The sequence below is a fragment of the Vibrio tubiashii genome (genome assembly GCF_028551255.1).
Lineage (GTDB): Bacteria > Pseudomonadota > Gammaproteobacteria > Enterobacterales > Vibrionaceae > Vibrio > Vibrio tubiashii_B.
Map to the genome: position 1 here is coordinate 1,211,103 of NZ_CP117029.1, position 57,671 is coordinate 1,268,773.

Sequence of the window (57,671 nt, forward strand, 5' to 3'; positions counted from 1 at the left end):
GCTCAGCTAGAACTTCCCAGTTTTGGTCTAGTTCCGCAAGCAGTGCTTCGCGGTTAACTTCTAGCTTGCTGATGCCTTTTAGTGTTGACGTGTACGCGATGATTGCGTAGCCCACACCAACACCTAGATTGCGTAATACTGTTGAGTCAGTTAGGTCACGCTGCCAGCGAGAGATTGGAAGTTTCTGTGCTAGGTGGCCGAACACTGCGTTCGCAAGACCTAGGTTACCTTCTGAGTTTTCAAAGTCGATTGGGTTAACTTTGTGTGGCATTGTTGAAGAGCCGATCTCACCAGCAATCGTCTTCTGCTTAAAGTGACCTAGCGCGATGTAGCCCCATACGTCACGGTCGAAGTCGATTAGGATAGTGTTGAAACGTGCAACCGCATCGAATAGCTCAGCGATGTAATCGTGTGGTTCGATTTGAGTTGTGTATGGGTTCCAAGTTACGCCTAGAGACTCAGTGATGAATTCTTCAGAGAATTGGTGCCAATCTACCTCTGGGTAAGCAGAAAGGTGAGCGTTGTAGTTACCTACAGCACCATTAATCTTACCCAGGATTTCAACGTTAGCGATCTGCTTGTATTGACGCTCCATACGGTACGCCACGTTCGCCATCTCTTTACCCATAGTAGAAGGAGAAGCAGGCTGGCCGTGTGTACGAGATAGAAGAGGGATGTCACGATATTCAACAGCAAGTGCTTTGATAGCATCAATGATGTTTTTGATTTCAGGAAGAATCACTTCGTCACGAGCTTCTTTCAGCATTAGCGCGTGAGAGGTGTTGTTGATGTCTTCTGAAGTACAAGCAAAGTGAATGAACTCGTTTACAGCGTGAAGCTCAGGAACACCTGCAACTTTCTCTTTTAGGAAGTACTCAACCGCTTTAACGTCGTGGTTAGTTGTACGCTCGATCTCTTTGATGCGTGCTGCGTCTTCTTCAGAGAAGTTTGCTGCTAGCTCATCTAGGAACTTGTTTGCTTCAGCGCTGAATGCTGGTACTTCTGTGATTGCATCTGTAGCTGCAAGCTTTTGTAACCAACGAATTTCAACGATAGAGCGGTACTTTAGTAGTCCAAACTCACTAAAGATGCTGCGAAGTGCGATTGTTTTGCTTCCGTAACGACCGTCTACTGGTGAAACAGCAGTCAATGCTGACAGTTCCATGATGTTCTCCTGAAAATTGAGTTTCTAAATTTTGTGTGCTTTATACCAATTACAAACGCGTTTGTCACGAATATTGCGCAAACGTTTGCTTTGCTCTTATTTTGTAAGAAAGGGCTTCGGTATAAAAGAAGAAGCTCGCGTCCTGCGCGAGCTATTAATTTTACGTTAGATTCGAGCTAAAAGTATTTGTGCCTGCTCAACCATCTTCTTGCGTCCAAAGATTAGGTGACGACGTTTACCGCCAACCTGGCGCCATAAAACGGCACTGCGAATACCGGATAGAAGAAGCGCTCGAACTTTGTGCTGATTCGACGTCTGTTGCAGCACTGATGGCGTACCAGTGACTTGAATACGTGGACCAACCGGGCTGATCACATCGAGATAGACACTGGCAAGGTTGCTGATAATCTGCTCATCAAGTAGCTCAAAATGTTCAAGTTGGCGTTCTAACATTTGAATGCGATCGCCTAGCTGAGACATGGCATCATTTCGAGTCTGAAGTTTACGCTCAAGCGCCATGAGGCTAATGATGTAACGGGTAATTTCGCTACCATTAGGAGTACTATCGATCCCTTTAACCAAACACTCTAAACCAAGCTTGAGGTCAGATTCACGACCGAAAACACCAACAGTATTATTTGGGTTGGTGTTTAAGATCGCTTTTAGGGATGTTTCAAACGCGTCAGAGTCACAGTGACCGTTTTTTGCGACTTGTTGTACCAAGGCGACAGCTTGGCAAATTCCTGCAAAGGCGATGGTACGGTCATATAGTGTGTTAGCCACGTAGTTCTACTCCTAAAATTAAATGCGTTCTTCGATGATTCCGCCACCTAAGCAAACATCATCTTTATAGAAAACAGCAGATTGCCCCGGTGTTACAGCGATTTGAGGCTCGTCAAAGATCACTTTAATGTTTTCATCATCGATAGGGATGATAGTACATGGGATATCTGTTTGACGGTAGCGAGTTTTTACAGTGCATTGTAACGGTTCTTTAATCGCTTCACGATCAACCCAGTGTAGTTGAGATGCAATCAAACCTTGAGATTTGAGCATTGGGTGATCTTTACCTTGAACAGCAATTAAGACATTGCGCTTAAGATCTTTGTCACCAACGAACCACGGGTCTTCATTACCGCCACCGCCTTTTTGGCCGCCGATATGCAGGCCTTTACGTTGACCTAAGGTGTGGTACATCAATCCGTTGTGCTTACCAATCACTTTACCTTCTGGCGTTTCAATGTCGCCTGGTTGCGCTGGTAGGTAGCGGCCTAGGAAATCTGTGAACTTACGTTCGCCGATGAAACAGATACCAGTAGAGTCTTTTTTCTTCGCCGTGATCAGATCTTGTTCTTCCGCAATGCGGCGAACTTCTGGCTTTTCTAAATCACCAACAGGGAATAGGCTGCGTGCAACCTGCTCGCTACTTAGCGTGTACAAGAAGTAGCTTTGGTCCTTGTTGTTGTCTAGACCACGAAGCATGCGTGGCTTAACGCCATTTTCAATCTCTTCTGGAGTCGGGAATGTACGGCGTACATAGTGACCCATAGCGATATAATCTGCGTCGAGCACTTCATCCGCAAATTCTAAGAATGCTTTAAACTTGATCTCTTTGTTGCACAGAATATCTGGGTTAGGTGTACGACCTGCTTTGTATTCAGCAAGGAAATACTCGAATACGTTATCCCAATATTCCGCAGCAAAGTTAATCGTGTGCAGGTGAATGCCTAGCTTGTCACAGACCGATTGCGCATCGGCAAGATCTTCAGCTGCTGTACAGTATTCTTCGTTGTCATCTTCTTCCCAGTTCTTCATAAACAGGCCTTCAACTTGATAGCCTTGCTGCTTAAGAAGATAGGCAGATACAGATGAATCAACGCCACCGGACATGCCAACGATGACTTTCTTTTGACTGTTGTCAGACATTACTAAACACCACTTAATTTAACTGGACGCAGATTTTATCAGAAAGCATAGCGAGGGGACAGATCCGAGATCGAACTCACACTTCGATTTCGGGTGTTTATTAGACGTTTGCTTAGTGAAAATCGCGGAAACTTGACTATTAAACTTGTATATGTGGCATAGTGGCGAAAATTCAAGAGAGCCAGAGTGAATCTAATGAGCGAAGAAAACCAAATCATCGAAGAAGCCCAGTTGATTGAAGTTGTCGAAAACCAACTAGAAGATGGAAATCCAGTTAAGGTGAAAGAAACCTTAATGCGTTTGATGATGACGGGCACGCCTCGTGAAGACGCTATCGCTATGATGGCGTGTGCAGTAGCGATTGAAATCTTTGATGTAATGAAAAACGAAGGTGAGTTCAACTTGAAGCGCTACGCTGAGAACCTAGATCGCTTACCGGATCTTAGCTTTATGGAAGGTGAATAAGTCACAACTCCATTCGTTAAAACAGCCAGCCTATAGCGATAAGAGCACTCATCAAAAGTGGGTGCTTCATCAATCGACCATCCCACTTATTTATTACATTCAGAGCCGCTCAGATTTTAATTGCTGATGCAAACGTTTGCTATAATGCCTTTTGTTGCCGTCCTAAAACCTGCAAGGTAGAATCCGGCATCCTTTCATCCCTTATTCAGATTCTTTACTGCAGAAGCATTGTTATGAAATTTCCTGGTCAACGTAAATCGAAGCATTACTTTCCTGTTCACGCTCGTGATCCATTAGTGAGTCAATCACAAGAAAGTAAGAAAATGTCGCGCACGCATATTATCGGCATTGATCAAACTCTTGTTGATATTGAGGCCAAAGTAAGCAGTGAGCTTATCGAAAAATACCAACTGAGTAAGGGACACTCGCTCGTTATTGATGATGAGACTGCAGAAGCACTGTATAACGAACTCAAAGAACGTGAATTGATCACCAATGAATATGCTGGTGGCACGATTGGTAATACCCTCCACAACTATTCAGTACTGGCTGATGATCGCTCTACGCTTTTAGGGGTAATGAGCCAAGATATTAAAATTGGCAGTTATGGTTACCGCTATTTATGTAATACATCAAGCCGTATGGACCTAAACCACCTTCAAGGTGTTGATGGTGCAATTGGTCGTTGTTTTGCATTAATTACTGAAGACGGTGAGCGTACTTTCGCTATTAGCGAAGGGCAAATGAACCAACTTCATCCAGATAGCATTCCTGAGAAAATATTTAAAAATGCTTCTGCTTTGGTATTAACCGCTTATTTGGTGCGTTGTAAGAAGGGCGACCCAATGCCTGAAGCGACGATGAGAGCTATTGAGTATGCAAAAAAACATGACGTACCTGTTGTACTGACTCTAGGCACCAAATTTGTTATTCAAGATGATCCAAAATTCTGGCAAGACTTTTTAAACGATCATGTTTCTGTAGTCGCAATGAATGAAGATGAAGCGGAAGCACTAACCGGAGAATCTGACCCTCTTGCTGCTTCTGATAAAACGCTAGAGTGGGTTGATTTAGTATTATGTACCGCAGGGCCAGTAGGTCTATTTATGGCGGGTTATACTGAAGAGTCGGCAAAGCGTGAAACGTCTTTACCATTATTGCCAGGCAGCATTGCAGAATTTAACCGTTACGAATTTAGCCGACCTGCTTCAAAAGGGCTTTGCGATAATCCGATTAAAGTTTACTCGCATATTTCACCTTATATGGGTGGTCCTGAGAAAATTAAGAATACCAATGGTGCTGGCGATGCGGCGCTTTCGGCCTTATTACATGATATGGCAGCGAACAAATACCATAAAGAGAATGTGCCGAACTCAAGCAAGCACGCACATTCATACTTAACTTATTCATCGTTCTCACAAGTATGTAAATACTCTAATCGCGCCAGTTACGAAGTACTAGTGCAGCATTCACCTCGCTTGTCGCGTGGTCTTCCTGAACGTGAAGATAGCTTGGAAGAAGCGTACTGGGAACGTTAATTCCGTTATTGAACAATCAAAGCCTCATTATTATGAGGCTTTTTTATTTTGTGGTAATAATAAAAAAGCGCCATAAAGGCGCTTTTTATAAATCACTAAAAATGATTAGATTAGGAAGTCTTCTAGGGACTTACCCGCATCTAGTTGTTCTTGAATTACTGAAGGTGTACGACCTTGGCCTGTCCAAGTTTTCTCTTCACCAGAAGCGTCAACATATTTATATTTTGCAGGGCGAGGTGCACGTTTCGCTTTAGGCTTGCTTCCTTTAGACTCACCTGCCAATGCTGAAATAAGCGCTTCAACGTCGATACCATCTTTTGCAATTTGCTCAGCGATAGCAGCGAGTTTAGCTTCTTGCTCAGCTGCAGCAGCGCGCTCTGCTTCTTCAGCTTCTTTACGCTCAGTAACAACAGTAGTTAGTTTATCGAGTGCTTCTTCTAATTGCTCAATAGATAAGTCACGAGAAAGCGCACGTAAACTACGAATGTTTAATAGTGTTTTTGTTAGTTCCGACATTTATTCATCTCTTCGTATATAAGTTGCCGATGTATGAATCATAAACCCCTAAATATAATAATACAATCGCGCTGACATAAATTTACGTAAAATAATTTATTTTATCGCAAATTTAGAATGGAATTATTCTTAAATAATCGTGCGTAATATTAGGCTGACAATGCATGAGGTTAATTTGTTTCAGTAGGGGGATGAGCTGAGAGTTTGGTTTCATATTGGATGTTATCGAATATATCAACGTACTTATAAACTATATGTGTTTCGATATATTTAAGGTGTAAAAGCGACGTCGAATGTATCAAAGGTGTACCCTTAATAGAAAAGGGCTTAGCAAACCTCTCTTATACTTAGCTGTTGGTATAGTTTGCACATAAAGGCCTCATAATAGTCTGAGAGTCATTATCAAACCGGATGACTATTCACCTATCCTGAAAGCTTAGTCGAAGTTCGCTAGCGATATTTTTAACAGTAGAAAATGGAATATTATGTTGAAAGAGGTGGTGATATGAGTACAATGGGCGCAACCTAATGCGTTTTGTTGGTTAAATTATTGTTAAAATGATTTTTCGGTAGTTTAAAGTTTCAGCAATCGCGGTAGAGGCGCGGAATAAATAAGTAGTGTTTGCTGGGGTGATGCCAATGAGCAAACATAAAAGGTTATTTCGCCGAAGTGAATTCTCTCATCAAGGAGGTTTGCTGGGGTTACACTCGAAAGGGGTAACACTGCCATAGTCTATAATTTGTAAAACTATGGAGCGCTACTGTAGGGCTGGGTTTCGCATTCGCTGACCTATCGCTAATTTCAACTTAATTGATTGGAAATGATTTCCTTCAATTAGTCTGCAGTAGATCTCTAACCATTTATTACTGGTTTTTGAAGATCATGAATTTAATTGATTTTGCATCATCTCCTTTATCTCTTTTGCCGCCAATTGTGGCACTGAGTCTTGCTATTATTACCCGCCGCGTACTTGTATCGCTTGGTGTCGGTATTGTTTTAGGCGCAATCCTACTTAACGACTACTCATTCGGTAGTGCGCTCGGATATGTTGGTTCTACCGTTTCAAGTGTCTTTATTGAAGATGGTGGTATCAATACTTGGAATATGAGTATTGTCGGCTTCCTACTATTACTAGGGATGATGACAGCGCTATTGACGCTATCTGGCGGTACACGTGCGTTTGCAGAGTGGGCGCAAACTCGTGTTAAGAGTAAGCGTGGTTCTAAGCTTCTTGCTGCATTCTTAGGTGTTTTCATCTTTGTTGATGATTACTTTAACAGCTTGGCTGTAGGTGCTATCTCTCGTCCTGTCACTGACCGTTTCTACGTATCACGAGCTAAGCTAGCTTATATCCTTGATTCAACTGCTGCGCCAATGTGTGTGATCATGCCTGCTTCTAGCTGGGGTGCTTACATCATGACAATCATTGGTGGCATCTTAGTTTCGCATGGTATTACTGAGTATTCAGCACTTGGCGCATACGTTCGCCTAATTCCGATGAACTTCTATGCGATATTCGCGCTACTTATGGTATTTGCTGTTGCTTGGTTCGGGCTAGACATCGGTAAGATGCGTGAGCATGAAATTGCGGCGTCACGTGGCCATGGGTTTGCAAAAGAGCAAGCGGAAGACTCGGAAGAAGCTCACGAGCTAAACGAAGAGTTGGATATCGAAGAGAGCGAAAAGGGTAAAGTCTCTGATCTCATCTTGCCGATCGTTTTACTTATTGTTGCGACGGTTGCTTCGATGCTTTACACCGGTGGTCAAGCTCTTGCTGCGGACGGCATTGCGTTTAACTTACTTGGTGCTTTTGAAAACACTGACGTAGGTACATCTCTTATTTACGGTGGCCTAGTTGGCTTGGCTGTTGCGCTGTTTACAGTTGTTAAACAGGGTATTGCGGTAAGTGAGATCTCTCGTACGCTTTGGATCGGCGCGAAATCAATGTTTGGCGCGATCCTGATCCTGGTGTTTGCTTGGACGATTGGTTCGGTTATCGGTGACATGAACACAGGTAAGTACTTGTCGACCTTAGCTCAAGGTAATATCAACCCACATTGGTTGCCAGTTATTTTGTTCCTATTGTCTGGGCTTATGGCGTTTTCTACAGGTACATCATGGGGCACATTCGGTATCATGCTGCCAATCGCGGGTGATATGGCAGGTGCAACGGATCTCGCGCTAATGCTACCAATGCTAAGTGCTGTATTAGCGGGTTCAGTATTTGGTGACCATTGTTCGCCAATCTCAGATACCACCATTCTTTCTTCAACAGGTGCTCGTTGTAATCACATCGACCACGTAGCGACTCAATTGCCATATGCACTGTCAGTTGCACTAGTGTCGTGTATTGGTTTCATTACTCTAGGTATGACCGCTTCTATCGGCATGTCATTTGCCGCAGCGACGGTAGCATTTATCGCTATTTGTGTCTTGCTATCTGTTCTGTCTAAGTCAAAGATGGCGAGTTGCCAAAACGCGTAACAGCTTGAAGTTATTGCTATTAGATAAGGGAGCTCAGGCTCCCTTTTTATTTGTCATATACAAATTGAAAAAAGTTTAAATAAATGGTTGAAAAATGTTTTCGCCTTGGTTAGTGTGGATATCAACAAAGCGAACAGAAGAGCTTATTAAGTATGCGTAAATTAGTCATGAACATTCATCACCACCATCACCCAGTCTAGTCTTTCGGGAGATGCACGCATACCCGGGAGACAGGAAACTCCCGGAGGCTAAAATCGCAAACTACAAGATTTAGAACCCTCGGGAGAACAACTCTTCCGAGGGTTTTTCAGTATTTGAATCTTAAAAAGTTTATAAATTTCAAAATCTTGCACAGGGATACAGCAATGCATACACAACGCCTAAGAATCGCAATCCAAAAGAAAGGTCGCCTGAGTAAAGAGTGTCAGACTCTGCTTAAAAAGTGCGGCGTTAAATTCAACATCATGGGTGAGCGCCTTGTTGTTCACTCACTAAATATGCCAATTGACCTATTGCTAGTGCGCGATGACGATATTCCAGGTCTTATCATGGATGGTGTGGTTGACCTCGGCTTTATCGGTGAAAACGAACTTGAAGAAGTACGTTTAGATCGTAAGGCATTGGGCGAACCATGTGAGTTTGTTCAATTGCGTCGTCTAGATTTTGGTGGTTGTCGTCTATCTATCGCGATTGATAAGGATGAAGAGTACAACGGCCCTCAGGACCTAGCAGGCAAACGCATTGCAACGACTTACCCTCAGCTACTTAAAGCGTACATGGATGAGCAAGGTGTTCCTTTCTCTACCTGTATGCTCACTGGCTCTGTAGAAGTGGCTCCGCGAGCGGGTCTTGCGGATGCAATTGCAGATTTGGTTTCTACTGGTGCAACTCTAGAAGCGAACGGTCTTAAAGAAGCTGAAATCATTTTCAAATCAAAGGCGACACTGATTCAACGCACTGGTGAGTTTGACTCCGACAAAGTGGCGTTAATCGAAAAGCTCCTGACTCGTATGCAAGGCGTACAGCAAGCCAAAGAATCGAAATACATCATGCTGCACGCACCAACGGATAAGTTAGACCAAATCAAATCTCTACTACCGGGTGCTGAGGATCCTACGGTTCTCCCACTTTCTGCAGATCAGCAAAAAGTCGCGGTTCACTTGGTGAGCACTGAAAACTTGTTCTGGGAAACCATGGAACAGCTAAAAGAGTTGGGTGCGAGCTCAATCCTAGTATTGCCAATTGAGAAAATGATGGAGTAATTGCAATGAGAACAGTCGTTTGGCAATCATTAAGTGAATCTCAGCAAGACTCTATTTTAGAGCGTCCGGCAATTACAGAAGGTGCGAATATCACCGCAGCGGTTTCGCAAGTGATCGCCAAGGTCCGCGAAGAAGGCGATGCTGCGCTACTTGAGCTGACAGAAAAGTTTGATCGCGTTAAGCCTGAGTCAATTCGTGTTTCTGAGCAAGAAGTAGAAGCGGCATGTGATCGCTTGTCTTCCAACATGAAACAGGCGCTTGAGCAGGCCTATGCCAATATCTCTAAGTTCCATAAGGCGCAAAAACCTCAGCCAATCAAGGTTGAGACACAGCCTGGCGTCTTGTGTGAGCAAGTCACTCGTCCAATTCAAAAAGTGGGCTTGTACATTCCAGGCGGCAGTGCACCACTGCCATCGACAGTTTTGATGCTTGGGGTGCCAGCGAAAATTGCAGGTTGTCGCAAAGTGGTTCTTTGTTCTCCTCCGCCTATCGCAGACGAGATCCTTTATGTCGCGAAGCTATGTGGCATTGATGAAGTCTACAATGTGGGTGGCGGTCAAGCGGTTGCGGCAATGGCGTATGGTACCGAAAGTGTTTCAAAAGTAGATAAGATTTTTGGGCCGGGTAATGCTTACGTGACAGAAGCAAAGCGTCAGGTAAGCAATGACTTCCGTGGTGCGGCGATTGATATGCCAGCAGGGCCTTCTGAAGTCTTGGTTTTGGCTGATGAAACCGCTGACCCAGATTTTATTGCTGCCGATTTGCTTAGCCAAGCGGAGCACGGACCAGATTCACAAGTCGTGCTTGTTACACCATCACCGATTGTTGCTGATCAGGTTACCGATGCAGTTCAGCGTCAGCTTAAAGAATTATCTCGTGCAGATATTGCTGAAAAAGCCTTAGCATCGAGTTTAATCATTATCTCTGAATCGCTGACTCAAGCAGTGTCGATTTCGAACTACTATGGTCCGGAACACCTGATTGTACAAACTAAGAATCCTCGTGAACTTCTGCCTCTACTCGATAATGCAGGTTCGATCTTCCTAGGTGATTGGTCTCCTGAGTCAGCAGGTGATTATGCGTCAGGGACAAACCACGTTCTTCCTACATACGGTTACACCCGTACTTACTCAAGTCTTGGACTCGCTGATTTCTCTAAACGAATGACAGTACAAGAGCTTACGGCAGATGGCTTGACAGAATTAGCGCCAACCGTTGTCACCATGGCAGAAGCGGAAGGTCTGGATGCGCACAAGCGTGCTGTGACGATTCGTGTCGAAAAACTGGCAGCTAAGTAAGAGGGCAATGAGATGGAAAAGCTAGCGCGTAAACAAGTCCAACAACTGACTCCTTATTTATCGGCTCGCCGAATTGGTGGTACGGGCGACGTTTGGCTGAACGCGAATGAATCGCCATTCAACAACGAATACAAAACAGATTTTGCGCGTTTGAATCGCTACAGCGAATGTCAGCCAAAAGAGCTAATTGAAGCGTATGCGGCTTATGCGGGTGTAAAACCAGAGCAAACACTGACTTCTCGCGGAGCTGACGAAGGTATCGAATTATTGATCCGTGCTTTCTGTGAGCCGGGTGAAGATGCGATTCTTTATTGCCCACCTACTTACGGAATGTATGCAATTAGCGCAGAAACCATTGGCGTAGAGCGTAAGACTGTGCCGCTAACGTCTGACTGGCAACTTGATCTGGAAGGCATCGAAGCCAACCTAGATGACGTCAAACTGGTATTTGTCTGTTCACCAAACAACCCAACGGGCAATCTAGTGAAGCGTGAAGATATTGTCTCTCTGCTTGAGATGACAAAAGATCGCGCCATTGTCGTGATGGACGAAGCGTATATCGATTTCTGCCCTGAAGCGTCGACGGTCGATTTATTAGCGCAATATCCGAACCTAGCGATTTTGCGTACTCTGTCTAAAGCTTTCGCGCTTGCGGGACTTCGTTGCGGTTTCACCCTTGCAAACGAAGAGCTGATTAATGTACTTCTTAAGGTTATCGCACCATATCCAGTGCCAGTACCAGTGGCAGAAATCGCGACTCAGGCGTTATCTGAAGCGGGACTAGCTAGAGCGAAGTTTCAAGTTCTCGACCTCAATGCAAACCGTGCGTATCTGCAAGTCGGTTTATCAATGATTGAAGGTTTAGAGATATTTGAAGGCTGGGGTAATTACCTATTGGTTAAATTCCCGCAAGGCGATGAACTATTTAAAGCAGCATGGGAGAGTGGCATTATTTTGCGTGATTCACCTATCGAAAACTGTGTACGTATTAGTATTGGTAGTCGAGACGAGTGCGAAAAGACACTCGGATTTATTAGAAACTATTACAGCTAAATATCATTGGCTCTGGCCTTTGCGAGAGCCACTAAATTTGAAATAAGGAAGTTCGAGTGAGCAAGCAACAAAAAATTCTATTTATCGACCGAGATGGCACCTTAATTGTTGAGCCGCCGGTGGACTTTCAAGTAGACCGATTAGACAAACTAAAGCTAGAGCCGTTTGTTATTCCAAGTCTACTCTCTCTTCAAGATGCGGGTTACCGCCTGGTGATGGTGACTAACCAAGACGGTTTGGGCACGGATAGCTACCCACAAGCAGACTTTGATGCGCCACATAATATGATGATGGAGATCTTTGAATCTCAGGGTGTGAAGTTTGATGATGTGCTGATTTGTCCTCACTTTGATGAAGATAACTGTTCTTGCCGTAAGCCTAAATTGGGTTTGGTTAAAGAATACCTTCAAGGTGGAAAAGTCGATTTCCAAAACTCGGTTGTGATTGGTGATCGTCAAACGGACCTTCAACTTGCAGAAAATATGTCAATTCGTGGCATTCAATACAACCCAGAAACCATGAACTGGAAGCAGATTCTTAAAGATCTGACCGTGAAAGCACGTGTTGCCGAAGTGATTCGAACCACTAAAGAAACGGACATTAAAGTTGCCGTTAATCTTGATGAGCAGGGCAGTAACCAAATCTCTACTGGTCTTGGTTTCTTCGATCACATGCTAGATCAAATCGCGACTCACGGCGGATTCCAGATGGTGTGCAAAGTGGAAGGTGACTTACACATTGATGATCACCACACGGTAGAAGATACCGCTCTTGCATTGGGTCAAGCGCTAAAAGAAGCACTGGGTGACAAGCGTGGCATCGGTCGCTTTGGCTTTAGCCTGCCAATGGATGAGTGCTTGGCACAATGTGCACTAGACCTGTCTGGTCGTCCATACCTTAAGTTCGATGCGGAGTTTAGCCGTGAACAGGTTGGTGACTTATCTACAGAGATGGTGGTGCACTTCTTCCGCTCATTGACTGATACCCTAGCGTGTACGCTGCACCTTTCTTCAGCTGGCGACAATGATCACCACATCATTGAGAGCTTATTTAAAGCGTTTGGTCGTACCCTACGCCAAGCAATCAAAGTAGAAGGTACTGAGCTACCAAGTAGTAAAGGCGTACTTTAAGGCTAACGTTAGCAAGGAGAAAAACAGTGACAGAACAGAAAGTCGTCATTATTGATACTGGTTGTGCCAACGTTTCTTCGGTGAAGTTTGCCATTGAACGTTTAGGTTATGATGTAACGATTTCTAAAGACCCTCAAGTCGTGCTTGCAGCAGATAAGCTGTTTCTACCAGGTGTAGGGACAGCAAGTGAAGCGATGAAGAACCTTGAAGAGCGCGATCTAATTAGCTTGGTAAAACAGGTAGAAAAGCCGCTACTAGGGATCTGTTTAGGTATGCAGCTGTTGGGCAAAGTATCTCAAGAAAAAGGGCAGAAAGCGGATGAGCTGGTTGAGTGCCTTGGGCTTTGTGATGGTGAAGTGAAGCTACTTGAAACTGGCGATTTACCACTGCCTCACATGGGGTGGAACACAGTATCAGCTAAAACAGGCAATCCACTATTCAAAGGGATTGAAGAAGGCGAGTACTTCTATTTCGTGCATAGCTTTGCCATGCCTGTTGGTGACTACACAATTGCAGAATGTGAGTACGAAAACCCATTCACGGCTGCTGTGCAAAGCGGTAACTACTACGGTGTGCAATTCCACCCTGAGCGTTCTTCAAAAGCGGGCGCGAAGCTTATTCAAAACTTCTTAGAATTATAAAAGGGATTTAGTGTGATTATTCCAGCTCTTGATTTAATTGAAGGACAGGTGGTTCGCCTTTATCAAGGTGATTACGGCCAAGTAACCGAGTACAAAGTCGACCCAGCAGAGCAGTTCAATTTGTACTACCAAGCCGGTGCTAACTGGTTGCATTTAGTGGATTTAACAGGTGCGAAAGACACGTCAGCGCGCCAACTTGATTTGATTGCTAAGCTACTTGCGAGCACTCCAGCGAATATCCAAATCGGTGGTGGTGTACGTACAGAGCAAGACGTTGTTGATCTACTAGAAGCGGGAGCTCAGCGTGTTGTAGTGGGCTCGACAGCGGTAAAACAGCCTGAACTGGTAAAAGGTTGGATGGAAAAATACGGCGCGGAAAAAATCGTTCTCGCGTTAGATATCAACATCGATCAAGACGGCACGCGTAAGGTAGCGATTTCTGGTTGGCAAGAAGACTCAGGCGTGACTATCGAAGCTCTGATTAATGACTACCTAACAGTTGGCTTACAGCATGTGCTTTGTACCGATATTTCTCGTGACGGTACGCTAGAAGGCTCTAACGTAGAGCTGTATGTAGACCTATGTAAACAATACCCACAAGTGCAATTCCAATCATCAGGTGGTATTGGTTCAATAGCCGATATTGAAGCACTGAAAGGCTCTGGTGTTGCTGGCGTAATCGTTGGTCGCGCACTACTTGATGGCAAGTTCACAGCACAGGAGGCATTTGCATGTTGGCAAAGCGAATAATTCCATGTCTTGATGTCCGTGATGGACAAGTGGTGAAGGGTGTTCAGTTCCGTAACCACGAAATCATTGGCGATATCGTTCCTCTAGCACAGCGTTACGCTGAAGAAGGCGCAGACGAACTCGTGTTCTACGACATTACCGCCTCTAGCGATGGCCGTGTGGTAGATAAAAGCTGGGTCGCTCGCGTTGCAGAAGTGATCGATATTCCTTTCTGTGTCGCTGGTGGTATTAAATCAGCCGAAGACGCAGCACGCATTCTTGAATTTGGCGCCGACAAGGTGTCTATCAACTCACCAGCATTGGCGAATCCTCAGTTAATCACTGACCTTGCGGACAAATTTGGCGTTCAGTGTATCGTCGTCGGTATCGATTCGTACTACGACAAAGAGACGGGCAAGTATCAGGTTTACCAGTTTACGGGTGATGAAGAGCGCACCAAAGCGACTCAATGGGAAACGCGCGATTGGGTGCAAGAAGTTCAAAAACGTGGCGCAGGTGAAATTGTGTTGAACATGATGAACCAAGACGGCGTGCGCAACGGTTACGATATCGAACAGCTCAATATGGTGCGAGAAGTGTGTAACGTGCCATTGATTGCATCTGGCGGCGCTGGTGCGATGGAGCACTTTGCAGAAGCTTACCAAAAGGCCAATGTGGATGGTGCGCTTGCTGCATCAGTATTCCACAAACAAGTCATCAATATTGGTGAATTAAAGCAGTATTTAAAACAACAAGGTATTGAGGTTCGACTATGAGTGTAAACACCGCCGAAGTAAGTTCTTTAGCTGAGCGTATCAACTGGGACAAGGTGGATGGTCTAGTGCCTGCTATTGTACAAGATTTCCAATCGAGCCAAGTGTTGATGATGGGTTACATGAACCAAGACGCACTGGTGAAAACGGGTGAAACCGGTCAAGTCACCTTTTTCTCTCGTACTAAACAGCGTTTGTGGACCAAAGGTGAAACCTCTGGCAACGTATTGCAATTGGTTAACATGCAGCTAGATTGCGATAACGATACGCTACTAGTGAAAGTGAATCCCATTGGTCCTACGTGCCACTTGGGCAACACCACTTGTTGGGATGTCGACCCACAAGAGGAGTCGCAAATGGTGTGGCTTCATCAACTTGAGCAGCTATTGGCTGCCCGCAAGAGTGCCGATCCTGATTCCTCTTATACTGCCAACCTTTATTCCCGTGGCACCAAGCGTATTTCGCAGAAAGTGGGCGAAGAAGGTGTTGAAGTCGCGCTTGCGGCGACGTCGGGTGATAAGGCGGAGCTAGTGTGCGAGTCAGCTGATTTGATTTATCACCTATTGGTTCTTCTACAAGATCAAGGTCTGTCGATGAACGATGTGGTCAACAAGTTAAAAGAGCGCCACAAATAATATCTGACCTCCAAATAACTAGCGCCCTCAAATGAGGGCGCTTTTTTTAGCCAACGTTGTTTATATTAAATTTCGAAAAGGAAGTAGTAACCGTAACCTACGATTAAGGCTGGTAATGCTGAATAGATGGTGGCAACCAAAGCGGCTTTTGGTGCTAAGGCAATTGCAGGGAATAGAGCATCACCATCGTTTGATATCGCATTCGCTATTTGCGCAGATAATGGCGCGGCTCCAGAAATGTACAAACTCGTCACGAGAATTTGCGGTCCACAGCCTGGCAGTAAACCAACAGTTAAGCCCATCAGTGGCATCCAAACGCCCCATCCAGAGAAGGTCGCGGCGAGATCGATATGACCAAAGAAAGTAATCAGTTCAAACGCCATAAATGCCAGAATGACCCATGCTGTAACGAAGTTGGTATCTTGCGCGGCTTTCTGTATCGGATGAGACGAAACTTGCTTTGTATCTTCAGCGACCGTTGACTCGTAATCTTTGATTTCTTTGGTTAACGACCAAAGTAACATACTAACGATGATAAGGATGGCACCGACCCATTCTATGGTCATTTCAGGTAGGTGGAGCAGTTGATTGACATCGACCTGAAAAGAGCCAAGAGCAGCGATGATGGTTGCAGGAACAAGAAGCCATTTCCAAAATGCTCCTTGTAGATTAATGGCCTTCTGCTCAAGACTGCTTGAGCTTTCACTTGCACAACTAAAACGGTTCGCAACCGACGTTGCTTCAGGTCGAAGAAAATCATCGCGATGGATGCCATTGACCACCCAGCCTGAAACGCAGCCAACCATGACCCCTAGGCCAATGACGGCAAAGCCGATATCAGGTTTGCTCGCGAGTAGCAGGAATGCGGCATCACCCATCGTCGAGGTTAAGACCGCGACAATGGCACCAAAACCAACGCGACCACTGACAAATTGGGTCGTGACGATGATAGCTCCACCACAGCCAGGCAAAGCACCTAGCAGGGCAGCGAAGAACACCTGATGATTACGTGAACTCTGGTAAAGGTTTACCAGGCGGTTTTCCTTGCTAAAGAAAACCGACAAGTAGTGATAGATAGCCAGAGTAAAGGCGACATAACTAGAGACTGCCCAAAACGCATCCGCAAGCGTATTTACAGACACATCTCTGGTTGTATCACTAAGTAATAAAACAATGAGAGCAATAGGAAGTAATAAACGCTTGTACGCAGGTCGAAACTGAGTAAGAGACAACCAAGTGGGTAAGTGGTGCGAAAATCGTAAAGTGTCCATAGGCGACCAAAAGTGTAAATGCGAACTATTATCAAATATATGCTAATGAGAATTATTTGCAATAAGTTTTTGTCAATTGTGGTTGCCATTTCAACCTGTGAAGTGAGTCCAATTATTAATGAGCATCATGTTATTAGTGCTAAACTTAAGAGAGGGTTAGGTTTGATAACGATGATTGGTCATGGCTTATGACCAAATAATCTCTATCCAACCGATGACAAATCATCAGAATTCGGTAAAATATCGGGTTTGTGAGTAATTGCCCCTTGTTGGGAAGAAATTTAGTCAGATAGGAAAAAAGATGATTCTAGTTGTAGGTCACAAGAACCCTGATAGCGATAGTATCTGTAGTGCACTAGTAGCAACTGAGCTACTAACCGCTCGCGGCGTTGAAGCAATGCCAATTCGCCAAGGTGAAATTAACCGTGAAACTCAACACATTCTAGAAGTGGCTGGCGCAGAGGTTCCTGAGCTACGCACTTCAGTAGCGGGCGAGAAAATCTGGTTAGTAGACTACTCGGATCTAGCTCAGGCTCCAGATGATGTGGCTGACGCAGAAATCCTAGGTATCGTTGATCACCACCGCCTAGGTGACGTGATGACGGTAAACCCAATGGAAGCTTGGATCTGGCCTGTTGGCTGTACTAACACAGTACTGTTTAACATGTTTAAAATCGAAGGCCACGAAATCACGTCTAAGATCGCTAAGCTAATGATGTCAGCAATCCTATCTGACACAGTCGGTTTTGCTTCTCCTACTTGTACTCAAAAAGATAAAGATGCAGTTGAAGAACTAGCGAAAATCGCTGACGTATGTGATGTAGATGCTTTCATTAAAGATCTACTTATCGCTAAAACAAACATCGAAGGCCTATCAGCGGCTGAACTTGTTGAAAAAGACCTGAAGGGTTACCCATTCAATGGTCGTGATGTTGTTGTTGGTCAAGTTGAACTTGCAACTCTTGAGCAAGTTGACGGTATGATTGAAGCGCTAGAAGCTGACCTAGAAAGCCGCTGTGCTGAACAGGGTTTGGCGTTTGCAGCAGTCATGCTAACAGACATCACTACGGCTCAAACTCGTCTACTTTACAAAGGTGAGTGGGCTGAGAAACTTGTTAAGCATGAGAAAGACGGCATGCTAATGATGGAAAATACGCTAAGTCGTAAGAAGCAAGGTTGGCCTTGGCTTCAAGCTGAACTAGCTTAATTCTATCTCTATAACGTATACCTTAACGCCCATGGTCACGCCATGGGCGTTTTCTTTGCGAGGAAGTGAATATGTCGCTATCAAATGAGCAGCTAGAGACAGTAAATAAAATGCGCCCTGATGAGCGCTTTAACTACTGCATTAAAGAAATCGCCAAAAACCGTAAGGTTTGGATCCTTACGGATGAGCATGGTTGCGTCATGCTCAACACTGAAGACGAAGATTGTGTACCAGTGTGGCCTCATCAAGAATTTGCTGAGCAGTGGGCAACCGGAGACTGGGAACATTGTAAAGCAGAACCAATCTCGACGGCGAAATGGTTTAGCCGTTGGACGCATGGTCTTGAAGATGACGAGCTATCTGTTGTTGTGTTCCCTAACGACAACGAAGAAGGTGTGGTGCTATACCCAGACGAGTTTGAAGTTGAGCTGAAAAAGCGCGGCTAAGGCAGACACTAATAGCCTATTAGCTGAAACAGCTCCCCTTGCTTTGCGGTAGAGACGGCACGATTTAATGTGCCGTCTTTTTTGTATTTAGATAATAGCTTTCTAATAATAGGTGTGACTTGCTTTTGACTCATCCCAGGTTTGAGTTCCGGCTCGTACAGTAGTTTCAACAGAACGACATCAAGAGGAGAGAGCAGATCTTCGGGAGTCTCATCATTAAAAATCGATGGAAAAGCACTCTCTGAGTCGTTCGGTAAGCCTAAGACTTGAGTGATCTCCTCAACGATGCAGGCAAGCAACTTGCCATGTTCTCTCGCTTGGTCGACAGGAATGATGATTGCAGCATGTGAGAGAGCACCATTGCGACCGACTTGATAGCCTGCTTTGCAGATCGCGCCATATACGTTCGCAAGCGCTGGTTTACCGAGCTCTCGTTCTATATCTTCACGCCATTTGGATTCTTTAGTAAACACCCAGACGATATTCGCCTGTTCACGTGAGTCCACTCTTTGAATTCGGTGTCCAGTTATCTGCTCCAAGTGACGTAAATGTGCATCAGTGAGCTCATCGTGAAGGGCTTTGTCCGGTACTTTGTGCTGAACCCATATCTTTATAGGCTCATTCCATTTGACTAATGGTTTGCTTCCTGACGAGTACTCATTGCGCAGCGCAACGTTGATAAAGGCCTTCTCGACAAATTGGGTATCGAGCCAAGTTTTTTGTGTAGTGTATGCTTGAGAGTGGAATGAAGTGGTAAGCACTATCATTCCAAGCATTGCTTTCCTTAGCATGAGTAGTCCTATTTAAAGCAGGTCGCCTTATTGAAATGACTTTCTACTAATCTTTGTGTCACAGGATGAGTTGGGCAACTAAGCACTTCATGGGTTTCACCGCTCTCAACAAGTTCCCCTTCATGCATCACCATCACTTTATCGGTAATGTGTTTTACAATACCGATATGCTGTGACACATAAATAAAGGAAACCCCCATCTCTTCTTGGAGCTCAAGAAACAAGTTAATGATTTGCGAACGCATTGCCATATCCAATCCATTCAAAGCTTCATCAGCAACGATTACTGATGGCTGAAGGATGAGTGCACGGGCTAAACAAACACGCTGTTTTTGGCCAGTGGCGAGCATCTGAGGGTAGAAATAAGCGTGCTCTGGCAGCAATCCTACTCTGAGAAGGGTCTCTTTGACACGCTTTATGCGCGCCTCAGGCGGCATATTGGTGTTACGTTTGAGTGGCCCTTCTAAGATACGTCCAATCTGAATTCGAGGATTCAAAGATGTATTTGGATCTTGGAAAATCATGCGAATCAGCTTACAGCGAGTGGAGTAGTCTTTATGCTCCAAAAGCTCACCATTAACGCGAATTTCGCCTGAAGTGGGTTCTACTACCCCCGCCAACATGCGTGCTAATGTCGATTTACCTGAGCCGTTTTGACCGATAAAGCCAATGGTTTGTCCGGCTTCAAGGCTAAAGCTAAGCGGTTTGACGGCTTCTTGAACCTTCTTGCGAAACAGGCTTGAGCGAGTCACAAAAGTCTTCGATAGCTGGTTAACTTCTAATAGAGCACTCATGCTTTTTTCTTATCCATGTTCAGTGGGAAGTGACATGCAAATTTGTGGTTTTTAATTCGACGTGTCATCGGTATTTCAACACACTGGCGCTGTGCATATGGGCAGCGCGGACCAAGTCGGCAACCAATCGGCAAATGCTGTAGCGGTGGAATGGAGCCCGGTAGGGATTGCAGCTTCTCTTTATGCGGAATCCAATCATTGAAGTCGGGCATAGCTTTAAGCAGTGCAGCCGTATATGGGTGCTTAGGCTTGTCTAAGATCTTAGAAGTATCAGCAGACTCAACCGACTGACCGCAATACATAACCGTAATGCGGGTTGCCCACTGAGTAATGGTTGTTAGGTCATGGCCAATTAGCATGATCGACGTATTGTGTAGCTGATTCATTCGACTCAACAAACGCAGGATCTGTGATTGGGTAATCGGGTCTAAATCGTTGGTTGGCTCATCTGCGATCAATAGCTTTGGTTTGGCAGCGATCGCCATCGCGATCATGATCTTCTGACACTCACCATCAGTCAGCTCGTATGGGAAGCTATCCATGATCTGTTGGTGGTCTTTAATACCGACTTTATGCAGCAGAGCGATGGCTTGTTTCTTACGCCACTTAAAACGTTCCCACCATTTACCTTCAAAAGAGCGAGAAGGAATCGCTTCAATAAGTTGTTTGCCTACTTCTTCAGAAGGATCTAAACAGGTTGATGGCTCTTGGAAGATCATCGCAATGTCGCGGGCGATAACGCGTCGACGCTCTTTAGGAGTCAGCTGCAGTAAGTCGACATTTCCGAGCCTCATTCGGTCTGCGGTCACTTTCCAGTTGTCTTTACATACGCCAACGATGGCTTTAGCCACCAGACTTTTCCCTGAGCCTGATTCACCCACCAAGCCGCGAATTTCACCTTCATTGATGGTCAGGCTCATTCGGTCAACGGCTTTCATCATCCCTTGAGGTGTTTCAATCTCGATTGTGAGATGTCGAATATCTAATAACGGCATTATTCGATCCCCGCATTAAGCGCTTGGCGGATACCTTCACCAACAAGGTTGATGACAATAACAGTAAACATGATAGCGAGTCCGGGAAGGGTAACAGTCCAAGGCGCAAGGTAGATGAGTTCTACTGAATCACCGAGTATTGCTCCCCACTCAGTGCTTGGTGCTTGTGCTCCTAAACCAAGAAAACCGAGCGCGGTGATATCCAAAATAGCGATAGACCATGCCAAGGTAATCTCGGTGGCAATGACGACAAGAATGTTGGGCAATATGGAATTCCAAAGTAGATAGAATTGGTTTGCCCCATCAAGACGTGCAGCCATGATGTAATCTTTTTCCACCTCGGTATGCACTGCGATATAAACCGAGCGGACGAATCTTGGAATTAAGGCTAAACAGATAGCCAGCAAAATATTGAATTCACCAAAGCCGAGGAAAGCGACAAAAATAATCGCGAGCAGCAATGATGGAATAGACATGACGGTATCAAGTAAGTGGTTTAGGACACTAGATAGTAAGCCTTTGGTCATTCCCGCCAATACGCCGATGATACATCCAATCACTGTAGCGATAACAGTTACCAGAAAAGCAGCACCAAAGGTAAGACGCGAGCCTTCAATTAAGCGTGAAAGAATATCTCTGCCGAGATCATCGGTTCCAAGGAAGTACTCAACCGTACCGGTTGGGTTCCATGATGGAGGTACGAGTAGCTCACCACTTTGCGCTTGTGGGTCATGAGGGGTAATCCAAGGTGAAACAAGCGTAATTAGGCATAGCAGTAGTAAACACCACAGGCCGAACATCGCAAGATTGTTGGCACGGAAACTACGCCAGAAACGTTCAAACTGGGTAGGGATACGCTCTTCTTGGTAAACATTATCGGTTAGCATACCACTCCTTCCTTACCAATGGATTGACCATGGCACCAATCAGATCAGACAAGATGTTAGCGGTTAGGACAAACGTCGCCACGACGATGACCCCAGCTTGAATGGCAACGTAATCTTGATTTGAGAGGGCATCAAGTAACCAGCGGCCAATGCCCGGCCAGTTAAAGATAGATTCGGTAATAATGGCAAGTGTTAGCATGCTAGAAAGCTGCACACCGATTTTTGGAATAATCGGTGGAATAGCGTTGCGTAGCACATGCTCAGTGACGATTTCGTGCGTAGATAAACCTTTAATACGCGCAGCGCGGATATAGTTTTGTCCCATCACTTCAGCAACGGAAGCTCGCATCAAACCAATGACCTGAGTGGTTGGCGCAAGCGCGAGCACAAGGCAAGGTAGTATCAGGTGTTCCAACACACTTTGCAGTGCATGGGCGCGATATTCACCACTTGCAAAGAAGGCATCAATAATCGCAAATCCTGTTACGTGGTCAATTTGATAGAGTAAATCGTAGCGACCTGCGACAGGGAATACCTGAAAGTGCAGAGAAAATACCATGATCATCAAAAGTGCGACCCAAAACAGCGGTGCAGAATAGCCAGACATGGAAGTAAAGGAAATCACAGTATCGATCCACTTTCCTTGCTTCATTCCTGCTAGCGTTCCCACTGGAATGCCAACAAGCAGCGAAATCACAAAGGCGATAAAACACAGCTCTAGCGTCGCGGGAAAGACAATGCTGAGTTCGTCAATTATTGGAGTTCCTGACTTGGTGACGCCGAGGTTAAGCTGCATTAGCTCGCCAACGTAGAGCATCCAACCACTCCAGAAATCATGGATAGCCCACGGAGAGTTAGGTTCTAGCCTTAAAATACTGAAACCCACCATAGTGAGTATCAACAAGGTGATAATAAACAGGTTAAAGCGTCGAACAGAATACAACAGCATTACTTGAACCTCTCGACAGTATCAAACGGCTGCGCATTGAATGGGCTAACCTTAAATCCTCTAAGTGAGGTGTGATGCGCTTGTAGCTGCATGCCATGATTTAGTGGGATCACAGGGAATTCTTCATTAAGTATGTTCTGTGCCTGTTTATAAAGGTTCTGCCTATAGCGAGGCTTATCGACTTCCAACGCAAGGTCGAGTAGAAAGTCGAAGTCAGGGTTACACCAACTTGAAACATTGAGGCCAGCGCGTTTTGACTCACAAGAGAGAAGCGGCCTTAAAAAGTTGTCAGGATCCCCGGTATTGGCGATCCAACCCGTCAAGTGGAGGTCAATGTTTGTATTGTCATTGGGATTGCTGCGATCGTATCTATCATCTGTCATCAAATTGAGCTTAATCCCCACATCAGCTAAGTTTGCTTGAATCAACTCTGCCGTTTTTCTTGGGCTCGGGTTGTAAGCACGTGGCTCCAATGGAACCGACATTGTCAGCTCTAATCCTTTGCTATAACCCGCTTCACGTAACAGTGCGATAGCGTAGTTGCGATCATAGCGAATTTGTACCGAATCTTTTTGATAGGCCCACGAAGAAGGCGGCAAAACCGAATACGCCTGACTACCTGTGCCGTAGTAGACCGAATCCAAAATATTCTGACGGTTGATGGCATAGTTAAGCGCTTTACGCACGCGAGCATCATTAAGAGCAGGGTGAGAAGTGTTCACGGCAACGAAAGAGATGTTCATGGCAGGCTTTGCGGTTAACTCAACATCTGATGTTTGCTCGATAATTGGTAATTGACTAGAGAGCGGTGCGTTGAGCACGTCACATTCACTGCGCAGTAGTTTTGCCAAAGTGCCTGTGCCGCGTTGAGATATGTCGAACACGACCTGTTCCATCTTTGGTCGGTCTTGCCAATATCGATTATTGCGTTTAAGACGGATGAGGTCATTGACTTGATATTCGGCTAGGTAGAATGGACCAGTGCCAACAGGGTGACTGTCGAGCATACTTTTCTCATCACTGAGCTCAAGTTGCCCTGCATACTCTTTTGAGTGGATAACCGCGTGACTGGTCGCAATGTTCGACAGAAAGCTATTGTCAGGTCGGTTAAGTGTAAACTTCACTCTGTGATTGGATAGCGCTGAAACGTCAACAACTAGGTTTTGAAAATCAATACCACTGAACCAAGGGTAAAGCCCGCTTCCAACATAGTGAAAAGGATTGGTAGTATCAATAATGCGTCTAAAACTAAACACCACATCTTCCGCGTTCATCGCTCTGGAAGGTGTAAACCAAGCGGTTGTTTGGAACTGGACACCTTTACGCAAATTAAAGATGTATTCCGTGCCTTCTTTATTGACAGACCATTTGGTCGCGAGGCTTGGCACTGGCTGATAAGTTTGGCTATCGAGGGTCAGCAAGGTATTAAACAGCTGAGGGCTGAGTGTTTCGGTTGTAATGCCACTATCGACTAATTGAGGGTTAAAAGTCGAAGGACCACCTTGACCACAATAGACAAAACCCTTCTGACGAATTTTGTCATGGTCAATCTCTTCACCACAACCGGCTAATAGGCTGAGGCTGAACAAACCTAATGTAAACTGAATGAATGCTTTCATAGAAAGAACAAGTGTCTGGGACAAAGCACAATGGAACTCACCATTATGCCTTAAGATCCTAATAATTTACCACTAAATACCCGCTGTAACCAAAGCAAAACCACAAAATTGGTGGGTTAACTGAGGTTCGTCAGGTCATACTTACGAACCATGCCTCGCAATTGGTGATAACTTAACCCAAGTAGTTCAGCCGCCTTCCTTTGATTAAACTGGCTTTGCTTTAATGCTTCAGTAAGTATGAGTTGGTCCTGTTGTTCTTGCCACTGTTTATAGTCGATTGGGAATTGAAACTCAGGCGCTTCAGGGGCAGCTGTTGTTTCTTGCTCTGGGTGTATGCTCTGCCACGACGATTGGAAAGGGTCAAAGACGAGTTGCTCAATAGGGGCTTCTTGCATGCCGTGTTGGTAAACCGCTCTTTCAATCACGTTTTTCAATTCGCGCACATTTCCTGGCCAATGATAGCTAAGCAAACTTTGTTCTGCTGGAGTCGAAAAGCCGACAAAGTACTCGAAGCCCAGCTCACGGCACATCTTAATTGCGTAGTATTCGGCCAGTAATAGGATATCTTCTTGTCGTTCGCGAAGAGGCGGTAAATGGATAACATCAAATGCCAGCCTGTCGAGTAAATCGGCACGAAAAGCGCCTTCACTCGCCATTTGAGGCAAATCTGCATTGGTGGCACAGACGAGACGCACATTGGCATTCAAGAGCTGATGACCACCAACACGCTCATATTGACCGTATTCGATCACTCGGAGAAGTTTTTCTTGCACTAGCAATGGTGCCGTGGCCAACTCATCTAAAAATAGGGTGCCATTTTCAGCGCGTTCAAATCGCCCCTTATGACGCCCCTTAGAGCCGGTGAATGAGCCTTGCTCATGACCAAAAAGCTCTGAATCAATCAAGCCTTCGCTGAGGGTAGAGCAGTTGAGTGAAATCAACGGCTGATCCCAACATTTTGATAAGTAGTGAAGTCGCTGAGCAATCAATTCTTTACCAGTTCCTCTTTCGCCAATGATCAATACTGGTCGCTCAATCGCGGCTAACTTAGATACCTTGTCTAGTACAGAAAGAAAGGCAGGGGATTCGCCAATAAGGTTTTGCTGCATGATTGCTCCGTGGTGAAATTTACCAACTGTAGGTTAAATTCAACACAGGTTTAAAAGGATTGCAATGAGTTATTCCCTAACTATTTGATTTTTATGGGTTGAAAAGTTGGCACGCAACTTGGAGTATTAAGAATCAGTTACCGAGGTAAAACAAACACAGATTCGATGGTGATGCTTAGCATGACCTGATTGCAACAAAATAAGGAGCCTAGCTATGGGTATTTTCTCTCGATTCGCAGACATCGTTAATTCAAACATCAGTGCTCTATTAGATAAAGCAGAAGATCCTGAAAAAATGATCCGCTTAATCATTCAGGAAATGGAAGATACGTTAGTTGAAGTAAGAACTAACTCGGCAAAAGCGATTGCTGATAAGAAAGAGTTGGCACGCAAAGTTGAGTCAATGGAAGCGGCCATTGATGAGTGGCAGCAAAAAGCGACCTTAGCGTTAACTAAGCAGCGCGAAGATCTTGCAAGATCGGCATTGATTGAAAAGCAAAAACTGCAAGATATGCTAAAAGGTCTGCACACCGAGCAAACCTTAGTTGAAGAGACGATCGATAAGTTAACGGGTGAAATCAGCAAGCTAGAAACAAAAATTACCGAGACTCGCGCTAAGCAACAGGCTTTAGCGATTCGCAGTCAAACAGCCTCTAACCGCCGAGATGTTCAAAAACATCTGCATACTGCGCGTACCAGCGAAGCCATGGCTAAGTTTGAGCAATACTCGCGCAAGATTGATGAGATGGAAGCTGAAGCCGATTTGTATGCAAAAACGGGCAACGCTAAATCTTTAGATCAAGAGTTTGCGGAGCTACAAGCTCAAGATGAAATTGAAAAAGAGTTAGAAAAGCTCAAGCAACAGATGGAAGATAAAAAGTAATTCCAGCTATATTTTGTTAAGTTTATTAGGTAGATAACATTTGCTTGGATTGTCGTTTATCTACCTTTGATTAAGGAGTTATTTATGTCGTCATTTTTCATTGCTGGTCCACTGATCGTATTTCTGATTTTCGTTGCTCCTCTATGGTTGTTTTTACACTACCGAAGTAAGAAGAATGCAAGCACAGGTTTATCTCAAGAAGATTTACAGCGACTAGAGTCTTTATCAGAAAAGGCTGCCAGTATGCAAAGTCGAGTCGATACGTTAGAGCGTATTTTAGATACAGAATCACCGAGCTGGAGGCGCCGCTATGAATAAGCGTGAGTTATACCGCGATACTGTTAATGGAAAGATCACTGGCGTATGTGCAGGCTTGGCTAACTACTTTGCGTTGGAAGTGTGGTTAGTGCGCATCTTGGTGATTTCAGCAGCTCTACTGGGCGGTAGTTTCTTGGTTATTCTTGCCTATATCGCGATGACGTTGATGATCGAAAAGCAGCCGCCTAACTATGTAGAAGCGATCAAAACCGAGCAAGAGCACAAGCTTAAAAACAAGCCTTGGAAGCAAGGTCAAACCCCTGAAATGTTACTCAACACGATTGAGAAAGACTTTCATAACTTAGAAAACCAAATTCGCGATCTTGAAGCTTACGTCACTTCAGATGCGTTTAAAGTCGATAAAGAGTTTAAAACGCTATAGCAACTAGTTGAGTTAACCAAATTGAGCCTTCTGGTGCATCCGACACAGTGAAGGCTTAAAAGTGCGACGATTCGCTCATATACTGGGCAAATTATTAATTTTCATAATATTTTTTGTCCTGTCTATGGAAGAGGCGGTATCATTCATCTATCTTTGTAACTAATCGCTACAAACGGATGATTGATTATGCGCAAATCCATTTTGTTTCTTGCGACGGCTGCTGTATTGAGTGGTTGTGGCAAGGAACTCCCTCCTGTTCCCGAGCCTGATTCAAGGCCAGCTAAACTATTTACTGTTTCCATCGGCAATGCTCAGTTTGAACGTACTTTTCCAGCTACTTCTGAAGCTGGTGATAAAGCCGTTCTTGCCTTTCGTGTTCCCGGTCAACTCCAGTCTATTGATGTGGTTGCGGGCCAACCCGTCAATAAAGGCGATGTGCTGGCCGCACTCAACCCCGATGAGTACACGCTTTTAGCCAAGCAAGCGGAAGCTCAATATCGCCTTACCGATGTGCAATATCAGCGCTATAAAAAACTCCGCAAAGACAAAGTGGTGTCAGAGCAAGACTTTGATGAAGCGAAAGCCAAACGAAATTCCGCCAGAGCTACTTTGGAACAAGCACAAGCCAACTTACGCTACACACGCTTAGTGGCGCCGTACAACGGCACTATATCTATTGTTCCTGCTGAAGCTCATGAGTACATTGCCGCCAAAGAAGGGGTGATGAACATTCAGACGACCCAATTGATGAAAGTGATTTTCCAACTTCCTGATCATCTTCTTAATCGCTTCGCTAGTGGTCTTAATCTGACAGCGCACATGACCTTTGACGCGTTTCCGGGAACCGAATATGAACTCATGTTCCAAGAGGTGGATACCGAAGCCGATCCGAAAACGGGCTCCTATAAAGTGACCATGGTGATGGAAAGGCCAGAAGATGTCGGCATTTTACCCGGCATGGCAGGTTCCATTCATGTCGCAGTTGAATCTACTGGCGCGACGCGTATTCCTCAGTCGGCGCTAATGGAAGAGAATGGTCAGACTTACGTCTGGCGAGTCGATTCACAAGGCATAGTTGCAAAAGCATTAGTTGAACTAAATGATAAACAGCAAGTGCAAAGTGGCTTAAACGAAGGCGATCAGATCGTTGTATCTGGTGTGAATGGCATCGAGTCTGGGATTAAGGTTCGAGAGTGGATCAAAGAGCGAGGGCTGTAAGATGAAGCAATGGTTAAATCTATGTGCGCTCTCTTCGGCCGCACTGTTAGCAGGGTGTGGTGGAGAACCACAGTATGTGGATTTTGGTACACCTAAAGTGAAAGTGTTGGCACTTTCCAACCAAGTCGTAAACGAAGACCGTCTCTATTTTCCTGCAGTAGCAAACGCGGCAGAACGCTCGCACTTAAGCTTCCGCGTGGCAGGGGAAATCAGCAAGATCTACGTTAAAGAAGGTGATCACCTTAAACAAGGTGACTTGATTGCTGAATTAGATCCTACCGACTACAAACTTGAAGTTGATAATGCTAGCGCGCGTTATAGCGTGGTAGATAGTCAGTACAAGCGCTCTAAGCCGCTTGTTGATAAAGGTTTGTTGGCGAAGTCTCAATTCGATGAGATTGCAGCCAATCGCCAGATAGCTTACGCAGAACTTCAATTAGCCAAACTTCGTTTATCTTTTACTAAATTGAAAGCACCTGTTGATGGGATTATCTCACGCGTTAACGTTGACCAGTTTGAGAATATTCAGGTTGGTCAGCAAGTCGTCAATATCCACAGTGTTGAAAATGTCGAGGTGTTGATTCAACTTCCTGATCAACTCCATGCCAGCCAACCGACTCAAGAGTCGTTAGAAAACATTGAAGCGGTTGTGCGAGTACCGAGTGGCAATGAATACAATGCGACTATCAAAGAATTTACCACTGAGCCTGATCCGGCGACCGGTACATTTACCGTGACTTTGACACTACCTATGCCTGAAGAAGAGTACATTCTGGATGGTATGGCAGTAGAGGTAACGTCTAAGGGTAAAGATGTTGGTCTAGAGCTTAAAGGTGGCGTTCAAGTGCCTATTGAAGCCATTTTCAATGGTGATGGCGACTCACTAGATAGACAAAGCAAATATGTTTGGGTGCTCAATGCAGATAACTCTGTCAATAAGCAAAAAGTCGTGACTGGCAAGGCGAGTAAAGACGCCATTCAAATTCTTGATGGGTTAAGTAGTGACCAATCGGTTGTGATAGCAGGTGTTTCTAGATTAAGGGAAGGAATGCAGGTGCAAGTAGTTAAGCAGGAGGCGGGTAATGAGTGAACATAAGAATAACTCGCCGCAAAGCGATGATGATGTAACGGGTATCGCGGCTTACTTTATCCGTAACCGTGTGATCAGTTGGATGATCTCGTTAATCTTCTTGATTGGTGGTGCTGCGGCTTTCTTTGGTTTAGGTCGATTGGAAGACCCTGCATTTACCATCAAAGATGCCATGGTTGTCACTTCCTACCCAGGTGCGACGCCTCAGCAAGTTGAAGAAGAGGTGACTTATCCGATAGAGAAGGCTATCCAGCAGCTAACCTATGTCGATGAAGTCAACTCCATTTCAAGTCGCGGTTTATCGCAAATAACCGTTTCGATGAAAAACAACTACGGTCCCGATGATTTACCCCAGATTTGGGATGAGTTACGCCGAAAAGTGAACGATCTAAAAGGTCAGCTACCGCCGGGGGTGAATGACCCATCGGTGATTGATGACTTTGGTGACGTTTACGGCATCTTGCTAGCGGTAACAGGTGATGGCTACAGCTACAAAGAGCTACTCGATTATGTGGACTATCTACGTCGAGAGCTGGAGCTTATCGATGGTGTCAGCAAGGTGTCGGTCTCCGGAGAACAGCAAGAGCAGGTCTTTATCGAGATTTCGATGAAGCGTTTGAGCACTCTTGGAATCGCACCGAATACGGTATTTAACTTGTTATCCACTCAGAACGTGGTTTCTGATGCGGGCGCAATTCGAATCGGTGATGAATACATTCGAATCCATCCTACAGGTGAGTTCAAAAATGTTGATCAGCTCGGTGATTTAATCATTACTGAGAGTGGTGCGCAGGGACTGATCTACTTGAAAGACGTCGCTGACATTACCCGTGGTTATGTTGAAGTTCCGAGCAATATTGTCACGTTCAATGGTGAACTAGCGCTTAACTTAGGGGTTTCCTTTGCTCAAGGGGTAAACGTTGTTGAAGTAGGTCAACGCTTTGACCGACGTTTAGCTGAACTTAAGTACCAGCAGCCGGTAGGTGTCGAAATCTCTGAGATCTACAGCCAACCTAAAGAAGTTGATAAGTCTGTAAGCGGATTTGTCGTCAGCCTAGGTCAAGCGGTCGCGATCGTTATCATCGTACTGCTGTTCTTTATGGGACTAAGATCAGGCCTGTTGATTGGTCTTATTTTGTTACTCACCGTTCTGGGTACTTTCATATTTATGAAGTACTTTGCTATCGATTTACAACGTATCTCCCTAGGTGCTCTGGTTATCGCTTTAGGTATGCTGGTGGATAATGCCATAGTGGTGGTCGAAGGGATATTGATTGGCACGCAGAAAGGGCGGACGCGGATGCAAGCCGCCACAGACATCGTGACTCAGACCAAGTGGCCGTTGCTCGGTGCGACAGTGATTGCAGTGACCGCATTTGCGCCAATCGGTTTGTCGGAGGACGCGACAGGTGAGTATTGTGGCACCTTGTTTAGCGTGCTTCTTATTTCGCTGATGTTGAGCTGGTTTACGGCTATTTCTCTTACTCCATTCTTTGCTGATATTTTCTTCAAAGGTCAGAAATTCAAGCAAGATGGAGCAGAAAGCGATCCGTACAATGGAATGATCTTTGTGGTGTACAAAGGCTTCCTTGAGTTCTGTATGAAGCGTGCTTGGTTAACCGTCGTTGTGCTTATTCTGGGTTTAGCTGCGAGCATTGTTGGCTTTACGCAAGTTAAGCAGTCGTTCTTCCCATCTTCGACTACACCTATCTTCCAAGCAGACATCTGGTTGCCTGAAGGAACCGATATTCGTGCAACAAACACCAAACTGAAAGCTTTGGAGTCTTGGTTATCTGACCAAGAAGGTGTCGAGCACATTACCACTACGGCTGGTAAAGGCCTGCAACGTTTTATGCTGACCTATGCGCCAGAGAAGAGCTATGCAGCGTATGGTGAAATCACGACTAGGGTGGCTGATTACGAACAACTTGCTAGCTTAATGACAAACTTTAGGCTCCATTTGGAGGACAAGTTCCCTGAAATTAACTACAAGCTTAAACAGATTGAACTTGGCCCAGGTGGTGGTGCGAAAATCGAAGCTCGTATTATTGGCTCAGATCCAACGGTACTGCGTGGAATAGCTAAGCAAGTTGAAGACATCATGCACGCGGATCCAGGCGCAACTAACATTCGTCACGATTGGCGTGAACGTACGAAAGTGCTTGAGCCGCAGTTTAACGAAAGCCAAGCTCGTCGTTACGGTATCAGTAAGTCTGATGTGGATGAGTTTCTTGCGATGTCATTCTCTGGCAAGTCGATTGGTGTTTACCGAGATGGTACGACCTTGATGCCGATAGTGGCACGCTTACCAGAAGATGAACGTGTCGACATTCGAAATATCGAAGGTATGAAGATATGGAGTCCTGCACTTAGCGAGTACATCCCGCTGCAACAAGTCACTATGGGCTACGATATTCGTTGGGAAGACCCAATCATTGTGCGTAAGAACCGTAAGCGTATGCTAACAGTTTTTGCGGATCCTGATTTGCTAGGTGAAGAGACTGCCGCGACACTTCAAGCTCGTCTAATGCCGCAAATTGAAGCGATTGAGCTGCCACCGGGCTATTCATTAGAGTGGGGTGGTGAGTATGAGTCTTCGGGTGATGCCCAAGAGTCACTCTTTACTACCATGCCGATGGGTTACCTGTTTATGTTCTTAGTTACCGTGTTCTTGTTTAACTCGGTGAAAGAGCCATTGATCGTCTGGTTAACAGTACCACTAGCAATTATTGGTGTGACAACGGGCCTACTGGCATTGAATACCCCATTTGGCTTTATGGCCTTGCTCGGTTTCTTGAGCTTGTCCGGTATGCTACTTAAGAACGGGATTGTTTTGTTGGATCAGATCGAGATTGAAATGCACTCGGGTAAAGACCCATATGTGGCAGTCGTTGACGCAGCATTAAGTCGTGTTCGTCCTGTTTGTATGGCGGCGATTACGACGATCTTGGGTATGATTCCTTTGCTTCCAGACATCTTCTTCAAGCCAATGGCGGTAACCATCATGTTTGGTTTAGGTTTTGCGACAGTACTGACACTTATTGTCGTACCAGTGTTGTATCGTCTGTTCCACAAAGTAAAAGTGCCTAACTAAACTATATAGAAGTAAGCGCCCCTGACTTTGTCGGGGGCGTTTGTTTTTTTAAGGAGAGAATCAATGAGCAAGGATACAACTTGTGCTTGGGCGATGAATCATGAACTTGAGCGCGAATACCACGATGCTGAGTGGGGCGTGCCTGTTTATGATGACAAAGTACTGTTTGAGTTCATAACTTTAGAAGGGGCTCAGGCAGGGCTGAGTTGGATTACGATTCTAAAGAAACGTGAGGGTTACCGAGCCGCATTTGAAGGCTATGACTTGTCTCGTCTGTCGCAGTATGATGAAAGTCAGGTCGAGCGAATTATCGAAAACTATGATGTCGTCAAACACCGAGGCAAGATTACCTCTGTATTTGGAAATGCACGTGCGGCTTTGGCACTGATTGAAGAATATGGCAGCTTATCGAAAGCTTTGTGGCAGTTTGTTGATGGTAAACCGATCGTAAATAACTGGACGCAAATGAGTGATGTGCCTGCTTCGACAGAGCAATCGAAGGCAATGAGCAAGTTTCTCAAAAAGAAAGGCTTTAAGTTTGTGGGCGAAACGATCTGCTACGCCTTTATGCAAGCGGTCGGTATGGTTGATGATCACCTAGTTGACTGCCCAAAGAAAGGGGCTAAATAACATTAGGCAGCACACTTTGTGCTGCCAACATGTTTGGCTAACGACTTTGGTCATGAATCCTCTCAAGTGCTTGGACACGTCGCAGCTGTGTTGAATCGAAGCTATTTTCTCTAAGCTGTGCAATCTGTAGCTTTTTATCTTGCTCGGATAGAGAGTCAGATGTAAGTAGCTCATCTCTGCTTTCTAAGTAGGAATCCAATGTTGCTTGAAAATTCTCACGTTGCTGATCGAGTTCCGCCAATCGCTTAGCCCCATCTTCGCCAACTAACTCGATTCTTGCGATATATTTGTCTTGGTCATCAAGCTTTGAGACAGAGTCCAATTCTACAACCAGCAGATTGTTTTTTTCTGCTGCCTGAATGTAGTTAGGCATGTCATTGAGTTGGCCTTCTAGTAAGCTCTTTTTTTGCTCGGCATCCAAATCATTTTCAGTGATTCTCGCTTTGTTAATCGCCAATTGGCGCAACAGATTCTCTTCTTCAAATAGCAGCTTTATTTCTTGCTCAGAGAAGTAGCGAGACTGTAATGCTAAGATCTGCGCGTGAAGTTGTTCGAGGTCTAGAGCAATAAGTTGGGTCGCTTGCAAAGGCTCAAGCTCCGCTAATGCTTCTTTGTACTCCAAATAAGTAGCAAACAACACTTCCTCGTTACTCAACTTGCTCTCTGTTGAAGCACGGTCATTCACTTTCTTTTTAATCTCATCAAGACTTTGTTCGCCTAAGCTGCTGAGTGAAAAGTCAAAAAAGTGTTTGGGGGTAGTTGTGTCAACGTCTACATCAGCTTGAGAAAGGATCGGGGCTGGAGTTTCTGGTTGCCTCTCGGACAAATATAAGACCGCTCCGAATCCAATTGAAGTGATGACAGAAATGGTGATTAGAACGGTCTTTTTCATTGATTTACCCTTACAGTCCTTGTTGTTTGAGGCGATTTGCGTGTTGTCGATAGAGTGTGACGGGATCAGTTTCGAATAGGTGGTGAATGCCCAAGAGCCCGTTTATTTCATCCAGATGATTCATTTTGTAGTCGTCACGAATCACTTTGCCTAGGTGAGTACTGCATGCACCAACAAGTCCGTCATTGGGTTCGTCGAATGCCCAGCCGAGTATCACCATCGCTCCATCAGTTGGATCCAAAAGGTTGGTAAAAGTGGAAGATCCTGTCCATGAGTAGTAATAGACGCCATTGCTGGCGAGAAGATCCCCATTGCCACATGCAGTAGTAGGAATGCCATATGGATGATGCTGATTGAATGCCAGAGAGCCTTCAGTCGTCAGTGCCTCCAAAGAGGCCAAAGGATCTTGCTCAAGATCTGTACCTCCTGACAGGAGATTGATAAGAGTGGTTAAACCCCCAGCAAGTTTTACCGCTAATCCTTCTAAGCCAGAACCCTCAGGGACAGTTCCTCTTACCAGATCGGCGACTTTTGAGCCTTTGTTTACACCACCAATACTAGTGACAGAGGCGACAAGGTCCGGTCTCACGGATGCAACGTACCGAGCCGTTGGTCCACCATGACTATGGCCTATGAGGTTGACTTTAGTCGCCCCAGTAGCGGCGAGCAGTGTTTCTACTTGTTTGAGAAGTTGCTCGCCTCTGACCTCAGTACTGTTAGAGGCAGATACCTGAGCAACGTAGACAGTCGCGCCGTCTCGGGTTAGCGAGTGCGGTATTCCGTAGAAATAGTCGACACCAGCGAGAGTATCAAAGCCGAAGAGTCCGTGGACGAGGACAATGGGATGTTGAGTTTGTGTATAACCACCTGCGTGGGCAAGGTTGGTGAGTGTCGGTTGTCCAATTGCGAGTGCGCAAGTCAGGACAAGTGAGTAGATCAGTTTCAATGTTAGCTCCTTCTGGTATGACCTCTGATGAGATATTTAAACGTAGAAGAAAAATTGAGCTATACGAAATATGAATAGTTAAAGAAAGATTAAAACGTGATGTTGAATTAAAAACCAACAGCTTTAATTAACGAAAGGTTTAAGCAAGTCATTTTGATTTAAATATTAATAAAATCAATACATTAAAAAGCCTCGCGAGCGAGGCTAAATAATCAATGGTTTGAAGGTACTAGGCGGTCGCTTCTTTTTCGAGAACCAGAGCGTTGTATCGTTCTAGCCCTGCTTCTAAATCAGCGATCAGGTCATCGACGTCTTCAAGTCCAATATGGACACGAATCAGGGTTCCCTCAAAGTTAGGGTTAGCAACGGTACGCAGACTATTGAAGCTCTTCGGTTCATTGGCAAGAATTAGACTTTCAAAGCCACCCCAAGAATACCCCATACTAAAATGCTTCATTCCATCTAAAAGGGCAGTCGTTGCTCTTGGGTAACTGGTTTTTAACACAAATGAAAATAGGCCATTTCCACCGGTAAAATCACGTGTGAAAAACTCGTGACCAGGACAAGTTTCAAGAGCAGGGTGGCGAACATGATCGACTTCTGGTCTGTTTTGAAGCCACTGCGCCACTTTCAAGCTGTTTTCCGCGTGTTGACGCAAGCGTACATCCAAAGTGCGAATTCCGCGTAAGCCTAAGTAGGCATCGTCAGGAGACACGCACTGACCCATCAGGTAGCTTTGTTCACGTAACTGATCCCAATATTGCTCGCTGGCTACCGCAGTGCCAAGCATCACATCTGAGTGTCCGACAATGTATTTGGTTGCCGCTTGAATTGAAATATCAACACCATGCTCAAATGGAGAGAAATTCACCCCAGCCGCCCAAGTATTATCGAGCATAACGATGATGTCGTGTTGATGTGCAATGCTAGACAGAGTAGGTACGTCTTGTACTTCCATGGTGATAGAGCCCGGAGACTCAAGGAAGAGAACTTTTGTGTTTGGTTTGATGAGTTCTTTGATCCCATCCCCAATTGTTGGTTCGTAGTAAGTGGTTTCTACGCCCATTTTCTTGAGGATTTTATCGCAGAAGTCGCGCGTGGGTTCATAACAGGTATCGACCATCAGAATATGATCGCCTGTTTCAACAAAAGACAAAATAGCATTAGAGATAGCGGCGGTGCCACATGGGTAAAGGGCGCAACCTGCACCCCCTTCGATCTCTGTCATTGCATCTTGGAACGCAAAGTGAGTCGTGGTGCCACGGCGACCATAAAACAGAGTTTTGTTTGCTCGGTTCACCGTTGCGTGATGCTTTTCTGCAACGGTGTTAAAAACGACGGTTGAGGCTCTTTGAACGGAAGGGTTAACCACACCGTTAGTCCACTTTTTATCGCGACCAGCGGTAACGAACTTGGTCTGCTTACTTTCTGACATCGGAAGTCCTTATCGAATACTTTACCTTATTTAAACCACGGCAAAGCATGAATAGCAAGGGATTAAAGCAGAGGATTAAACAGATAAAATACACGCTCTAAAAAGCGAGAGAATAGCGTTCGCTTTTTCCATTCTTCGATATCAACGATATGTGAATCTTCCATATAACTTTGCTGGAGCCAGAACATCTCTTTTGTGAAAGCAAGATCATCAATGGCTAAAGTGAGTTCGAAATTGAGCCATAAGCTTCTCATATCCATATTTACTGTCCCAACGAGGCAAAATTCCTCATCAATGACAACCGATTTTGTATGGAGTAATCCACCGTAAAACTCGTAGATCTTGACACCTGCGCTTAGCAGCTCGCTATAAAATGCGCGTGACGCCCATTGAACCATTAACGAGTCATTTTTGTGTGGAATGATAAGTTCTACATTAATTCCACGCTGGGCTGTCATCTTAAGAGTCTCAAGTAAGTCAGAGCTCGGGACAAAATAAGGGGTCGTGATTCGAACCGAGTGGTTAGCCTGATTAATCGCAAGCGTTAAAACTTGAGAAATCAAATGTTCCGGCATACCAGGACCTGAAGGGACTACTTGCACGGGATGTTGCGGCTCGTCAGGGTTAATACGGCATTCTGGAATAGAAGGGAAGGCACGTGAACCCGTTTCAACTTCCCAGTCCCAGCAATGAATAGCGGAAAGGACATTAACAGTAGGGCCAGTAACGCGAATCATTATATCGATCCACTGTCCAACACCAGAATCTTGCTTAAAGTAGGCGGGATCGACGAGGTTCATTGAACCTGTGTAGGCGACTTTTTCATCTATAACGATAATTTTTCTATGTTGACGCAGATCTAAGCGTCGCAGGAAGATACGCCATGGGCTGACTTCTAGTGCCTGAACGACCTCTACCCCCGCACTGCGCATCATTTTCAACCATTCGCTGCGAAAGAAGCGTGGGCTGCCTGCGGAATCCAGTAGCAATTTAACATTTACGCCACGTTTTGCGGCACGAATCAGAGTGGAAGCCACCGAATCGGCCAATCCACCTGGATGCCAAATGTAGAAAACCATGCGAATACTGGTTTGCGCATTTTCTATATCTTCGATGATTGAGCGCAGAATATCGTCGGGCGAGCTTTGTAAAGAAAGGGAGTTACCTGACAGAGCGGGTAGGCCTAGGCGGTTGTTACAAAGCTCATCAATTCGATAAATATGACGACCAAAGCTCTCTGGGGAGTGAGCATGACAGTCGTTAAGGTTCGAGAACCAGTCAGCGAAAGGAGAGAGCATCTCCTTCGCACGTTCTGCTCTTTTCCGACCAAGGTTGAGTTCACCAAATAGGAAATAGCAGGCAACGCCGAGAATAGGGATGATATAAATGATCATCAGCCAAGCCAGCGAAACACTCACTGCACGACGCTTTAGCACCACTCGAATTGTCACACCGGCAACCAGAATCCAGTAAAAGACAATCCCAGCAAGTGTAAGAAAGTGATAAAACTTTTCCATTCAGTAACCTAGGTAATCCAATGCTATCCAATATTAGAACTCTGGACGAAGGACGACAAGCGACAAATTTTCAAAGAATGTAACGAACAGGAAGTAGAAAGAAAAAGAATGATTCTGTTATGAGAATGTAAAATCTGGTGTATAGTAGATGTTAAAGGCTAAAAAAGCAGCATTTAAACATATTAATTACATTTGTGGTGGAAAAATACACTAATTGGGCTTCCAATTTTAATCTTAAACTGCTTTACTTGCCATAACGTTAGCGTCACTGATAATTTTATTAAGTGTAAAAATAATTATACACCACTTTTTAAGACGCCTAACAGAAGCAAACACAACTTAGAAAACGATTTAATGGAGTAACCGTGGCTACTAGTTCAAGTGCACAGGCCCGTGATACATGGGGGTCTAAATTAGGCTTCGTTATGGCCGCAGCAGGTTCTGCTGTTGGTTTGGGCAACATATGGAAATTTCCTTATACGGCGGGTGAGAGCGGCGGCGGCGCGTTCGTTGCAATTTACCTTCTTTTTGTAATTTTTATCGGCTTTAGCGTAATGTTAACGGAATTCGCTATTGGCCGTAAGACAGGTCTATCAGCTGTAGGTGCCTTTAAAACGACAGACCGTCGTTGGACATTTACAGGTGTTATGGGTGTGTTAAGTGGTCTACTAATCATGGGTTTCTACCCAGTGGTTGGTGGTTGGGCACTGGCATACATCTTTAAAGTGGGTGGTGGTCTACTAAGCGCTCCTGAAGCAATCGGTGATAGCTTTGGTGGCTTTATTTCAGACCCTGTTCAGCCTCTAATGTGGATGGGTATCTACTTGATGCTTAACATCGCTATCGTTATGAAAGGTGTTTCTGGCGGTATCGAGAAAGCAGGTAAGATCCTAATGCCTCTACTATTCCTAATCCTGATCGTTGTATCAGTGAAAGGTCTAATGCTACCTGGTGCAATGGCAGGTCTTGAGTTCCTGTTCATGCCAGACTTCTCTAAAGTAGACAGCAGTGTAGTACTTGCAGCTCTAGGTCAAGCGTTCTTCTCGCTAAGTCTAGGTATGGGTTGTATGTTGACTTACGGTTCTTACTTGAAGAAGAAAGAGAACCTAGTTCAAACAACGGGTATGGTTACTGCGATGGACACAGGTGTTGCAATCCTAGCGGGTGTGGCGATGTTCCCAGCAATGTTTGCATTCGGTATGGAGCCAGCAGCAGGTCCAGGTCTAGTATTCGTTGTTGTACCTCAGCTATTTGCTGAAATGGGCGGCGTAATTGGTCTTCTGTTCGCACTAATGTTCTTCATTGGTCTTACCGTAGCGGCACTGACTTCTTCTGTATCTCTACTTGAAGTAGTAGTTTCTTACCTAATCGATGAGAAAGGTATGAAGCGTTCTACAGCGGTAATCAGCGCAAGTGCGGTAATGGCAACGCTATGTGTGTTCGCATCACTTTCTCTAGGTGGTGTAGGACCAACGCTATTTGGCACTGGTGCATTCGATATCTTTGACCTGTTAACTGATAAGATCTTCCTAGCGGTTGGCGGTATGTTGGTGTGTATCTTTGCTGGCTGGCGTCTATCACGCTCAGAGCTTGAGAAAGAGATCACTAACGATGGTGAAGTTTCTTTCCCACTGTTTGGTCTATGGTACAACCTAGTTAAGTACATCATCCCAGTAGCAATCGCAATCGTAGCATTCATGGGCATTAAGTCTGGTTTCGATAGCGGTAAAGGTGAAATCATGCTGTTAGGTATTGGTATCATCGCTCTAGCCGGAGTCTTCTCTAAGAAGCTTTAAACTAGAAGTCGTACTAAAGTTAAACAAAACCTCCCAACTGGGAGGTTTTTTCGTTTCTATCAGCTACTTTTATTAAAGAGTCTTATCACTAAGCCGATAATATTCGGTATCGGAATGTAATCCAAATGTAAGTCGTTAAGGAAGGTGCTTTGTGAAGTGGTCTGTACGGAAAAAACTCTATGCTGGCTTTGGTTGCGTCTTAGCCATCATGACAATCATGGCAGGGGCTATTTGGTCAGAAGTGACTCAGTCGCATGACGTCGCGTCAGAGATTCGCCATGATGATGTGCCTGAAGTAGTGGGGTATCTAATCCTAATTGATGAAGCGGGTGACGTTTATCGTGATGCGACAGGAGCTATCACTGGCGTAGCGAGTGCGTTAGGCGATTACCAAAGGAATAAACAAGAGTTTTGGGATGCGATCACAGCAGTGAAAAAACTGGAAACTCCTGGCGGGGCTGATCATCAACGTATTGAACAGATAGAACGCCTGATGACAGGCTTCACTCAAGGCTTTGAAAGAGACATAGTGCCGCTTCTTGGTGATAAAAGTGCGCTAGAGCAAGAGATTACCGAACTACGCAGTCTTTATGAAGAATATCTAACACCTATCGAAGCCCTACTTGATGAGGCATCATCGGCTGAAATTACTGAGACTGATGCTTCTCTCCTTTATCTCACCGATTCGTTTGATACGATTGAAAATACCATTGCTATTTTGTTTGTAATCGCATTAGTCCTCACTTGCATTATTGCCTACTGGCTATCTAATTCCATTACAACCCGCTTATCCAACCTTGATTCTGTGGCGCAGAAAGTGGCAGAAGGGGACTTAACTGCTGATGATATCGTGGACGATTCGGGAGATGAACTGGCGAATCTGGCCAGCTCAATCAATAAAATGCAATCATCATTGACCACACTGATTGGCTCTATCTCGTCTGTTTCCAGCCAGGTTCAACATGTGACTGCCGACCTATCTAATGTCAGTCAAGATATTGTAGCAGGTGCATCGTCACAGGCTGATAAGGCTAACCTGATTGCGACCGCGGCAGAAGAACTCAGTTTAACTATCTCTGAAGTGGCGCAACAGGGTTCGGCAACGTTTGAAGAAGCGCAGAAGTCTGAGCAAAGCGCGGAATCGGGTCGTAACGTCATTACTGAAATGGTGGATTCCATTCAACAGGTGAGTTTGCAGATGACGGAGATGTCGACGCAAATGAACGAGCTTGGTGCACATGGTGAGCAGATTGGGTCGGTTATTCGCGTTATTGAAGGTATTGCAGAGCAGACAAACTTGCTTGCATTGAATGCAGCAATTGAAGCCGCAAGGGCAGGTGAATTTGGTCGCGGGTTTGCTGTCGTTGCCGATGAGGTCCGAGCTTTAGCCGAGCGAACAACGACGGCAACACAGGAAGTCGCAGGGATAATCCAGCAAATTCAAACTGGTACGCAAGAAGCGGTGACCTATACACAAGAGAACTGCAAACTGGTAGAAATTGGTGTGGAGCGTAGCTCTGGTGCGGTTACTGCGCTGGAAGAAATCGTCGCTGGTGCGGCCAATGTTCAATCTATGGTCAACTCCATTGCGACAGCAGCGGAAGAGCAAACTGCTGTTACTAAAGAGATTGCTGCCGATATCACCGCCATTAGTGATATTTCTGAGCGTTCACTGCAATTAGCCAACAGCAGTTCAGATAATGTTAACGGCTTGAACTCAAAAGTCGCGGAGCTAGAGAGTTTAGTTAGTAGATTCAAACTGAGCTAAACCAAGCGAGACTGGCTTTCACAAGGAGAATGGGTATACTCATGCCTCCGAAGTGGAGCCAGTCAAATGTTTGATATTTTATATACCCATCCTGACTTTATCGTCATCAATAAACACCCTAATGTTTCCGTACACAAAGATGATGGCGATACCATGCTACTGCAAGAGGTGGCTAAGCAAACCAAAGATAAGCAGCTTTTTCTTATTCACCGTTTAGACAAAATGACGTCGGGCATCTTATTGCTTGGAAGAAGCTCGTCTGCTGCCAGAGAATTATCGAGTCTTTTTGCTCAGCGTAACGTCGAGAAATTCTATCTCGCCATTGGCTGTAAGAAACCAAAAAAAAAGCAAGGCTTAGTGAGTGGTGATATGGAACGTTCTCGGCGCGCTGCTTGGAAATTAGTTAACAGTCAAAACAACCCCGCTGTCACTCAGTTTTTTTCTACGGCCTCGTTACCAGGGGAGCGGTTGTTTGTGTGTAAGCCGCATACAGGTAAAACGCATCAAATCCGCGTCGCGTTAAAGTCCGTGGGTTCGGGCATTGTGGGTGACCCGATATACAACAGCGGTAGTGACTCTGATCGTGGTTATTTGCACGCGTTTGCACTTCGTTTCGAGTTCAATCACCAAGCGTATGAGTTTGTGTGTGATCCACGCAGCAACACCTTGTTGGGTGAAAAGTGGAATGATGAAATTACCAGCCAAGGCATTGAGGCTTGGCTAAAACCTTGGGAGCTATCATGGCCGAAGATCAACAAGTAATGCCTGTACCTATGCAGTCAGAGCAACTTCCTATCTTTTTTGAACAATTGAAACGCCAACTTGAAATCGCACCGAACGAGGTTCGCCGCCTGTTTCATGGTCGTGGGCGTAAATTCACAGGCTTAGAGCAACTAACCTGTGATTGGATTCAAGGTCAGCTCATTGTCAGCCTATTTAAGCAGGTTAGCGACGATTTTATTGAAGAGTTAAAGCAAGGGCTGACGACCTTATCTGAAAGTGAGTTATGGCAACAGAAGCAAGGGAAAGTCATTGTCGTTCAGTATCGTTATGCTGAAGGCGCGCCGTCAGAAGTATTATTAGGTGAATTGGACAATCGACCTGTTGTCGAAGAGTCAGGCTTAAAATATCAGCTTGATATTGGGCGTAACCAGAACTTTGGTTTATTTCTGGATATGCGTCTTGGTCGTGACTGGGTAAAAGCTCACGCCAAACATAAAAATGTCCTCAACCTTTTTGCTTATACCTGTGGCTTTTCTGTTGCTGCGATTGAAGGCGGGGCAGACCAAGTAGTGAATGTGGATATGTCTCGCTCTTCATTATCGAAAGGACGCGAGAACCATAAATTAAATGGTCACAACGTTAATCAAGTTAAGTTCTTAGGCTATGATATTTTCCGTTCATGGGGAAAAATCAGAAAAATGGGTCGCTATGATCTGATCGTGATTGATCCCCCTTCATTTCAAAAAGGCAGCTTTGCTTTAACTAAAGATTACAAACGTATTCTTAGAAAGTTGCCTGAATTATTAGCGGAAGGTGGTGAAGTGATTGCATGTGTTAACTCTCCTCAAGTCACAAGTCAGTTTTTAATCGACAGCATGCAGGAAGAAGCACCGCAATTAAGCTTTGTCGAACGTTTGGATAACCCAGCGGAATTTGAAGACATCGATCCCGAGGCTTCGTTGAAAGTACTCAGGTTTAAGTAAAAACAAACGAACTAGAGTTGTTAAAGCGCCTACTTAGGCGCTTTTTTATCTCAATAACAAGAATTTTTTCATCTTTAAGTTATTGCAACTGACTATTGTGAGAAATTTCGCACAATAAACTGATAGATCTTGGTTTTTTGAGAGAAGTAACTAAATGTAACGGCTTTCATTTTGTCTCAAAAGTAAGACTTTGGTCTCTAGATGATATTTAATAGATCTATATAAGATCTATTATTATATGAATTAATAATTAAAAACATAATTATAAGAAAAGCCCTACATATAATTGATAAATTTTTGATCTATTTCTGGTTGAATTTATAAATTTATCCATTTTTTCTTTGTTTATATTATTTTTTTAATTTAATTAAGATTTATTTTTTGATTGATTGCCTGTTTTTAAATTACTAATATGCGCCACCTAAATTTTATTGATTCATTTCTATCAAATCTAATTTGATTTGAAATTGAATATAAAACCCATAATTCAAAAGGAAAGAGCATGTTAACTAAACTATATGTAAACGCTAAATTAGCCCTAGAAAACTACAAAAATGACGAGCGCGGTGTAACTGCAATTGAGTACGGTCTTATTGCGGCAGGTGTTGCCGTGGTCGTTGGTGCTGCTTTCCTAGGAGATGATAGTATTTCAACGCGCTTAGGAAACATTTTTACAGACGTTAAGGATGCTCTAGAAGCAGGAAAAGCGTAATTTTTGCATCTAGGCTTGAGTGGCTAATCGTTTTAGCCACTCTTTCTCTTATTGCGATATACGTTGATATCAATGAGAGAAAAATCAGTAATAGGGTTTGCTTCCTTATTGCAATTGTCAGCTTTGGCTACGCCTATTTATATTCTGAAGTTCAAATTATATCGCCAGCTATTATTTTATTAGTTGGGTTATTACTTAGCCAGTTCAACATCTTAGGTGGTGGGGACTCAAAGTTATTTAGCGCTTACGCGATCGCGATAGAGCCGCAAGTGTTGCCCATAGCTCTTATCACTATCTGTTTGATTGGAGGCTTGGTCAGCTTGGCTTATTTGATAAAGAAAATGCTTAGTAGCAACACATTCAGTGGCATCCCCTATGGAATCGCTATTTCTGCTGGCGGGTTAGTCGGCATCGTTGCTTCTATGTAGGGAGTTCAATTGAAGAAGAAAGTAATTCTTGTTGTAGCAAGCTTTGCAGTTCTTTTTGGTCTGTTCGGACTGGCGGGAACGTTAAGCAGTTCTCCGAAATCTAATGTGCAACCTGAAACCAAAATAGAAGTCTATGTATCAGTTTGGCGCTTGAATAAAGATGTCTACCTTGGCGATAAGGTAGAGCGAAATGACTTAGAGCTAGTTCGTTTACCTGAGCGTGAAGCCAATGCTTTAGGTGTGGCGAAAGATATGTCATTTGATTTTGCAACTGGGGCTATTTATGCCCAAAACCTTAAAGCTGGTGACTTGGCCTTTAAAGAGCGGATTGTCGCACCAGACCAAGAAGGTTATGTCGATCTCGTGATTGGTGATAATCGCGTTCCTTACGCAATTAAAGTGCAGCCGCAATCAATAGTGGGGGGCGTGATTACCCACGGCACAATGATTGATGTTTTAGCGCTCTCATTACCCACTGAATTCTCGCTCGAAACGGCAGAGACCCAAGCAACACGTAAGCGAAATATGTTTGTTACCCCGGTACTCACTGGTGTCAAAGTATTGCAAGTAAACAAAAGCGTAATCGATGCGACTCGCACCAGCCCTGCAACGAGTGAAATTAACTTAATCCTTGAGCTGACTCGTAAGCAAGTTGCGACCATTACTGTGGCAAAAAGAATCTCTGAACTTGAAGTTCATAAATCTATCGGTGAATACCAAAAGTCAGATCTCCATGCTGATGCGGGTGATGTGCTATCTAACTTCAAATCTGTGGTCGAATATCGTTCGAGCGATGTAACCATTAACTGAGGCTTCAATGAAAAAGTTACTTATCTCTCTTTGTGCCTTATTTTTTTTAGTACCTTCTGTTTCAAACGCGCAAAGAAGTACCTATCTCTCTGAAGGTGAGATGGAAATAATCTCAGTTGGCGAAGATATAGAATCAGTCTTTATTTCCAACCCAAAAGTGGCTGACTATCAAGTGATTGATAAACGCAAAGTTGCTTTGTTTGGCAAAGCCTTAGGTGAGACTGGATTCGCTGTATTTGGCACTAGCGGAAAGACACTCACTAAACGCAAGGTGACAGTGAATACCTCGCTAACAGAATTAGAAAACCAAGTTCAACTGTTGTATCCCAATGCCAATGTAAAGTTGACTCATATCGGTGACAACGTTGTCTTAACTGGCACCGTTGCAAACGAAAAAACCAAAGATGCCATCAATCAGATGGTGGGTGAACTGTTAGAGAAAGAGAAAGAAGAGTTCACGATAGAATGGAATCGTGGTGAGGACGATTATGAAATGGAGTTTATGAAGCGCTTTCATTTCACTGGCGTTGTTAATCAGATCGAAGTCGTGACCCAAAAACAAGTTAACGTAAAACTGTCGATTGCCGAAGTGTCTCACTCATTCCTTGAAGAATTTGGTGTTCAGTACGGTAGCCAAGGCCAGAGTGCGGGTGTCTTTGTTAATCCGCTAACCTCATTTAGTGCTTCGGATATTATTTCTGTTATTACCGCTATGGGTAATGACACTGTCGGACAAATTCTCGCCCAGCCGAATCTTTCCGTTATGTCTGGTGAAACGGCGAACTTCCTAGTCGGTGGAGAACTACCAGTCGTCACAGTAGTCGATGGAACGACTAACGTTGAGTACAAAGAGTTTGGTATCCGTCTTGACCTTATGGCCAAGGTGCTTGAAGACGACAAGATTAAACTGTCGTTAATGCCAGAAGTGAGCTCGCTAGATACCCAGTACAGTAACGCTTCTTACAATTTGCCCGCATTAAAAACTCGCCGTGCCAGAACCACTGTTCAACTTGCTGATGGTAAAAGCTTTGTTTTGGGTGGCTTGCTGAGTACCGAAGATAAAGAATCATTAAGCCAAATTCCATTTATTGGTGAAATTCCGGTGTTAGGTGCACTGTTCCGTTCTTCAGGCACGGAAAGAACACGTACCGAACTTGTGATTGTTGCGACGGTCAATCTTGTTCAGCCAGTTGAGCCTAGTGCCATCCAACTACCAACAATGCAGAAAACCACGAGTCTTGAGCGTTTTTTGAATGTTGAGCTGAATGGTTCAGATTCAGAACAAAACAAATGGGCAAATGAAATCTACGCGACCGGAGGCTTTAAGCTATGAGGAAGATTACTCATAAATCTCTTTGGCAAGTGGCGAGTTTGTGCGCGCTATTTGTTTTGGCTGGCTGCGCAGAAACAGTCTCAACCCGAGAAGGTCAAGCTATTCACACAGTGCCAATGGTTTATACCTGGTCTGCTTCATTTGAGCAGGTGGGTCTAGAAAATGCTAAGCAAGATGTGCGCACACTGATCAATAAGAACTGGGACTTAGTCGTGAGCAAAGGGCTAGATCTCCAATGGTCGACAAATCGAGGTAAGCAGCTTGCAACTTCTCTTCGCCAGGAGCTAATCGAACGTGGTGTTGATGCAAAGCATATCTCGTTCAGCCAAGAGAGCTTAGGTAACAATAAAGGTGTCGCTGTTCGGTTTCATTACACCAAGGTGGTCACTGAGCTGTGCACGCCAAGTAAAATCGGCCAGTTCGGCGCGTACTCTGAAGGTTGCTTTGCTGAAAATGCGCGTTGGCAAGCAATGGTAAATCCAGAAAAAATGCTGTCACCACAGCCTGTTGCTAAGTAGGGGACAAATTTATGTTTGATTTAGTCGATAAGCTGCAAAGCAAGCCTCTAGAGGATACGGTTAAAAAAGAGACCATTACCTCGGTATTGTTTCATCAAACCCAAGAGTGTGTCGATCTGGTTGATGAAGCCTTTCGTTTTGAGAACATTAATGTTCCCACTATGGTGCCAAACGGCGATGAAAAGATTAAACAGCATGTGCGTGAGTCTCTGGTAGAGATCGTCATTGTGGAGTTGAACCTTAGTGAAAACGTCACTAAGGATATGGAGCGAATCAGTCACTTGCTGCCCAACAGTGCTTCGGTGATTGTTATTGGTAGTGAAGACGCAATTTCTACCATTCGTAACTTAAAAGACATGGGCTTTTACTATGTGTTTTGGCCAATCACTAAACAAGAGCTGATAGATTTTGTTCGTAACGTAAACAATAACCGCCAACGAAACTCCGGTTTAGGTAAGGATCGCACAGCAAAAAAAGTCGGTATTTGGGGTACAAAAGGTGGTGTCGGCGCAACCATGCTGACCGCTGAAATTGCTTTTGAACTATCGAACCTAAAAAAATCGAGCAGTTTGGTGGTCGATCATGATTTTCGTGGCGGCAATTTGGATATCTTCTTGGGTCTTAAGCGATTTGAGAAGAAACCCGTTACGAGAGCCTCGCTCGCATCAAGCGTTGATACAACCTATGCCACAAGCATGGTGAAAAAGGTCGACAACATGTTAGCGGTCATGTCGCTTGAATCGGATGACCTTAATGAGCTAGAGCTGAAAGAGTACCTTCGTACGCTAACGGCAGAGCTTGCTGGCAACTACAACTTCATTATCGAAGATTTGTCCCGAGCGAGTAACTCTAAGCAAGATCTCGATTATATCTCAACGTCCTGCGATGTGATTGTGTTGCTAATGGAGCCAACGGTCTCTAGTGTTCGCGAAGCTAAGCGTACGATGCGTAGCTTGGAAATGGCGGATTCTAACGCTCGTTGCTTGTTTGTTCTGAACTACACCATTGCAGAAAAAGCCGCAACGATTAGCCCTGCTGACATTAAAGAGTTTTTAGGTCGTGAGCCTGACGTAGTTCTGCCGAATGAGCCAAGAATGAGTAAGCTGGTCTTGGAGCAAAAGCACATCTACCAGCATGACTATCCAGTTAGCCAAAACCTGCATAAGCTCACCGCGATGCTTCTCGGTCAATCCGATGAAAGCGACAAAAACAGTTGGCTACGTCGCATGCTGAAGCGAGGCAAATAATGGACATCAATAAGTCAGCTTATGTTCAGATCCGCAAACAGATCTTCGAAGCGTTAGATGCTGAAGTTGTTCAAAGTCTGTCTAAAGAGGCGTTAACGGTTCAGCTATCCAACGCCGTCGATATGCTGATCGACAAACTTGGGTTTTCAGTGGCAAGTGTTATTCGTCGTGAGTATGTCAAAGGACTTGTCGACGAGTTGCACGGACTGGGTCCTTTGCAATCTTTAATGGAAGATGAGTCGATCAGTGACATCATGATCAATGGCTGTGACAAGGTGTTTGTCGAGCGCTACGGCTTGGTAGAGAAAGCCAATGTCTCCTTTATTGACGAAGACCAGTTGCAGCAAATTGCTAAACGTATCGCTAGTCGAGTCGGTAGACGTGTTGATGAATCTTCGCCAACCTGTGATGCCCGATTGCCTGATGGAAGTCGCGTTAATATCGTTATTCCACCTATTGCGATTGATGGTACGTCTATCTCAATCCGAAAATTTAAAAAGCAATCCATAGAGCTATCTGAACTGGTTGAATTTGGTGCGATGAGCCCTGAGATGGCACGCATCTTAATGATTGCTGCTCGCTGCCGACTCAATATTTTGATATCTGGTGGTACTGGTTCAGGTAAGACAACCATGCTTAATGCCTTGTCTCAATACGTCTCAGAGAAAGAACGCATTGTGACTATCGAAGACGCGGCAGAGTTGAAACTGTTGCAGCCACATGTTGTGCGTTTGGAAACGCGCACCGCAGGTATCGAAGGTTCAGGTGCGATTAATCAGCGCGACTTGGTGATCAACTCACTCCGTATGCGTCCTGATCGAATTATTGTTGGCGAATGTCGTGGCGCAGAAGCGTTTGAAATGCTTCAGGCTATGAATACCGGCCACGATGGTTCTATGTCTACTCTGCACGCCAATACCCCCCGAGATGCACTGGCAAGGGTAGAGTCAATGGTGATGATGGCGACAAGCAGTTTGCCACTAGAGGCGATTCGTCGGACGATTGTTAGTGCAGTCGATCTCGTGGTGCAAATCAGTCGCTTGCACGATGGAAGCCGGAAAGTGATGAGTATTACCGAAGTTGTTGGTATCGAAGGCTCAAACGTGGTGTTGGAAGAAATGTTCCGTTTTCAGCCCGCTTCAATGGGCAATGAAGATGGCAAAATTCGCGGGCGCTTTGTCACTGCGGGCCTTATGCAGCGTTCGGTTCTGGTTGAGAAAGCCAAATACTTTGGTCTAGAGCAACAGCTAACCGAAGCCTTTAATGTTGGTGAACCTGCATGATCTATTGGTTGGCCTTGATTCTTGGCGGATTGACCTTGCTGGTGGCGTTTTGGCCAAGAAAAAGCGAGCAAAAAAACTACTATTTGGAAGAAGCAAACACATCGTTAATGGTTAGTTCCATTGATGAGGCTCAACAAGCCGTTGACCTTAAAGCGCTTTCTGACAAAACCTTCATCGATGTAGTGAAAGCAAGAAGCAAAAACGTAAAGCGTCAGTTAGGCAAAATGGCTGAGGTGAAATTGACTATCTTTAGCCTCGTCTTAGTTGTTGGCGGAGTAGTGCTCAATAATAAGTACTTGCAGACAAACTTGTTGGTGGTTGTTTCAAGTGTGTTAGTGCTTGGCTGGGTATTTGGCTATTTATGGTTGCAAAAGCGTCAGCGCCAGGCTTTCGAAAGTGCCTTCCCTGATGCGTTAAATATGCTTTCTAGTGCGGTAAGTTCGGGTGAGAGTATTATGCACGCGATCATTTATGTCGGACGTACTCTACAGGGTGAAGTTGGTAATGAATTTAAGCGTATGGGAGAGAGGCTTCAGCTTGGAGAAACACCAGACAATGTGTTCCGTAAATCTTGCGACCGCTTTCCATATCCCTCTTTCTATTTTTTCGTTATAACCTTGCGCGCAAACATGCAGCGTGGTGGTCAGTTGAAAGATGTTATTGCGCGCTTAAATCGACTCATGTTTGATGCGAGAGCAATAGAGAAGAAAAAGTACGCTTTGACTGCGGAAGCGCGGATGTCGGCGAAAATCGTCGCGGTGATCCCTTTTTCAGTGTTGTTCTTACTCCAGTTTGTCAGCCCTGACAATTTTGAGTTCTTGCTATTTGATCCGGCAGGAAAACCCATTCTTTACTACTTGATTGGCAGTGAATTTATCGGTCTGTTGATTGTTTGGATGTTGATGAGAGGGGCGCAAAGATAATGTCAGCGCATTTGATCATTTTTATCACCCTTGTGCTCATTACCCTAGGTATCGCGATTGTTGGTTACCAGATCTGGAGTACGGCCAAGCGTCGTAAGATGCTAAAAACCTACGCGTTACTGGACGATAAAAGCCAAGAAAAAAAGCACGATACGGATAGCCACCTAGAGCAGGCATTAGAAAAACTGACTTCTTCATTCTCTTCACAGGAAGATGACATTAAGGAGAAGTTAGAGGAGGCAGGTCTACACAATCAGAATTTAGCTAAGTACTACATGCACTTTAAGTATGGTGTATCAATACTCGGTGTTTTTCTTATCTACCTTGTAGCAAATATGTACTCATTGCCTTCTTCAAAAATGATAGCGGGTATGGCCGTTTGGTTTATTGCGTGCATCATTGTTCCTGACTCGTTACTCGCGGCAAGAAAAAAGGCGCGCCAGCAACGTATTTCCGGACAGTTACCTTATTTGCTTGATCTGATGGCCATTTGTGTTCAAACCGGCATGACGCTAGAAGCAACCATTAAATATCTCTCTTTAGAGCTAAGGGCGTTTGATAAAGAACTTGCTCTGCTACTGGCTAAAGTGGATGACCGAGCAAAAATTGTCAGCCTAGAGAGGGCGTTAGACGAACTGTATGAAAAACTGCCGACACCTGAGATCCGTAGTTTTGTCATGACCTTAAAACAGAGCCTGCAATATGGCTCATCCATTTATCAAGTGCTCACCACGCTTGCGTCAGACATTCGTGACGTCAACATGCTTGCAGCTGAAGAGCGCATTGGCAAACTGGCTGCAAAAATGTCTATGCCATTGATTGTATTCATCATGATGCCGATTGTGGTGATCATCTTGGCACCTGCGGTAATGAGGTTTATGGACCATGTATAAATTAATGCTGTTATCAGCTTTGCTACTGAGTGGTTGTGCAACCACACAGACTTCTGACCCTAGTTCAGTAATTAATGCGAATAAAGAGCAGATGTATGTTGAAGCAAACAACCAAGAAAAGCTTATCGAGTTTTACAAGCAAGAGTTGCGCGAGCAGGAAAGTGCTGACACGCGTATTAAGCTAGCGCGCACCTATTTAGCGATAGAAGATCCAGAGTCAGCGATTTTTGCTATCAGTCAAATTGATGAAAAGTCGAAAGGTTTTGATGCTTATCTGATATTAGCCAAAGCTCACTTTCAGTTAGGCGAGATCGAACCGTCAGTTGAGAATGTATCCGGAGCCTTGTCGTTAAACCCTAAGAGTGGTGAAGCGTATAATCTTGCAGGCGTGTTAGCTGCGGTGGAAGGGAAATTTGAGCTAGCGGAGCAGAATTTCATCGAGGCAAGAAAACTGTTTTACAGCGATGACGCAGTGAAAAACAACCTAGCGACTCTGTATTTAATTCAGGGTCATTACAAACGTAGTTACGACTTATTGCTTTCTGTTTATCAGACTAATCCAAAAGATGCCAAAACCGAAGCTAACCTGGTTATTGCTTTGGTGAAGTTAGGCGATCTCGACCAAGCTCAGCAAATGCTTGAAGACAAATATGATCCTAAACAGACACAGCAAATCATAAACTCTATTCGCGTTGGTGATTTCAGCAATGCGAACTTTGAGTCTTAAGCCATGTTAATTCTACGCAAACAACGCGGTGTCGCGTCTATAGAGTTTGGCCTTGGTTTTATGGCGTTTTTCTTGATGATTATGCTCTGGGCTGAAATGGGCTATTTGGCTTATGTTTCCTCTGCCAATGATCTTGCGATTGCCGAAGCCGCTCGTAGTGCTAAAACGACCAGTATGGCTGCTAGTCGAGGCTCACAGCAAACCCAGTTTATGGCAGAGTTCAAACGGATTATTCGTCAGCAAGCTGGTGTTCTTGGCAATATTATTGACCCCAACAAATACAAACTTACAGTGCATTATTTTGCTTCGATCGAAGAGCTAGGCCAGCACAATGGAGCGATTGATGACACCTGCTCGCAGAACGAAAGTCAAAGTGAAGCGGAGTGCGGAAATCCAACAGACAGTGCGCTTGCGATATATAGAGTCGAATATGACTACACGCCAATGCTCGCCTTCTTTATGCAAGGGAGCAGCAGCCTGACAAGAGAAGTCGTTGTAATTCAGGAGTTCGAGCGTGACCAATTTAAAATCTAACCAACGCGGTGTGTTCTCTATCGAGTTTGCTTTGCTTGGGGTCGTATTCTCAACCATGTTGATCTTTACCGCTGATGTCATTGTTAAGCTTTCAGTACAAGGAAAACTCGATAGGCTTTCCTACTCCCTGGTTAATGTGATCAAAGAACGTACCCAGTTCTATGGTAAAGACAATTACGATATCGATAACAAGATGGTGACCGATATTTATAAGATAGCCACTGGCTCAATGCGGAGAACCATGGGCAGTTATCAGGCCAGTAATGTGGGTGGCGAGTTTGAACTGCTTACTTTTGATCTTAATGGCAAGCCATCTTCGACTCGAATCTCCAAAGGAACCGGATGCTCGTTGGGACAGACAATTTCACAGCAAGAAGATCTATCTATGGTGACTTCATGGGGCCGCCGAGCAACCTTGTATCGCGTGACCTTGTGTTACGAGACCGATAATTGGGCAGGGCCTTTGTTTGGTGACGAGTTTACCACCATACAATCTTCTTCTTTGATGATGGGGCGATAATCATGCACAGTTCTAGAAGAAAACAGAGTGGGCATGCTGCTCTGTTATTTGCTCTGATCATTCCCGGAATGTGGGGCTTTTTTACGCTAGCCATTGACGGTTCGCGCGCACTGCAAACCAAAGCTAGGTTAGGGGACGCCTCCGAAGTCGCCGCCTTGGCCTTAGCGGCGAGAAATAGCTCAAATCTTAGCGAAAACAAAAAATTAGCTGAAGATTACATTAGTACTTATGTTAGTGACTCGGATATCTCGATTACCAAGGTAGAAAGGAGTGAGTGCCATGTTTCCAACAACCTCGACTGCGATGGTGCTAACCGATACTCACAGTATTCGCTAGAAGTGTCGATCAACCAAGATGCTTGGCTACCAACACAGGAATTTGTCGGCTTTGGTGAGAACTACGATGTTGCACATGCAGCGACAGCCCGCAAGTATCAAGGTGACAGTATTGATGTGTCGTTTGTTATGGATTACTCCGGTTCAATGGATGAACGGTGGCAAGGTAAAGCGAAATATAAGCACGTTAGAGACATCATTAATGATGTACTGAAAGAGTTGGAGAGTTATCAAGGTATACAAGAGATCAAAAACAAAGTTTCTTTAGTTCCTTATTCAGAGTTTACAGCTCGACCGAAAGACAACTTTTCATGTGGATGGGGAGAACCCAAACCTATCAGTTATGTAGATGAACTCCACTATAAGAAATCTGGTAGCAAATATAAATTAGATGCACAAAAAACGGTCAATATGTGGAAGTATAGCCGCGCTAACGATAAAGATATGGCGTGTGCACATAGGCTATACAGAAGCTCGACGACTCGATACAAGAATGTACCATTTACCGATAATTTCGACCTATTGAGAAACGAGATGAGCAAGTTTCGACCAGGGGGTTCGACTTCTTCTTATCAAGGAATTATCAAGTCAGCACAGTATTTCGAGCGGTTATCTGATCCTAACCCACGTCAGCTGATGGTTATTTTATCTGATGGTGACGATACCAGAACGCGTAACGGACCAATGAGGAGTAACGAGCCTGTACCGACAAGGGCATTGATAAGTCACGGGTTATGCGATGACATACGCACCGAGCTAAATAGCCGAAAAACCTCTGACAACAGACCTGTAACGTTTCAAATTGCACTAATCGGTTTTAGTTACAGCGTTGATAACAATCCGCTAACTCAATGTGTTGGCGAAGACAATGTCTATGATGCCGCTAACCCTGATGAACTCTTAGACATCATCCTTAACCTTATTTCTGAAGAAATCGGACACTTAAAATGATCTTTAAATTCAACAAGCTCTTTATTGTTTCGGCTCTCGTTTCTAGCTCAACAGTCATCGCCAATGACGCTAATATTGCATTTGAACAGGTATGCGGAACCCAGTCTGGAGCGACTTATATACAGGTTGAGTCTGGTACACCGGTTTCTGTTATTCCAAATGCAGGAAATATGTATCAGGTGCAAACTGAAGCGAAAGAGCTAGATACTCGCCACTTTGTCGATCGTTTCGCAAGCCAGTTTGATCTTGAGCGAGAATGTGCAGAGTATCTAGTCAGCAATGGTGAGTTTGTTTCTGGTCAGTCTGGCGATCTGTTAGCGAGTGTTTATTTTGACTTTGACCGTGCGAATCTAACGCCGGTGTCGAAGCAAATCCTTGATCGAATTGTTAAAATCGCAGAGTCATCAAGTAATGAGTTTGTATTGACTGGGCATACCGATAGCACAGGGCCAGAGGAGTATAACTTTCAGTTGGGTTTAAAGCGCGCAGGCAGCGTACAGGCGTATTTATCAGAACAAGGGCTAGACAACACTCAGATTGATTCAAAAGGTAAAACAGAACCTAAGGCGAGCAATACCACTTCACAAGGGCGCGAACAAAATCGCCGTGTTGAAGTTACTTTATAGATAGTAAATGAGGCGCTAAGGCGCCTCATTTAGTGTCTGGAAGCCTGAGTAAATGCGGGTAAAGGTTGTAAACCAGCATGCTGCACCAAACACGAAAGCGATCAGCGCAAAGTGGTGTGGAAGTAGGCAGAACAACACGAAACAACCTATGGTCTCAGTGCCTTCGGTGAGCCCACTCATATAATAAAGTGACTTGTTTTTATAGACAGGGTTGTCGATACCGCGTTTTCCTGCCATCACTGCGAAAGCTAAAAAACTTGTTCCCGTACCGATAAAAGAAAAAATCAGAAACGCTCCGGCAACGGCGTTTTGCTCTGGGTTAGCAAGCACAAAGCCAAATGGGATCAGCGAGTAAAACAGAAAATCTAAGCTAATATCGAGAAATCCACCCGCATCCGAAATCCCTTGAATACGTGCTAACGCTCCATCAAGCCCATCACATATTCGATTAAGGAGGATAAAGACCAGAGCCAAGGTGTACTGTTCTGCTATCAAAGCAGGAAAGGCTAAACAGCCTAAGGCAAAGCCAAACAGCGTTGTCTGGTTTGCGCTAACTCCAAGCTTATCCAGTAGCTTGGCTGACTGAGCCAAAGGCCAACGAATAACCTTGATACTAAAACGATCAAGCATGTGTTGTCTCCCACGGCCAAGTGATGCAGCGACTATCCGCTGGAACATCTTCCTCATCGTGAGTGACCATTAATGCAGGAATATTCGCCTCTTTTAATTGGTCAACAACCCAAGCGCGGAATTGTTCGCGTAGTTCTTTATCTAATTTGCTGTAGGGCTCGTCTAACAATGCAACTTTAGGTTGTGCCAGCAGCATACGAGTTAACGCAATACGAGCACGTTGACCGCCAGATATCTGATCGGGGAACGACTCAGCAAGTTTAGATAATGAAATGTTCTTGAGTGCTTGCAGTGCTTTTTCTTTTCTCTGCGCCCCTTTGATCGAATCAGGTAGCGCAAACGCCAAGTTTTCCCACACGGTTAAATGGGGAAAGAGCAAGTCATCTTGGAACAGGATACCAACCTGACGCTTGTGGGCAGGCATGCTATCAAGGCGCAGATCGCTCAATGTTATAGAACCTGAGTAATCAAATTCTGATGACAAGTGACCAGCAATCGCATCAAGCAAGGTGGATTTACCGCAGCCACTTGGGCCCATTAATGTAACTATCTCTCCCGGCTCGACGGTTAGATTGAATTCAGAGAAAAGGGCATCGCCATTGGTTTTATGGATGGCGAGGTTTTCGAGACAAAGACTCATTTGGTAGTAAACCTTTAATAGTCAAACGGCGATACTTAACATGAAGTCGGCTAAGTAGAATCGCAAAAGAGAAAAACAGTAGCGGCAAGATAGCTTGCCAAATAGCATAAATAGCAGTGATGCGGCGGTCGAAGCCACTGGATAGAGCGACAGCTTCAGTCGTGATTGTGCTGATGCGCCCCGCTCCCAATACCAGAGTAGGGAGATATTGAGCGAGGCTTACACTAATGCCTACCGCCCAAGCAAAGGCGATGGCAGGCAGTAGTAATGGCAGTTTAACTTTCAACCAAGCCTGCAACGGAGATTTGCCTAAGCTCAAGGCAACGCGCGTAAGCCCGTCGTCAAAGCTGCGCCATGGCCCATCGAGTGATAAATAAACGAATGGGAAAGCGAAAAATACATGAGCCCAACAGACCCAGAATAAATACGCCTCGCTGTTTAAATACAAAGTGACGATCTGCATACCAAACAACACTGACAATTGCGGTATCAGCATAGGGATAGCGATGACATACCCCGGTACCTGCCAACGATAACGTAGACGATACTCATGAGCGATCAGCGCTAAAACTAAACTCACTGTCGCACAGACAAGCGCGATGACTAGGCTCTGCTCAAGCGTGCCTAAAATACCTTGCCACTCATACTGCCAAAATCGCAGACTAAACCTAGACGGTAGCAGGTCAGGAAAACGCCAGCGCTGAGCGAAACTCCAAATAATCAACAGTGGGATCATCGCTAGGGTCAAAGCGGCGACTGCAGAGAACAGGCTTTTTCCCGGTAATTTGACGCCTTTTCTGCCTGAATATTGCCAAGCTTTAAAGCCTTTGGTTACTGCCCATTCGACCAAGCGAGCAAAACCAATCAATAGCGTTGCGATGGCGAACAAAACCACAGCACCCGCCGCTGCGCGAGGAAGCAGTGATAAGTCCGGGTCATTGAACCATTGCCAAACCAAGACGGCAAATGTTGGCGGATTGGTTGGTCCTACAATAAGGGCAACATCAACCACAGATAAACTGTAAGCAATCACAGCGAGCATCGGGAAGCGTAGCTTAGCAAACCACTGCGGGAAGAGACATTTCCACCAAGTTTGGGCTGAACTATAGCCCATAGCGTGACTGACCTTTTCAGTCTGTTCAACATTTAACTGCTGGAGAATAGGGATACTCATTAGAAGTAAGAAAGGAACTTCTTTGATC

At 44.8% G+C, this 57,671-nt stretch carries 57 protein-coding genes, 1 pseudogene, 1 riboswitch and 1 other annotated feature (2 of these 60 cut by a window edge); of the genes and pseudogenes, 39 read left to right on the forward strand and 19 right to left on the reverse strand.

The annotated features are described in order from the left end of the window. The 3 genes from purB to mnmA form a co-directional block, all read right to left on the reverse strand. Positions 1-1,165 carry the 5' portion of an adenylosuccinate lyase gene (purB, locus tag LYZ37_RS05480; RefSeq protein ID WP_004746870.1) on the reverse strand. Its footprint begins 206 nt before the window's first position, so only the first 1,165 of its 1,371 coding nucleotides appear in the window; the start codon lies at positions 1,163-1,165; its stop codon lies beyond the left edge, outside the window. 165 nt (positions 1,166-1,330) lie between these two features. Continuing rightward, complete coding sequence (gene hflD / locus LYZ37_RS05485; protein WP_272786805.1) at positions 1,331-1,948, reverse strand: high frequency lysogenization protein HflD; 618 nt, start codon at positions 1,946-1,948, stop codon at positions 1,331-1,333. 18 nt (positions 1,949-1,966) lie between these two features. After that, entirely contained in the window at positions 1,967-3,091 is a 1,125-nt protein-coding gene (mnmA, locus tag LYZ37_RS05490) for a tRNA 2-thiouridine(34) synthase MnmA (RefSeq protein ID WP_272786806.1), read from the reverse strand. Between the two features lie 195 nt (positions 3,092-3,286). Here mnmA and LYZ37_RS05495 point away from each other — a divergent pair, with 195 nt between their 5' ends. Both LYZ37_RS05495 and LYZ37_RS05500 read left to right on the forward strand, forming a co-directional pair. Next, positions 3,287-3,556, forward strand: coding sequence for a hypothetical protein (locus LYZ37_RS05495; protein ID WP_272786807.1), 270 nt, complete (start codon positions 3,287-3,289; stop codon positions 3,554-3,556). A 233-nt stretch (positions 3,557-3,789) separates the two neighbouring features. Next, positions 3,790-5,094 carry an inosine/guanosine kinase gene (locus tag LYZ37_RS05500; RefSeq protein WP_069666009.1) on the forward strand — a complete coding sequence of 435 codons (1,305 nt, stop codon included), beginning with the start codon at positions 3,790-3,792 and terminating at the stop codon, positions 5,092-5,094. A gap of 105 nt (positions 5,095-5,199) precedes the next feature. On the opposite strand, the gene LYZ37_RS05505 is transcribed toward LYZ37_RS05500, so the two are convergent. Then, positions 5,200-5,610, reverse strand: coding sequence for an H-NS histone family protein (locus LYZ37_RS05505; protein WP_272786808.1), 411 nt, complete (start codon positions 5,608-5,610; stop codon positions 5,200-5,202). 587 nt (positions 5,611-6,197) lie between these two features. Next, positions 6,198-6,379, forward strand: a riboswitch (Lysine riboswitch). Between the two features lie 114 nt (positions 6,380-6,493). On the opposite strand from LYZ37_RS05505, the gene tet(35) reads away from it, so the two are divergent. The 9 genes from tet(35) to hisIE all read left to right on the forward strand — a co-directional run bounded on the left by tet(35) (position 6,494) and on the right by hisIE (position 15,616). Next, on the forward strand, positions 6,494-8,095 hold the full coding sequence (gene tet(35) / locus LYZ37_RS05510; protein WP_272786809.1) for a tetracycline efflux Na+/H+ antiporter family transporter Tet(35): 1,602 nt from the start codon (positions 6,494-6,496) through the stop codon (positions 8,093-8,095). A gap of 175 nt (positions 8,096-8,270) precedes the next feature. Then, positions 8,271-8,407 (forward strand) — a sequence feature (His leader region). A gap of 53 nt (positions 8,408-8,460) precedes the next feature. Continuing rightward, complete coding sequence (gene hisG / locus LYZ37_RS05515; RefSeq protein ID WP_272786810.1) at positions 8,461-9,357, forward strand: ATP phosphoribosyltransferase; 897 nt, start codon at positions 8,461-8,463, stop codon at positions 9,355-9,357. Between the two features lie 5 nt (positions 9,358-9,362). Then, positions 9,363-10,655: a histidinol dehydrogenase gene (gene hisD / locus LYZ37_RS05520; RefSeq protein WP_272786811.1), complete on the forward strand. Its 1,293-nt coding sequence runs from the start codon at positions 9,363-9,365 to the stop codon at positions 10,653-10,655. A 12-nt stretch (positions 10,656-10,667) separates the two neighbouring features. Continuing rightward, the gene (gene hisC / locus LYZ37_RS05525; RefSeq protein WP_272786812.1) at positions 10,668-11,708 is read left to right on the forward strand and encodes a histidinol-phosphate transaminase; all 1,041 of its coding nucleotides are present in this window, start codon (positions 10,668-10,670) and stop codon (positions 11,706-11,708) included. 56 nt (positions 11,709-11,764) lie between these two features. Continuing rightward, positions 11,765-12,838 (forward strand): bifunctional histidinol-phosphatase/imidazoleglycerol-phosphate dehydratase HisB, encoded by a 1,074-nt coding sequence (hisB, locus tag LYZ37_RS05530; protein WP_272786813.1) that lies wholly within the window; start codon positions 11,765-11,767, stop codon positions 12,836-12,838. Between the two features lie 26 nt (positions 12,839-12,864). After that, positions 12,865-13,479: an imidazole glycerol phosphate synthase subunit HisH gene (gene hisH, locus LYZ37_RS05535; RefSeq protein ID WP_272786814.1), complete on the forward strand. Its 615-nt coding sequence runs from the start codon at positions 12,865-12,867 to the stop codon at positions 13,477-13,479. A 12-nt stretch (positions 13,480-13,491) separates the two neighbouring features. Continuing rightward, positions 13,492-14,229, forward strand: coding sequence for a 1-(5-phosphoribosyl)-5-[(5-phosphoribosylamino)methylideneamino]imidazole-4-carboxamide isomerase (gene hisA, locus LYZ37_RS05540; protein WP_272786815.1), 738 nt, complete (start codon positions 13,492-13,494; stop codon positions 14,227-14,229). Beyond that, positions 14,211-14,984, forward strand: coding sequence for an imidazole glycerol phosphate synthase subunit HisF (hisF, locus tag LYZ37_RS05545; RefSeq protein WP_004749837.1), 774 nt, complete (start codon positions 14,211-14,213; stop codon positions 14,982-14,984). The genes hisA and hisF overlap by 19 nt, the downstream gene beginning before the upstream one ends. Beyond that, on the forward strand, positions 14,981-15,616 hold the full coding sequence (gene hisIE / locus LYZ37_RS05550; RefSeq protein WP_272786816.1) for a bifunctional phosphoribosyl-AMP cyclohydrolase/phosphoribosyl-ATP diphosphatase HisIE: 636 nt from the start codon (positions 14,981-14,983) through the stop codon (positions 15,614-15,616). Before hisF ends, hisIE begins: the two co-directional genes overlap by 4 nt. A 65-nt stretch (positions 15,617-15,681) precedes the next feature. On the opposite strand, the gene LYZ37_RS05555 is transcribed toward hisIE, so the two are convergent. Continuing rightward, complete coding sequence (locus tag LYZ37_RS05555) at positions 15,682-16,887, reverse strand: putative manganese transporter (protein ID WP_272786817.1); 1,206 nt, start codon at positions 16,885-16,887, stop codon at positions 15,682-15,684. Between the two features lie 301 nt (positions 16,888-17,188). On the opposite strand from LYZ37_RS05555, the gene LYZ37_RS05560 reads away from it, so the two are divergent. Then, complete coding sequence (locus tag LYZ37_RS05560) at positions 17,189-18,094, forward strand: manganese-dependent inorganic pyrophosphatase (protein WP_272786818.1); 906 nt, start codon at positions 17,189-17,191, stop codon at positions 18,092-18,094. Positions 18,095-18,165: 71 nt separating this feature from the next. Beyond that, positions 18,166-18,540, forward strand: coding sequence for a DUF2750 domain-containing protein (locus LYZ37_RS05565; RefSeq protein ID WP_272786819.1), 375 nt, complete (start codon positions 18,166-18,168; stop codon positions 18,538-18,540). Positions 18,541-18,548: 8 nt separating this feature from the next. Here the strand turns inward: LYZ37_RS05565 and LYZ37_RS05570 are convergent, their stop codons facing one another. The 7 genes from LYZ37_RS05570 to pspF all read right to left on the reverse strand — a co-directional run bounded on the left by LYZ37_RS05570 (position 18,549) and on the right by pspF (position 25,684). Continuing rightward, the gene (locus LYZ37_RS05570) at positions 18,549-19,331 is read right to left on the reverse strand and encodes a DUF2927 domain-containing protein (protein ID WP_272786820.1); all 783 of its coding nucleotides are present in this window, start codon (positions 19,329-19,331) and stop codon (positions 18,549-18,551) included. Between the two features lie 8 nt (positions 19,332-19,339). Beyond that, the gene (locus LYZ37_RS05575) at positions 19,340-20,125 is read right to left on the reverse strand and encodes a peptide ABC transporter ATP-binding protein (RefSeq protein WP_004748056.1); all 786 of its coding nucleotides are present in this window, start codon (positions 20,123-20,125) and stop codon (positions 19,340-19,342) included. Continuing rightward, a complete protein-coding gene (locus tag LYZ37_RS05580; protein WP_272786821.1) occupies positions 20,122-21,120 on the reverse strand; it encodes a peptide ABC transporter ATP-binding protein in 999 nt (332 codons plus the stop codon). The genes LYZ37_RS05575 and LYZ37_RS05580 overlap by 4 nt, the downstream gene beginning before the upstream one ends. Beyond that, entirely contained in the window at positions 21,120-22,007 is an 888-nt protein-coding gene (gene sapC / locus LYZ37_RS05585) for a putrescine export ABC transporter permease SapC (protein ID WP_272786822.1), read from the reverse strand. Before sapC ends, LYZ37_RS05580 begins: the two co-directional genes overlap by 1 nt. Continuing rightward, the gene (locus tag LYZ37_RS05590) at positions 21,994-22,956 is read right to left on the reverse strand and encodes an ABC transporter permease (protein WP_272786823.1); all 963 of its coding nucleotides are present in this window, start codon (positions 22,954-22,956) and stop codon (positions 21,994-21,996) included. The genes sapC and LYZ37_RS05590 overlap by 14 nt, the downstream gene beginning before the upstream one ends. Continuing rightward, on the reverse strand, positions 22,956-24,575 hold the full coding sequence (sapA, locus tag LYZ37_RS05595) for an ABC transporter substrate-binding protein SapA (protein WP_272786824.1): 1,620 nt from the start codon (positions 24,573-24,575) through the stop codon (positions 22,956-22,958). Before sapA ends, LYZ37_RS05590 begins: the two co-directional genes overlap by 1 nt. Positions 24,576-24,691: 116 nt before the next feature. Next, entirely contained in the window at positions 24,692-25,684 is a 993-nt protein-coding gene (gene pspF / locus LYZ37_RS05600) for a phage shock protein operon transcriptional activator (RefSeq protein WP_272786825.1), read from the reverse strand. A 214-nt stretch (positions 25,685-25,898) separates the two neighbouring features. Between pspF and pspA the strand changes: the two genes are divergently transcribed. The 7 genes from pspA (at position 25,899) to LYZ37_RS05635 (ending at position 33,299) form a co-directional block, all read left to right on the forward strand. Beyond that, positions 25,899-26,567 (forward strand): phage shock protein PspA, encoded by a 669-nt coding sequence (gene pspA / locus LYZ37_RS05605; protein ID WP_272786826.1) that lies wholly within the window; start codon positions 25,899-25,901, stop codon positions 26,565-26,567. A gap of 84 nt (positions 26,568-26,651) precedes the next feature. After that, positions 26,652-26,885: an envelope stress response membrane protein PspB gene (gene pspB / locus LYZ37_RS05610; RefSeq protein WP_272786827.1), complete on the forward strand. Its 234-nt coding sequence runs from the start codon at positions 26,652-26,654 to the stop codon at positions 26,883-26,885. Next, the gene (gene pspC / locus LYZ37_RS05615; protein WP_272786828.1) at positions 26,878-27,267 is read left to right on the forward strand and encodes an envelope stress response membrane protein PspC; all 390 of its coding nucleotides are present in this window, start codon (positions 26,878-26,880) and stop codon (positions 27,265-27,267) included. The genes pspB and pspC overlap by 8 nt, the downstream gene beginning before the upstream one ends. Before the next feature lie 186 nt (positions 27,268-27,453). Next, entirely contained in the window at positions 27,454-28,485 is a 1,032-nt protein-coding gene (locus tag LYZ37_RS05620; protein WP_272786829.1) for an efflux RND transporter periplasmic adaptor subunit, read from the forward strand. 1 nt (position 28,486) lies between these two features. Next, positions 28,487-29,575, forward strand: a complete 1,089-nt coding sequence (locus LYZ37_RS05625) for an efflux RND transporter periplasmic adaptor subunit (protein WP_272786830.1) — start codon at positions 28,487-28,489, stop codon at positions 29,573-29,575. Beyond that, positions 29,568-32,669, forward strand: a complete 3,102-nt coding sequence (locus tag LYZ37_RS05630; RefSeq protein ID WP_272786831.1) for an efflux RND transporter permease subunit — start codon at positions 29,568-29,570, stop codon at positions 32,667-32,669. The genes LYZ37_RS05625 and LYZ37_RS05630 overlap by 8 nt, the downstream gene beginning before the upstream one ends. 63 nt (positions 32,670-32,732) lie before the next feature. Then, complete coding sequence (locus LYZ37_RS05635) at positions 32,733-33,299, forward strand: DNA-3-methyladenine glycosylase I (protein WP_069666033.1); 567 nt, start codon at positions 32,733-32,735, stop codon at positions 33,297-33,299. A 37-nt stretch (positions 33,300-33,336) separates the two neighbouring features. Here LYZ37_RS05635 and LYZ37_RS05640 read toward each other — a convergent pair whose 3' ends face one another. The 4 genes from LYZ37_RS05640 to cls form a co-directional block, all read right to left on the reverse strand. Next, positions 33,337-34,191, reverse strand: coding sequence for a lipase secretion chaperone (locus LYZ37_RS05640; protein WP_272786832.1), 855 nt, complete (start codon positions 34,189-34,191; stop codon positions 33,337-33,339). 10 nt (positions 34,192-34,201) lie between these two features. Continuing rightward, positions 34,202-35,137, reverse strand: a complete 936-nt coding sequence (locus LYZ37_RS05645) for an esterase/lipase family protein (RefSeq protein ID WP_272786833.1) — start codon at positions 35,135-35,137, stop codon at positions 34,202-34,204. Between the two features lie 229 nt (positions 35,138-35,366). Further along, complete coding sequence (locus tag LYZ37_RS05650) at positions 35,367-36,572, reverse strand: cystathionine beta-lyase (protein ID WP_239826086.1); 1,206 nt, start codon at positions 36,570-36,572, stop codon at positions 35,367-35,369. Between the two features lie 62 nt (positions 36,573-36,634). Next, positions 36,635-38,089, reverse strand: coding sequence for a cardiolipin synthase (gene cls, locus LYZ37_RS05655; protein ID WP_272786834.1), 1,455 nt, complete (start codon positions 38,087-38,089; stop codon positions 36,635-36,637). 425 nt (positions 38,090-38,514) lie between these two features. On the opposite strand from cls, the gene LYZ37_RS05660 reads away from it, so the two are divergent. From LYZ37_RS05660 to LYZ37_RS05750, 19 genes and pseudogenes are all read left to right on the forward strand, one after another. Continuing rightward, positions 38,515-39,885, forward strand: coding sequence for a sodium-dependent transporter (locus LYZ37_RS05660; protein ID WP_216607412.1), 1,371 nt, complete (start codon positions 38,515-38,517; stop codon positions 39,883-39,885). 151 nt (positions 39,886-40,036) lie between these two features. Next, positions 40,037-41,653, forward strand: coding sequence for a methyl-accepting chemotaxis protein (locus LYZ37_RS05665; protein WP_272786835.1), 1,617 nt, complete (start codon positions 40,037-40,039; stop codon positions 41,651-41,653). A gap of 66 nt (positions 41,654-41,719) precedes the next feature. Beyond that, the gene (locus tag LYZ37_RS05670) at positions 41,720-42,415 is read left to right on the forward strand and encodes a TIGR01621 family pseudouridine synthase (RefSeq protein WP_272786836.1); all 696 of its coding nucleotides are present in this window, start codon (positions 41,720-41,722) and stop codon (positions 42,413-42,415) included. An 11-nt stretch (positions 42,416-42,426) separates the two neighbouring features. Continuing rightward, positions 42,427-43,359, forward strand: a complete 933-nt coding sequence (locus tag LYZ37_RS05675) for a class I SAM-dependent methyltransferase (RefSeq protein WP_272787147.1) — start codon at positions 42,427-42,429, stop codon at positions 43,357-43,359. A 502-nt stretch (positions 43,360-43,861) separates the two neighbouring features. Continuing rightward, the gene (locus tag LYZ37_RS05680; RefSeq protein ID WP_272786837.1) at positions 43,862-44,071 is read left to right on the forward strand and encodes a Flp family type IVb pilin; all 210 of its coding nucleotides are present in this window, start codon (positions 43,862-43,864) and stop codon (positions 44,069-44,071) included. A gap of 83 nt (positions 44,072-44,154) precedes the next feature. Further along, a pseudogene (locus tag LYZ37_RS05685) lies at positions 44,155-44,331 on the forward strand (A24 family peptidase); the annotation flags it as partial. Positions 44,332-44,340: 9 nt separating this feature from the next. Then, positions 44,341-44,499 (forward strand): hypothetical protein, encoded by a 159-nt coding sequence (locus LYZ37_RS05690; protein WP_272786838.1) that lies wholly within the window; start codon positions 44,341-44,343, stop codon positions 44,497-44,499. Between the two features lie 9 nt (positions 44,500-44,508). Next, entirely contained in the window at positions 44,509-45,309 is an 801-nt protein-coding gene (gene cpaB / locus LYZ37_RS05695; protein WP_272786839.1) for a Flp pilus assembly protein CpaB, read from the forward strand. A gap of 7 nt (positions 45,310-45,316) precedes the next feature. Then, complete coding sequence (locus LYZ37_RS05700; RefSeq protein ID WP_272786840.1) at positions 45,317-46,642, forward strand: type II and III secretion system protein family protein; 1,326 nt, start codon at positions 45,317-45,319, stop codon at positions 46,640-46,642. Continuing rightward, the gene (locus tag LYZ37_RS05705) at positions 46,639-47,160 is read left to right on the forward strand and encodes a hypothetical protein (RefSeq protein WP_272786841.1); all 522 of its coding nucleotides are present in this window, start codon (positions 46,639-46,641) and stop codon (positions 47,158-47,160) included. Before LYZ37_RS05700 ends, LYZ37_RS05705 begins: the two co-directional genes overlap by 4 nt. An 11-nt stretch (positions 47,161-47,171) precedes the next feature. Next, the gene (locus tag LYZ37_RS05710; protein ID WP_272786842.1) at positions 47,172-48,407 is read left to right on the forward strand and encodes an AAA family ATPase; all 1,236 of its coding nucleotides are present in this window, start codon (positions 47,172-47,174) and stop codon (positions 48,405-48,407) included. Next, positions 48,407-49,690 (forward strand): CpaF family protein, encoded by a 1,284-nt coding sequence (locus tag LYZ37_RS05715; RefSeq protein ID WP_272786843.1) that lies wholly within the window; start codon positions 48,407-48,409, stop codon positions 49,688-49,690. The genes LYZ37_RS05710 and LYZ37_RS05715 overlap by 1 nt, the downstream gene beginning before the upstream one ends. Then, entirely contained in the window at positions 49,687-50,613 is a 927-nt protein-coding gene (locus tag LYZ37_RS05720; protein ID WP_272786844.1) for a type II secretion system F family protein, read from the forward strand. Before LYZ37_RS05715 ends, LYZ37_RS05720 begins: the two co-directional genes overlap by 4 nt. Next, the gene (locus LYZ37_RS05725; protein WP_272786845.1) at positions 50,613-51,506 is read left to right on the forward strand and encodes a type II secretion system F family protein; all 894 of its coding nucleotides are present in this window, start codon (positions 50,613-50,615) and stop codon (positions 51,504-51,506) included. Before LYZ37_RS05720 ends, LYZ37_RS05725 begins: the two co-directional genes overlap by 1 nt. Continuing rightward, positions 51,499-52,233: a tetratricopeptide repeat protein gene (locus LYZ37_RS05730; protein ID WP_272786846.1), complete on the forward strand. Its 735-nt coding sequence runs from the start codon at positions 51,499-51,501 to the stop codon at positions 52,231-52,233. Before LYZ37_RS05725 ends, LYZ37_RS05730 begins: the two co-directional genes overlap by 8 nt. A gap of 3 nt (positions 52,234-52,236) precedes the next feature. Continuing rightward, positions 52,237-52,767 carry a TadE/TadG family type IV pilus assembly protein gene (locus LYZ37_RS05735; RefSeq protein WP_272786847.1) on the forward strand — a complete coding sequence of 177 codons (531 nt, stop codon included), beginning with the start codon at positions 52,237-52,239 and terminating at the stop codon, positions 52,765-52,767. Further along, positions 52,748-53,287, forward strand: a complete 540-nt coding sequence (tadF, locus tag LYZ37_RS05740; RefSeq protein ID WP_272786848.1) for a tight adherence pilus pseudopilin TadF — start codon at positions 52,748-52,750, stop codon at positions 53,285-53,287. The genes LYZ37_RS05735 and tadF overlap by 20 nt, the downstream gene beginning before the upstream one ends. A gap of 2 nt (positions 53,288-53,289) precedes the next feature. Further along, positions 53,290-54,573: a pilus assembly protein TadG-related protein gene (locus tag LYZ37_RS05745; RefSeq protein WP_272786849.1), complete on the forward strand. Its 1,284-nt coding sequence runs from the start codon at positions 53,290-53,292 to the stop codon at positions 54,571-54,573. Then, the gene (locus LYZ37_RS05750; RefSeq protein WP_272786850.1) at positions 54,570-55,199 is read left to right on the forward strand and encodes an OmpA family protein; all 630 of its coding nucleotides are present in this window, start codon (positions 54,570-54,572) and stop codon (positions 55,197-55,199) included. Before LYZ37_RS05745 ends, LYZ37_RS05750 begins: the two co-directional genes overlap by 4 nt. 15 nt (positions 55,200-55,214) lie before the next feature. Here the strand turns inward: LYZ37_RS05750 and LYZ37_RS05755 are convergent, their stop codons facing one another. The 3 genes in view from LYZ37_RS05755 to LYZ37_RS05765 are tightly spaced (each overlapping or abutting the next) and all read right to left on the reverse strand, a layout consistent with a single transcriptional unit that may run on beyond the window. Then, a complete protein-coding gene (locus LYZ37_RS05755) occupies positions 55,215-55,829 on the reverse strand; it encodes a CDP-alcohol phosphatidyltransferase family protein (protein WP_272786851.1) in 615 nt (204 codons plus the stop codon). Then, positions 55,822-56,469, reverse strand: coding sequence for an ATP-binding cassette domain-containing protein (locus LYZ37_RS05760; protein WP_272786852.1), 648 nt, complete (start codon positions 56,467-56,469; stop codon positions 55,822-55,824). Before LYZ37_RS05760 ends, LYZ37_RS05755 begins: the two co-directional genes overlap by 8 nt. Further along, on the reverse strand, positions 56,435-57,671 hold the 3' portion of the coding sequence (locus LYZ37_RS05765) for an ABC transporter permease (protein WP_272786853.1). The gene runs 473 nt beyond the window's last position; the window shows 1,237 of its 1,710 coding nt (coding positions 474-1,710); its start codon lies beyond the right edge, outside the window; it ends in the stop codon at positions 56,435-56,437. Before LYZ37_RS05765 ends, LYZ37_RS05760 begins: the two co-directional genes overlap by 35 nt.

Excerpts from the sequence above, each read along its gene's own strand:
- mnmA (WP_272786806.1), bottom strand. The coding sequence starts at position 3,091 with ATGTCTGACAACAGTCAAAAGAAAGTCATCGTTGGCATGTCCGGTGGC.
- pspA (WP_272786826.1), top strand. The coding sequence starts at position 25,899 with ATGGGTATTTTCTCTCGATTCGCAGACATCGTTAATTCAAACATCAGT.
- pspB (WP_272786827.1), top strand. The coding sequence starts at position 26,652 with ATGTCGTCATTTTTCATTGCTGGTCCACTGATCGTATTTCTGATTTTC.
- LYZ37_RS05750 (WP_272786850.1), top strand. The coding sequence starts at position 54,570 with ATGATCTTTAAATTCAACAAGCTCTTTATTGTTTCGGCTCTCGTTTCT.
- sapA (WP_272786824.1), bottom strand. The coding sequence starts at position 24,575 with ATGAAAGCATTCATTCAGTTTACATTAGGTTTGTTCAGCCTCAGCCTA.
- LYZ37_RS05630 (WP_272786831.1), top strand. The coding sequence starts at position 29,568 with ATGAGTGAACATAAGAATAACTCGCCGCAAAGCGATGATGATGTAACG.
- LYZ37_RS05755 (WP_272786851.1), bottom strand. The coding sequence starts at position 55,829 with ATGCTTGATCGTTTTAGTATCAAGGTTATTCGTTGGCCTTTGGCTCAG.
- cls (WP_272786834.1), bottom strand. The coding sequence starts at position 38,089 with ATGGAAAAGTTTTATCACTTTCTTACACTTGCTGGGATTGTCTTTTAC.
- LYZ37_RS05590 (WP_272786823.1), bottom strand. The coding sequence starts at position 22,956 with ATGCTGTTGTATTCTGTTCGACGCTTTAACCTGTTTATTATCACCTTG.
- LYZ37_RS05680 (WP_272786837.1), top strand. The coding sequence starts at position 43,862 with ATGTTAACTAAACTATATGTAAACGCTAAATTAGCCCTAGAAAACTAC.
- LYZ37_RS05705 (WP_272786841.1), top strand. The coding sequence starts at position 46,639 with ATGAGGAAGATTACTCATAAATCTCTTTGGCAAGTGGCGAGTTTGTGC.
- hisD (WP_272786811.1), top strand. The coding sequence starts at position 9,363 with ATGAGAACAGTCGTTTGGCAATCATTAAGTGAATCTCAGCAAGACTCT.
- LYZ37_RS05500 (WP_069666009.1), top strand. The coding sequence starts at position 3,790 with ATGAAATTTCCTGGTCAACGTAAATCGAAGCATTACTTTCCTGTTCAC.
- LYZ37_RS05745 (WP_272786849.1), top strand. The coding sequence starts at position 53,290 with ATGCACAGTTCTAGAAGAAAACAGAGTGGGCATGCTGCTCTGTTATTT.
- sapC (WP_272786822.1), bottom strand. The coding sequence starts at position 22,007 with ATGCTAACCGATAATGTTTACCAAGAAGAGCGTATCCCTACCCAGTTT.
- LYZ37_RS05635 (WP_069666033.1), top strand. The coding sequence starts at position 32,733 with ATGAGCAAGGATACAACTTGTGCTTGGGCGATGAATCATGAACTTGAG.
- LYZ37_RS05660 (WP_216607412.1), top strand. The coding sequence starts at position 38,515 with ATGGCCGCAGCAGGTTCTGCTGTTGGTTTGGGCAACATATGGAAATTT.
- LYZ37_RS05720 (WP_272786844.1), top strand. The coding sequence starts at position 49,687 with ATGATCTATTGGTTGGCCTTGATTCTTGGCGGATTGACCTTGCTGGTG.
- hisIE (WP_272786816.1), top strand. The coding sequence starts at position 14,981 with ATGAGTGTAAACACCGCCGAAGTAAGTTCTTTAGCTGAGCGTATCAAC.
- LYZ37_RS05580 (WP_272786821.1), bottom strand. The coding sequence starts at position 21,120 with ATGCCGTTATTAGATATTCGACATCTCACAATCGAGATTGAAACACCT.
- LYZ37_RS05710 (WP_272786842.1), top strand. The coding sequence starts at position 47,172 with ATGTTTGATTTAGTCGATAAGCTGCAAAGCAAGCCTCTAGAGGATACG.
- LYZ37_RS05670 (WP_272786836.1), top strand. The coding sequence starts at position 41,720 with ATGTTTGATATTTTATATACCCATCCTGACTTTATCGTCATCAATAAA.
- LYZ37_RS05505 (WP_272786808.1), bottom strand. The coding sequence starts at position 5,610 with ATGTCGGAACTAACAAAAACACTATTAAACATTCGTAGTTTACGTGCG.
- LYZ37_RS05625 (WP_272786830.1), top strand. The coding sequence starts at position 28,487 with ATGAAGCAATGGTTAAATCTATGTGCGCTCTCTTCGGCCGCACTGTTA.
- hisC (WP_272786812.1), top strand. The coding sequence starts at position 10,668 with ATGGAAAAGCTAGCGCGTAAACAAGTCCAACAACTGACTCCTTATTTA.
- pspC (WP_272786828.1), top strand. The coding sequence starts at position 26,878 with ATGAATAAGCGTGAGTTATACCGCGATACTGTTAATGGAAAGATCACT.
- LYZ37_RS05675 (WP_272787147.1), top strand. The coding sequence starts at position 42,427 with ATGCAGTCAGAGCAACTTCCTATCTTTTTTGAACAATTGAAACGCCAA.
- LYZ37_RS05560 (WP_272786818.1), top strand. The coding sequence starts at position 17,189 with ATGATTCTAGTTGTAGGTCACAAGAACCCTGATAGCGATAGTATCTGT.
- LYZ37_RS05735 (WP_272786847.1), top strand. The coding sequence starts at position 52,237 with ATGTTAATTCTACGCAAACAACGCGGTGTCGCGTCTATAGAGTTTGGC.
- LYZ37_RS05715 (WP_272786843.1), top strand. The coding sequence starts at position 48,407 with ATGGACATCAATAAGTCAGCTTATGTTCAGATCCGCAAACAGATCTTC.
- hisF (WP_004749837.1), top strand. The coding sequence starts at position 14,211 with ATGTTGGCAAAGCGAATAATTCCATGTCTTGATGTCCGTGATGGACAA.
- LYZ37_RS05570 (WP_272786820.1), bottom strand. The coding sequence starts at position 19,331 with ATGCTAAGGAAAGCAATGCTTGGAATGATAGTGCTTACCACTTCATTC.
- LYZ37_RS05565 (WP_272786819.1), top strand. The coding sequence starts at position 18,166 with ATGTCGCTATCAAATGAGCAGCTAGAGACAGTAAATAAAATGCGCCCT.
- LYZ37_RS05575 (WP_004748056.1), bottom strand. The coding sequence starts at position 20,125 with ATGAGTGCTCTATTAGAAGTTAACCAGCTATCGAAGACTTTTGTGACT.
- LYZ37_RS05700 (WP_272786840.1), top strand. The coding sequence starts at position 45,317 with ATGAAAAAGTTACTTATCTCTCTTTGTGCCTTATTTTTTTTAGTACCT.
- LYZ37_RS05730 (WP_272786846.1), top strand. The coding sequence starts at position 51,499 with ATGTATAAATTAATGCTGTTATCAGCTTTGCTACTGAGTGGTTGTGCA.
- LYZ37_RS05760 (WP_272786852.1), bottom strand. The coding sequence starts at position 56,469 with ATGAGTCTTTGTCTCGAAAACCTCGCCATCCATAAAACCAATGGCGAT.
- hisG (WP_272786810.1), top strand. The coding sequence starts at position 8,461 with ATGCATACACAACGCCTAAGAATCGCAATCCAAAAGAAAGGTCGCCTG.
- LYZ37_RS05495 (WP_272786807.1), top strand. The coding sequence starts at position 3,287 with ATGAGCGAAGAAAACCAAATCATCGAAGAAGCCCAGTTGATTGAAGTT.
- pspF (WP_272786825.1), bottom strand. The coding sequence starts at position 25,684 with ATGCAGCAAAACCTTATTGGCGAATCCCCTGCCTTTCTTTCTGTACTA.
- LYZ37_RS05725 (WP_272786845.1), top strand. The coding sequence starts at position 50,613 with ATGTCAGCGCATTTGATCATTTTTATCACCCTTGTGCTCATTACCCTA.
- LYZ37_RS05620 (WP_272786829.1), top strand. The coding sequence starts at position 27,454 with ATGCGCAAATCCATTTTGTTTCTTGCGACGGCTGCTGTATTGAGTGGT.
- LYZ37_RS05650 (WP_239826086.1), bottom strand. The coding sequence starts at position 36,572 with ATGTCAGAAAGTAAGCAGACCAAGTTCGTTACCGCTGGTCGCGATAAA.
- LYZ37_RS05555 (WP_272786817.1), bottom strand. The coding sequence starts at position 16,887 with ATGGACACTTTACGATTTTCGCACCACTTACCCACTTGGTTGTCTCTT.
- LYZ37_RS05640 (WP_272786832.1), bottom strand. The coding sequence starts at position 34,191 with ATGAAAAAGACCGTTCTAATCACCATTTCTGTCATCACTTCAATTGGA.